Raw genomic sequence first — 57,671 nt, 5'->3', positions numbered from 1 at the left:
ATACAGCTGCTGTCACCGCGTTGGCGAGCATTCCTAGCCGTGAAGTCCTCATTGCGCAGTTGTTGGGCGTTATGCTGGCTCCGGTTTCGGGCTTTGCACGTGGTCTGGCTGCCCTGGCAGCGAAAAAAGGCGAAGGCGCCGAAGCTCCTGCAGAAGCAGCAGCAGAAGAAGCCCCAGCAGCCGCTTAATTGCGTGCGCTTTTTTCTCTCAGTACCAATCTGATGTAACTAACGTAATAAATTTAGGAGTTTCAAAATGGCAATTAGCAAAGACGATATCCTGGAAGCAGTTAGCGCCATGTCCGTAATGGACCTGAACGACCTGGTTAAAGCATTCGAAGAAAAATTCGGCGTGTCCGCAGCAGCAATGGCTTCGGCCGGTCCTGCAGCAGGCCCAGCAGCAGCTGCTGAAGAACAAACCGAATTCAACGTCATCCTGGACAGCTTCGGCGCAAACAAAGTTGGCGTCATTAAAGCAGTTCGCGAAATCACCGGCCTGGGCTTGAAAGAAGCTAAAGACCTGGTCGATGGCGCACCAAAAACTGTGAAAGAAGCAGTGTCGAAAGCTGACGCTGAAGCAGCACAGAAGAAACTGGTAGAAGCCGGCGCAACCGCTTCGATCAAGTAATATCTGTACCGGCGGCAGTTAGCGCCCGAGTCAAAGTCTGAGGTTTCCCCTCGCAAGGGGGGAAATCCGACTTTGGCTCCTTTGTCGTCTGCATCGTATTTGTCATGTAGTTGTAGCAGCAGTTTTTATTCGATTCAAGCCGGAAAGCAGAGCCTTGAGGTTTCGTCTGTGTCACACGCAGCGGTGCAAACGAACACTTGCAAAACCTGAATTTTCTATCCTTTCTGTCACTCACGGAGTGTCCATGCACTACTCATTTACTGAGAAGAAACGCATTCGCAAATCATTCGCGAAGCGCGCCAACGTTCACCACGTTCCGTTCCTGCTGGCGACCCAGCTCGAGTCTTATCATAGCTTCTTGCAAGAGGACATAGCACCGTCCGGCCGCAAGAATGATGGCCTGCAGTCGGCTTTCACTTCGATTTTCCCTATCGTTTCGCACAATGGTTTTGCGCGTCTCGAATTCTTGTCGTACGTTCTGGGCGATCCTGCCTTTGACGTCAAAGAATGTCAACAACGTGGCCTGACGTTCGCGTCGCCGCTGCGCGCGAAAGTGCGCCTGGTGATCCTCGACAAGGAATCGCCAACCAAGCCTGTCGTCAAGGAAATGAAAGAACAGGAAGTCTACATGGGCGAATTGCCGCTCATGACGACCACCGGTTCGTTCGTGATCAACGGTACGGAGCGGGTTATCGTTTCCCAGCTGCACCGTTCGCCTGGCGTGTTCTTCGAGCACGACCGCGGCAAGACTCACTCGTCCGGTAAACTGCTGTTCTCCGCGCGTATCATTCCTTACCGCGGTTCGTGGCTGGACTTCGAGTTCGACCCGAAAGACATCCTGTTCTTCCGCGTCGACCGTCGCCGCAAGATGCCAGTGACGATCCTGCTCAAAGCCATCGGTATGTCGCACGAGCAAATCCTGGCCAATTTCTTTGTCTTCGACAATTTCAACCTGCGCTCCGAAGGCGCGGAAATGGAATTTGTCGCCGAACGTCTGCGCGGCGAAGTGGCGCGCTTTGACATCGTCGACAAGTCGGGCAAGACCCTGGTGCTGAAAGACAAGCGTATCAACGCCAAGCACGTGCGTGATATCGAAGCTGCCGGCATCAAGCACATTTCCGTACCGGAAGACTACCTGCTGGGCCGCGTATTGGCGAAGAACATCGTCGATGGCGACACCGGTGAAGTCGTCGCCTCCGCGAACGATGAGCTGACCGAAGACTTGCTGGGCCGCTTGCGCGATGCCAACATTTCCGAAATCCAGACCTTGTACACCAACGACCTGGATCAAGGCGCTTACATCTCGCAAACCCTGCGTATCGACGACACCGCCGACCAGATGGCTGCGAAAGTGGCGATCTACCGCATGATGCGTCCAGGCGAACCGCCAACGGAAGATTCCGTTGAAGCGCTGTTCAATGGTTTGTTCTACAACTCGGACCGCTACGACCTGTCGGCCGTGGGCCGCATGAAGTTCAATCGCCGCATTGGCCGCGATGAACTGACCGGCGCCATGACCCTGTCGAACGAAGACGTGCTGGCCGTGATCAAGATCCTGGTGGAACTGCGCAATGGTCGCGGCGAAGTCGACGATATCGATCACCTGGGTAATCGTCGCGTACGTTGCGTGGGCGAACTGGCCGAGAATCAATTCCGCGCCGGCCTGGTGCGTGTTGAGCGCGCCGTCAAGGAACGCCTCGGCCAAGCCGAAGCGGATAACCTGATGCCGCACGACCTGATCAACTCGAAGCCGATTTCGGCTGCGATTCGCGAGTTCTTCGGTTCGTCCCAGCTGTCGCAGTTTATGGACCAAACCAATCCTCTGTCGGAAATTACCCACAAGCGCCGTGTATCGGCTCTGGGACCCGGCGGTCTGACACGCGAACGCGCCGGCTTTGAAGTGCGCGACGTGCATCCGACCCACTACGGCCGCGTCTGCCCGATCGAGACACCGGAAGGTCCGAACATTGGTCTGATCAACTCGCTGGCTCTGTATGCCCGCCTGAATGAATACGGCTTCCTGGAAACCCCGTACCGCAAGGTCGAAGGCTCCAAGATCACCGACCAGATCGACTACCTGTCCGCCATCGAAGAAGGCCGTTACATCATCGCCCAGGCGAATGCGACCATCAGCGACGAAGGTACTTTGTCCGATGAACTGGTGTCGGCCCGTGAAGCTGGCGAAACCATCCTGGTTTCCCCGGAGCGCATCCAGTACATGGACGTGGCGCCGGGCCAGATCGTTTCCGTCGCTGCCTCGCTGATTCCGTTCCTCGAACACGATGATGCAAACCGTGCATTGATGGGCGCCAACATGCAACGCCAGGCTGTGCCTTGCTTGCGTCCTGAAAAAGCGCTGGTCGGTACCGGTATCGAACGTACCGTTGCGGTCGACTCGGGCACCACCGTGCAAGCTTTGCGTGGCGGTATCGTCGATTACATCGATGCGGGCCGTGTCGTGATTCGCGTCAACGATGACGAAGCCACCGCTGGTGAAGTGGGCGTCGACATCTACAACCTGATCAAGTACACGCGTTCGAACCAGAACACCAACATCAACCAGCGTCCTATCGTGCAAGTGGGCGACCGTGTTGCCAAGCGCGACGTGATCGCCGACGGCGCATCGACCGACCTGGGTGAATTGGCGCTGGGCCAGAACATGACCGTGGCCTTCATGCCATGGAATGGTCTGAACTTCGAAGATTCGATCCTGATCTCGGAAAACGTCGTCAAGGACGACCGCTACACCTCGATTCACATCGAAGAGTTGTCGGTTGTTGCCCGTGATACAAAACTGGGTGCGGAAGAAATTACGCGCGACATCTCGAACCTGGCTGAAAATCAGCTGGCACGTCTGGATGAGTCCGGTATCGTCTACATCGGCGCTGAAGTACAAGCCGGCGACACCCTGGTCGGTAAAGTGACGCCTAAAGGCGAAACCCAGCTGACCCCGGAAGAGAAGCTGCTGCGCGCGATTTTCGGCGAAAAAGCTTCGGACGTGAAAGATACCTCGCTGCGCGTGCCTTCGGGCATGATCGGTACCGTGATCGACGTGCAAGTCTTCACCCGTGAAGGCATCGTGCGCGACAAGCGTGCCCAGCAAATTATCGATGACGAACTGAAACGCTTCCGTCTGGATCTGAACGATCAGATGCGTATCGTTGAAGGCGATGCCTTCCAGCGTCTGGAAAAAATGCTGATCGGTAAAGTTGTCAACGGCGGCCCTAAAAAGCTGGCCAAAGGCGCCAAGATCACCAAGGATTACCTGGCCGATCTGGACAAATACCACTGGTTCGACATCCGCCCTGCGGACGACGATGCAGCGGTAGCGCTCGAAGCGATCAAGGAATCGATCAACGAGAAGCGTCACCAGTTCGATCTGGCCTTCGAAGAGAAGCGCAAGAAATTGACGCAAGGCGATGAGCTGCAACCAGGCGTGCAAAAAATGGTCAAGGTGTACCTGGCCGTGAAACGCCGCCTGCAGTCGGGCGACAAGATGGCAGGTCGCCACGGTAACAAGGGTGTGGTTTCCCGTATTGTTCCTGTGGAAGACATGCCATACATGGCCGACGGCACGCCAGCCGACGTCGTGCTGAACCCGTTGGGCGTTCCTTCGCGGATGAACGTTGGTCAGATTCTCGAGACTCACTTGGGCTGGGCTGCCAAGGGTCTGGGTATCCGCATCGGCGAAATGCTGAAGGCGCAAACCAAGGTCGAGCAAGTGCGCAAGTACCTGACGACGATCTACAACGACAACGGCCGCGCGGAAGATCTGGACAAGTTTGATGATGAAGAGATCATGAAACTGGCCGAAAACCTGAAAAAAGGTGTTCCATTCGCCACGCCAGTGTTTGACGGCGCGAACGAAGAAGAGATCCGCCGCATGCTGGACCTGGCGTATCCGGACGACATCGCCAAGAACCTGGGCATGACCGCGTCGAAAAACCAGGTGACCATGTATGACGGTCGCACCGGTGAAGCGTTCGAGCGCAAGGTTACTGTCGGCGTCATGCACATGCTGAAACTGCATCACTTGGTCGATGACAAGATGCATGCGCGTTCGACCGGTCCTTACTCGCTGGTAACGCAGCAGCCGCTGGGTGGTAAGGCCCAGTTCGGTGGTCAGCGTTTCGGTGAGATGGAAGTCTGGGCACTGGAAGCGTATGGCGCGTCGTATGTCTTGCAAGAGATGTTGACCGTCAAGTCCGATGACGTGAATGGCCGTACCAAAGTGTACGAAAACCTGGTCAAGGGCGACCACGTGATCGACGCCGGCATGCCGGAATCGTTCAACGTGCTGGTCAAGGAAATCCGTTCGCTGGGTATCGATATCGACCTCGAACGCAACTAAAAGACAGCCACCTGTCATTTGGTTTGGGAAACACAAAGCCCGGCTGGGAAACCACGCCGGGCAATGTAGTCTCAGGAATATAGAAATTTAATCACCTCTGGAGTGATACATGAAAGCACTGCTCGATCTATTCAAGCAAGTACAGACCAACGAGACCTTCGATGCAATCAAGATCGGTCTCGCTTCGCCTGAGAAAATCCGTTCGTGGTCCTACGGCGAAGTCAAGAAGCCGGAAACCATCAACTACCGTACCTTCAAGCCTGAGCGCGATGGCCTGTTCTGCGCCAAGATCTTTGGCCCGATCAAGGATTACGAATGCCTGTGCGGCAAATACAAGCGCCTGAAACACCGCGGCGTGATCTGCGAAAAGTGCGGCGTCGAAGTCACGCTGGCCAAGGTGCGCCGCGAGCGCATGGGCCACATCGAACTGGCCTCGCCTACCGCGCACATCTGGTTCCTGAAATCGCTGCCGTCGCGTCTGGGCATGGTCCTGGACATGACCCTGCGGGACATCGAACGCGTGCTGTACTTTGAAGCATACGTCGTGACCGATCCAGGCATGACCCCGCTGAAGAAGTGCCAGATCATGTCGGAAGACGACTACGCCGCCAAGTACGAAGAGTACGGCGACGACTTCACCGCCTTCATGGGCGCCGAAGGTATCCGTGAACTGCTGCGCTCGATCGACATCCACCGCGATGCCGAAACCCTGCGCGTGGAACTGAAGGAATCGAAATCCGAAGCCAAGATCAAGAAATACGCCAAACGCCTTAAGGTGTTAGAGGCGTTCCAACGTTCAGGCATCAAGCCTGACTGGATGATCATGGAAGTGCTGCCAGTGCTGCCGCCGGAACTGCGTCCGCTGGTACCGCTCGATGGTGGCCGTTTCGCGACCTCGGATCTGAACGATCTGTATCGCCGCGTCATCAACCGTAACAACCGTCTGAAACGCCTGATGGAGCTGCGCGCTCCAGAGATCATCACGCGCAACGAAAAGCGCATGCTGCAAGAAGCGGTCGATTCGCTGCTGGACAATGGCCGTCGCGGCAAAGCGATGACCGGCGCCAACAAGCGTCCGCTGAAGTCCTTGGCCGAGATGATCAAGGGCAAGGGCGGCCGTTTCCGTCAAAACTTGCTGGGCAAACGCGTCGATTACTCCGGTCGTTCGGTCATCGTCGTGGGCCCGCAATTGAAACTGCATCAGTGCGGCTTGCCGAAACTGATGGCGCTGGAACTGTTCAAACCATTCATTTTCAATAAACTGGAACTGATGGGTCTGGCGACCACAATCAAGGCAGCGAAAAAGCTGGTCGAGATTCAAGAGCCGGTCGTGTGGGACATCCTGGAAGACGTGATCCGTGAACATCCGATCATGTTGAACCGCGCACCGACGCTGCACCGTCTGGGTATCCAGGCGTTCGAGCCAGTCCTGATTGAAGGCAAGGCCATCCAGTTGCACCCACTCGTCTGCGCGGCATTCAATGCCGACTTTGACGGTGACCAAATGGCGGTCCACGTTCCTCTGTCGATCGAAGCGCAGATGGAAGCACGCACCCTGATGCTGGCATCGAACAACATCCTGTTCCCATCGAACGGCGAACCGTCGATCGTGCCGTCGCAGGATATCGTGCTGGGTCTGTACTACGCGACGCGCGAAGCGATCAATGCGAAGAACGAAGGGATGATGTTCCCTGACGTCTCGGAAGTGATCCGCGCCTACGACAACAAGGAAGTCGAACTGACGACCCGCGTTACCGTGCGTATTACCGAATACCCGAAAAACGCCGAAACGGGCGAATTCGAGAAAACGGTAACGCGTTACGAAACGACGATCGGCCGTGCGATCCTGTCGGAAATTCTGCCTAAAGGCTTGCCGTTCTCCGTCCTGAACCGCGCGCTGAAAAAGAAAGAAATTTCCAAGCTGATCAACACGTCGTTCCGCAAGTGCGGCCTGCGCGCCACCGTGGTGTTCGCAGATAAACTGATGCAATCGGGTTTCCGCCTGGCGACACGCGCCGGTATCTCGATCTGCGTCGACGACATGCTGGTACCGCCGCAAAAAGTCACCCTGATCGCGGCGGCCGAATCGGAAGTCAAGCAGATCGAACAGCAATACGCCTCGGGTCTCGTGACCGCCGGCGAGCGTTACAACAAGGTAGTCGATATCTGGGGCAAAACCTCGGATGAAGTCGGCAAGGCCATGATGGACCAGCTCAAAGTTGAAGACGTGATCCGCCGCGACGGCACCAAGTCGACGCAAGAATCGTTCAACGCCATTTACATGATGGCCGACTCCGGCGCGCGCGGTTCCGCAGCCCAGATTCGTCAGTTGGCCGGTATGCGTGGTCTGATGGCCAAACCGGATGGCTCGATTATCGAAACGCCGATTACCGCGAACTTCCGCGAAGGTCTGAACGTTTTGCAGTACTTCATTTCGACCCACGGTGCGCGTAAAGGTCTGGCCGATACGGCGCTGAAAACGGCTAACTCCGGTTACCTGACGCGTCGTCTGGTCGACGTGACGCAAGATCTGGTCGTCATCGAAGACGATTGCGGCACCATGAACGGCGCGCTGATGAAGGCGCTGGTCGAAGGTGGTGAAGTCATCGAAGCGCTGCGCGACCGTATCCTCGGCCGCGTTACCGTGCACGATGTCGTCAATCCTGAAACCCAGGAAACGCTGTACGAAGCCGGTTCGCTGCTGGACGAAGACATGGTCGAAGAGATCGAGCGTCTGTCCATCGATGAAGTCAAGGTGCGTACGCCACTGACTTGCGACACGCGCTTCGGCCTGTGCGCCAAGTGCTATGGCCGCGATCTGGGCCGCGGCATGCTGGTCAACGCCGGCGAAGCCGTCGGTGTGGTGGCAGCGCAGTCGATTGGTGAACCTGGTACCCAGCTGACCATGCGTACGTTCCACATTGGTGGTGCGGCATCGCGTGCAGCAGTGGCCTCGTCGGTGGAAGCCAAGTCGAACGGTACCATCCGCTTCACGGCAACCATGCGTTACGTGACGAACGGCAAGGGCTCGCAAATCGTCATTTCCCGTTCCGGCGAAGTGCTGATCACCGACGACCATGGCCGTGAGCGTGAACGTCATAAAGTGCCGTACGGCGCGACCCTGATCGTCAAGGACGGCATGGTCATCAAGGCCGGTACGGCCCTGGCAACGTGGGATCCGCTGACCCGTCCGATCATTACCGAATACGCCGGTCAAGTGCGTTTCGAGAACGTCGAAGAAGGCGTCACCGTCGCCCGTCAGGTCGACGAAGTGACCGGTTTGTCCACTCTGGTGGCGATCGATGCGAAACGTCGCGGTTCGCTGACCAAGACCCTGCGTCCGCAAGTCAAGCTGATCAATGACGCGAACGAAGAAGTCAAGATCGCCGGCACCGAACACTCGGTGGCGATCGGCTTCCAGGTCGGCGCGCTGATCATGGTGAAAGACGGTCAACAGGTATCGGTCGGTGAAGTGCTGGCACGTATTCCTACCGAATCGCAAAAAACGCGCGATATTACCGGTGGTCTGCCACGCGTTGCGGAACTGTTCGAAGCGCGCTCGCCGAAAGATGCCGGTATGCTGGCGGAAGTCACGGGTACGGTTGCGTTCGGTAAAGAAACCAAGGGCAAGCAGCGTCTGGAAATCACGGACATGGACGGCAACAAGCATGAGTTCTTGATCACCAAGGACAAACAAGTGCTGGTGCATGACGGCCAAGTCGTGAACAAGGGCGAGATGATCGTGGACGGCCCGGCCGATCCGCAAGACATCCTGCGCCTGCTGGGTATCGAAGCGCTGGCACGTTACATCGTTGACGAAGTGCAAGACGTGTATCGTCTGCAAGGCGTGAAGATCAATGACAAGCACATCGAAGTGATCGTGCGTCAGATGCTGCGCCGCGTGCAGATCGTCAATGCCGGCGATACCAACTACATCGTTGGCGAGCAGGTAGAGCGTTCGGAACTGCTGGATCAGAACGACCTGATGGAAGCCGGAAACAAAATTCCTGCGACCTACGAAAACGTTCTGCTGGGTATTACCAAGGCTTCCTTGTCGACCGATTCGTTCATCTCGGCCGCATCGTTCCAGGAAACCACCCGCGTGCTGACGGAAGCGGCGATCATGGGCAAGCGCGATGGTCTGCGCGGCCTGAAAGAGAACGTCATCGTCGGCCGCCTGATTCCTGGTGGTACGGGTCTGGCCTTCCACCGCGCACGCAAAGAAAAAGAAGCGTGGGAAGTGGAAGAGCGTCAAGCACTGCTGCTGGCCGAGAAAGCCTCGATGGCCGGCGAAGCTGCCGAAGCGCTGCAGGATATCGAAACCCAGCAACACCACGGCGACGAAGCGTAATCTACGCTGCCAGCTGACAAGAACGGCACCTTCGGGTGCCGTTTTTTTACGCCTGTGCGCTTCTTCAAAACATGCGTATAAATCAGCGTGGAGTGGGGAAAATCACGCTGGTCCATGCATATCCAGCCGTATCACCATTGCAAAACGTGATTTATCCACTGCATTAAAAGGAACGCCACTTCGGCTATTGCTGATTCACGCCTGTCATGTTGTATTCGCAGTATGGATCAATGGAAGACGAACGATGCGTTGGGAGTCTTGCCAAGTCTTACTGTTATTCATGGCCGCCATTAACAATTAAATCGATACGTCTCCATGCATCCTGTTTGCATATCAATATGGCGAGTGACTGTTGCATCGGGAATACTTGAATTGATAGGCTAAACCCCTGGTGATGCAGTTGGCGCAAGACTGGCGGATGTGGCGGACTGGGACATCTGGTCGTCGCGCGCATGAATCTGAAGTGAGCGCTCACAAGGATGCTGGACTGCCGACTGTCCGCGATGGTGTCATCACCACGTCGCTGCACATGTGTTTGCTCAACTGCTTGTGACGACGCATCGCCGCGTTGTTGTGCCGTCACGCACTATTGCCCCGCCACGCCAGTTTCCAGTTCATTCATGCTAAGATTTGGCGCATGATTGCCCAAGCCCTGTTTACTCCAGCCCAGCAGAAACTGCTGGGCTTGCTCTTTGTCCGCGTGAATGAAGGCTTTCACTTGAACGAGATCATGCGCCTGACGGGCCTGGGCAGCGCGTCGGCGCAGCGGGAACTGCGGCGCCTGCATGATTCCGGATTGATCACATCGGAGCGGATCGGCAATGTGCGGCGCTTTTGGCCCAACAAGGAAAGCCTCGTATATCCCGAGCTGAGCGGACTGGTGCAGAAAACCTTCGGCATCGTCGGCGTGCTCAGCGCGACCCTGGCGCCCTTGCGTGCCCAGCTGCACCTGGCATTCGTGTCTGGTGCCACGGCGAAGGGACAGGACATGCCTGGCAGCGCCATCGATTTGCTGCTGGTGGGTGAGGAAGCCAATTATGGCGATCTGTTGACGGGATTAGCCCCGGCCGAGCGAACCTTGCGGCGTAAAATCAATCCCAACTTATATACGCTGGCCGATTATCGCCGGCGTCTGCGTGAAGGCCAGCCATTTCTGCTGCAGGTATTACAGCAGCCGAAGTTGTTTGTCATCGGCGATGAATCGCTATTGCAAGCGCTGGCATTGCCAGATTCTTCCTTGCAAGCGAATGACACGCCATCTGTATTCTAAAGGCCGGGCCTGGCATTCAATTTCTGATGTATGAAATTGTTGGCTAGAAAAATATCTGAGGCGGATTGATCGTATGATGAATAAACTACAGGCTTTCGGTTTAATTGTTTCCCAGGCAGTGCGCGGAGAATTAAGTTTCCCCACGAGTGTTAATTCCGCGCTGCAATTGCAATTGGCTTTGGCTGAGCCGGATTGCCATATCGACCATGCGATCAAGCTGGTATTGGCCGAACCCTTGCTGGCGGCGCGCACGGTCGCGCTGGCCAACTCGGCCGTGTACAGCCGCGGCGATGCGGCGCCCGTGACCAGCGTGCGCGCCGCCGTCATGCGCATGGGTTATCGCAATTTGTATGCGCTGGTGGCAGCCATGGTGGTGCGCCAGTTCGGCAGCAAGATCATCGACCCCGTCCTGCGCCAGAAGGCGACACAGCTGTGGGAGCATACGGCGCACGTGGCGGCGTTGGCGCACGTGCTAGCCCGCCGCGTCACGCACGTTGATGCCGACACGGCGCTGTTCGCCGGTATCGTGCATGAGGTGGGCGGTTTTTATTTGTTGTCGCGCGCCGATGAATTTCCCGGCCTGCTCGACGACGATGCGGATCACTGGATGGAGTCCGCCGAAGAAATCATTTCCCGCGAAGTCATGAAGAAACTGCTGATCCCGCTGGCCGTGAGTGTCGCCATCGAAGGCTTGCGCGATGGCTTGCTGTCGATCCCGCCCGACTCCCTGCTCGACACCTTATTGTTGGCCAAGCAACTATCGCCCGTGCCATCGCCGTTGCAAGTGACGTATGTGGAAATGCTCACGCCCTCTGATTCCGTCATCGATTTCATTATCGATAACGAAACCCTGCAAAGCATCCTGGCCGAGTCAAACGAGGAAGTGCGGTCGATGAGTGCGGCGCTGCTGGTGTAGCCGAAAACGCACCCGGCGAAAAGAACGGCAGCGCCATCGAGGTGCTGCCGTTTTGCTTTCAGGCGCTGCGTTTTACTGTTGCTGCGCGATCCACAGGTCGACCTTGGCTTCCAGCAGTTTCAGGGGCAGGGTACCGTCGCTGAGCACTACCTCATGGAACTTCGGCAGGCTGAACTTGTCGCCCAAGGCTCGCTGCGCACGCTGGCGCAGTTCGACGATCTTCAGCGAACCGATCTTGTAGCCCAGCGCCTGGCCCGGCCAGGCCATGTAGCGTTCCGTTTCGCTTTTTGCCACGGCGTCATAGCCGAGGGTGTCGCGCATGTACTTGATCGTCTGCTCGCGCGTCCAGCCCTTGGTGTGCAGTCCCGTATCGACCACCAGGCGCACGGCGCGCAGCATCTCGTCGTTCAAGTGGCCGAAATACTGGGCTGTATCGTCGAACAGGCCCATTTCCTTGCCCAGGGTTTCCGCATACAGGGCCCAGCCTTCCGTGAAGGCATTGTTGCCGCCGAAACGGCGGAAGTTCGGCAAGTCCATCTCTTGCACCAGCGCCAGGTGAAAATGGTGGCCAGGCTTGCCTTCGTGCAAGAACAAGGTGGTCATGCCCGTGTCGCCATACAGTTTCGGATCGGTGACGACGGACCAGAACACGCCAGGGCGCGAACCGTCGGCGGCCGGCGCCGTGTAGTGGTCGGCGGCCGTGTCGCGGCTCAGTTCAGGTTCCAGGCGCAAGTCCAGCGGCGCCTTCGGCATCAGGGTGAACAGGGCGGGCAATTTACTGTCCAGCAGCACGTTCAGCTTGCGGTAGACGTCGAGCACTTCCTGTTCCGTCTTGAACGGGCGGTATTTCGCCTGTTCCGAGACCCATACGGGCAAGCCGGCGGCCGGGCCGTTGTAGCCCATCTTCGGACCGATGACCGCGTACTGTTCCTGGATGCGCGCCACTTCCTTCAAGCCGATGGCGTGGATTTGCTCCGGCTTCAAGTCCGTGGTGGTGCTGCTGGCCACGCGCGCCTGGTACCAGGCAGCGCCATCGGGCAGGGTGCTCCAGCCGCTGCTCGTGCGGCCGGCCGGCAGGTAATCGCTTTCCATGAAGGTGGACAGGCGCTGCAGCGCGGGCATCAGCTTGGCCTCGATGATGACGGTGTAGGTTTGCGTCAGGCGCGCCTTGTCCGCGTCGGAAAAACTGGCCGGCAAGTTCTTGATGGGTGTGTAGTAAACGCTGTCTTGCGGCGTGGCGCTGACGAGCTTTTTGAATTGCGGCAGGGCCGATTCCGTCAGCGCCTTCGGCAGCACGATGCCCTTTTGCATGCCGAGTTTCATGTTGGCGATGGCCTGGTCTATCCAGCCCGGCAGCTGGCTGATACGGCTCAGGTAGGCGTCGTACTCCTTGACCGTGGTCAGCGGTTGCGATGCCTCGCCCCCCGCATAATTGGCCAGGGTGACGGGCATGCTGTCCATCTGGTTCAGTGGCAGCAGGTATTCGGGGAAGCGCTCGAAGCTCAGTGCCGCGGTCAGTTCATAGTCGAGAATATCGTAGTTGATCTGGTCCTGGTGCGACAGGCGCGCGCGGCCAATGCTGCGCAGGGTCTTCTGGAACTGGCGGTACAGGGCGAACTGTTTTGCGCGCGCGGCCGGCACGATGGCTGAACCGAGCTGGTCGTCAAAACGATTGTCGCCGCTCTCGGTGGCATTGATCGGCTCGAAACGGGCCAGCGCATCGTAGTACTGATCGGCCACGACCTGCAATCGCTGCTTGGCTTGCGGCGCGCTGACGGCCACGCTTTTGGCTGCGGGCTGGGCCGCTTGGGCCATGGGCGCGTGGGCGAGTAACAGGGAGATAGCCAGGGTGCCGAGGGTGCCGGCGGCAAAACGATGCTTCATGCGCGATGTCCTTTGTAAGGAGGGAAATGAACGGAGGCGTAGCGAGGTCGGGTTGGCCGCTCGAGAAGGAACAGCCGGGTCGTAAGCATACGCCATTGCCCAATGCGTTTGGATTAATTGTTGGGAGGGAATGTTGCTATTTCGCCGTAGGCGGCAGGGCCGCTTTCATGGTCTGCCAGTGCTTGCTGGCCAATGGGACGCAGGCGGGGCAGGGCGTGGTGGCGATCAGATTGCGGATTTGCTGGGCGCGCGCCGCCGTTTGCGGGTGCGAGGAAATCAAGCCCGGCGTCGCCCCTTTATCCTTGTCATCAAGCTTCTGGAAAAAGTTCAGCATGCCGTCGGAACGGATGTGTGCGCGCTGCAAGGCAAGCAAACCGAGCCGGTCCGCTTCCTCTTCCATGTCGCGACTGAAATACAGGGTGCCGGCCTGGTGCGCCAGCATGGCAGCCACGGCGCTGATGTCGCCGATGGTCACGCCCACGAGGGCGCCCCAGCCCAGGCTGCTGATCATTTGCCGCAGCGAATGGCGCTGTTCCACATGCTGCACTTCATGTGCCAGCACGCCGGCCAGCTCGCCCGGGTCGCCCGCCTGGCGCAGCAAGCCCGTATGCACGACGATGATGCCGCCCGGCATGGCAAACGCGTTGACGGTGTCGTCCTGCTTGACCAGCCAGCGGTACTGGTAGCGTGAACCGGCCGTCAGCTTGCGGCCGATGTCCTGCACCGTTTGCTGCGCCACGCCGCTGTCATGGATGCCGCCCTGCGCGCGCACTTGCGACAGGGCCAGTTCGCCCAGCTGTTTTTCCGTCGACAAGGGGATGAGTCCCGCCAGCGCACCGACGGCATGGCCGCCTTGCCACCACAGCAGGGCAGAGGCGACGACGGCTGCGCCCGTCAAACCGGCAAGCCAGCCCGATACTTGCCGCCGGTTGCGCTGGCGCTCGCCCCACAGGCGCTGCAGTTGCGGCTGCAGCACGGGCGGCGCTTCGCGCAAGACGATGGCGATGTCGCCCGCTGTCAGCGGCTTGAGCGACGCTTGCCGGCCTTGTGTATCGAGCCAGTTCAGGAACAGTTCCGGTCCATCGACCCCGCCTACGCTGACGATCAGTTGCGCTATATCGACATGCTGGCCGGGTGCGTCGATGGCCAACTGGCTACCGAAAAAATGCGCGCTGACGAGCGTGCCAGCCGGGTCGCCCTCGGGGCCGGTCAGCCGTGCCTGGAATGGAGTCATGCTGCAGCCTCGGCAAAGCGGCTTTCGTACAGGGCCGCCATCAGGTCGGACTGGCTGATGATGCCGGCCAGGCGCTCTTCTTCGTCGAGGATGGGAATATGGTGATAGCCGGCGTCGGCCATCAGGGGCACGAGGTCGATGATGGGCGTGCCCAGGCGGGCCGTGTGCGGCGATGGCGTCATCAGCTGGCCCACCGCTTCGGGCTTGTCGCTGTGGGACAGGCCGCTGCGCTGCAGCAAGCCGCGCAGGCGCTGGCGCATGCCTTGATAATCGTCGAGGCCGCCATGGCGCAGGAAATCCGTCTGCGTGATGATGCCGATGACGTGGCGCGCCCGGTTCAGCACGGGCAAGGCGCCCACATCGTGTTCGCGCATGGTGCGCCAGGCAACATCGAGCGGCGTGCCGAATTCCACGCTGAGCACGTCCTTCGACATGATGTCGGCGCAGGTGACGACACCGAAGCGGCGCTGGTAGGCGCGCATTTCCGTTTGCAGGAAGATGGCTTGCAAATCGTCGCGGCTGATGTCGAGCACTTCGCTGTGCTGGCGCAAGACGGCATCGAGGTCATCGGGCGAAAACCCCAGGCGGGTGCTGGGGATGTCATCCTTCGTGGCGTGCGGATGCGGTGCGACCAGTTGCTGGGTGTGCGGGTAGCGGCGTCCCGTCAGGTTGTTGTACAGCACGGCGCAGGCGACCAGTACGGCTGAATTGAACAGCACGGTGATGAAGACGAATTCAAAGCCGGCCGCATGCACGCTGGCACCGCCGACCACGGTGGTCAAGGCCACGGCGCCGCCCGGCGGATGCAGACAGCGCAGGGCAAACATGGCGCCGATGGCCAGGCAGGCCGCCAGCGCCGCCACGCCCACGCTGGGCCCCAGCCATTTGACGCAAGCCATGCCCACCAGGCCGGAGACGACATTGCCACCCACCACGGACCACGGTTGCGCCAGCGGGCTGGCTGGCAAGCAAAACAGCAGCACGGCCGAGGCGCCCATGGGGGCGATCAGGTAGACGCTGGCGCTATCGGGGGCCAGCAGGAAGTGGCAGATGAGTCCGGTCAGCAGCAAGCCGCAGATGGCGCCCGCGCAGGCGCGCAATTGTTCGCGACGGCTGCCGTTGTTCGGTTGCGGCAGCCAGCGTGCCAGGAAAGAAGTCGTCATGGGGGAGGGCGCGTTCGGGCCGCGTTGCTCAGTGTCAGCCCGATATTATCCCATGCGTTCCATTTCACTGCCTGCGGGCATTAATCTCGGCGCAGACGGCTTGCAAGCCATGGCGTGCCAGCAGCTTTTACTTGGTGATACTTATATGTTTTCCGCATAAGCACAGTGCAATTAAATGGTGGATATTTCCCACAAGCAGGCATATTCTAGACAATCACGCCCGCTGGAAGCTGTTCAGCTGGCCTCATGATTTCTCTCAGGAGCCCTGCATGCGCCTTTCCCGTTTCGTTTCCCTTTTCCTTGCCAGCCTGTTGCTTGCCGGCACCGCCGTTGCCGCCGCCCCGACACCGGGCAACCCTGTTGCCACGCCGCATTTGGCGTACAACGCGGCGGCCGACGCCAAGGCCGACGTGGCCCGCGCGCTGGCCGAAGCCAAGGCGGCCCACGTGCCCGTATTACTGATCTTTGGCGCCAACTGGTGCGAGGATTGCCGCGCGCTCGACAAGGCCTTGAAGGAAGGCAAGAACGCCGAGTTGATGCAACAGCAGTTCAAGGTCGTCAAGGTCGACGTGGGCAACTTCGACCATAACCTGGATGTGGCGCAAGCCTATGGCAATCCGCTCAAGAAAGGCATTCCCGCTGCCGTGCTCGTATCGAGTGACAACAACCAGGTGCTGTACGCCACCAAGGGTGGCGAACTGGCGAATGCGCGCCGCATGAGCGAGAGCGGCATTTATGATTTCTTCAAGCATGCAGCTACGCTCAAGCAACCGGCGCTGTAAACCTTAAAACTCTTCCCATTGCTCGCTGGCCGGCGCCTTGCCGCGTGCGTCTGGCGCAGTCCTGGCCGGGGCTTTTTGCGCACTGGCGCTGATCTTGGCGGCGGGCCTGGCTGGCGCACGGGGTGTGGGGCGGGCAGGCGCAGGGGCTGGCGCATGACCCGTTTCTTCCAGCTTGAAGACGCTCACCACCTGGGCCAGTCGTGCCGCCTGGTCCTGCAGCGACTGGGCCGCCGCTGCCGCTTCTTCCACCAGCGCCGCATTTTGCTGGGTCGCGTCATCCATCTGCGTGACCGTGGCGTTCACTTGCGCGATGCCCTGGCTTTGTTCCTGGCTGGCCGAAGCGATCTCGCCCATCAGGTCGGCCACGCGCTGCACGGACACGACGATATCCTGCATGGTGGCGCCGGCCGAGTCAACCAGCTTGCTGCCGGCCTCCACCTTGCCGCCAGAATCGACGATCAAGTCCTTGATTTCCTTCGCCGCCGCCGCCGAGCGGTGTGCCAGGTTGCGCACTTCCGTGGCCACCACGGCAAAGCCGCGGCCCTGTTCGCCCGCGCGCGCCGCCTCGACTGCCGCGTTCAGGGCGAGGATGTTGGTTTGAAACGCAATGCCGTCGATCACGCCGATAATGTCCGCTATCTTGCGTGAACTCTCTGCAATCGTACCCATCGTCTGCACCACCTGACCAACCACCTCGCCGCCCTTGACGGCGTGGCTGGAGGCCGAGACCACCAATTGATTCGCTTGCCGCGCATTGTCGGCATTCTGTTTCACGGTCGATGTCAGCTCTTCCATGGCGGCCGCCGTTTCTTCCAGGCTGGACGCCTGTGCTTCCGTGCGGCTTGAGAGATCCAGGTTGCCCGAAGCGATTTCGCCCGATGCGCTGGCAATGGCCCCCGTGCTGTCGCGTACTTCGCGTATCGTCACGTTCAGTGAGGCGATGAAGCGGTTGAAGGCGGAGGCCAGCGCGCCCACTTCGTCTTCCGATTCGACCACCATGCGGCGGCTCAGGTCGCCATTCCCGCTGGCGATGTCGCTGAGCATGTCTGCCGCGCGTGCGACGGGGGCGGCGATGGCGCGACTGATGACATAAATGATGGCCAGGGCGATGCCACCGCCTACCAAGCCGGCTACCAGCGCGGCGATCAGCGCTGAACGCATGATGTTGCCCAGCACTTCCGCTTCCGGTACCTCGGCCACCACGTACAGGTTCAGTTCCGGCACGAAGGAGGCGGCCACGAGTTGCTTGCCGGTAGGCGCCGCATAACTGGCATGCGTGTACTTGCGGCCGGTCAGCAGGCTCTTGCTCAGTTCATCGCTAAAACCGGGCAAGTCCTTCATCTGATGCTTGCCGTCGACGAGGGCCGGGTCGCGGTGGATCAGCAGGCTGCCGTTGCCGCGCACCAGGTAGACATAGCCGGTCTGGCCGATCTTGTAGCTGCGGATGGTCTCGGCCAGGGCGTCGATGCTCAAGCCCAGGCCCGTGACGATCTGCTTGCCGCCCGCCGTGCGGCCCCGCGCATTCAGGAAAAGCATGAAGCTGGTCGAGCCGACATCCTTGTCGATATCCATGGTGTAGCTCTTGTCGCTGGCCAGCAAGCCATAAAACCATTGATCCGATGCCTGGTTCTTGTCCAGTGTGCGCATCAGGCCGCCCGTGGTGAAATACTTGCCGCTGCTGCCGGACGCCCAGCTGACCGAAGCCGCCTTGTTCTTTTCCTTCAGGGCGGTGGCATAGCGCTGGAAGGTGGCGATGCCGCTTTCGGGCAGGTCGGCGTCTTCCCAGTCCTGCAGGAAGACATCGGTGGCCATGGTCATGGCCACCGACAGTGGCTGGTTGATCTGGCGCAGTATATCGTTGCGGATTTCACCCACTTGCGCTGGCAATTCCTCGCTGACAACGCGCTCGCGCACGTATTCGCTGCTCATGCGCACGCTGAGGAAAGACGAGATCGCCATGAATAGCAGCAGGCACAAGCCCATGCTGAACATCAATTTTTTCTGGATGGAGAGGCGGCGGAGCAGATGCATGGAAGACCCTGGGATGGGCCTGCGCGACAAGCAGAGGTTGCCGGAAAGACGCAGGCAGGCAAGTCTTGGAGTGTACGACCTGTTGCCTCGGGAAGCCTTGGCGCGGCTGCATTTAGTTGAGGTGTGTTGCAATGCGGCAACGTGAGTAAAGTGTAATTGTGCCCATTTTTCAAGTGAAGGCGGTGGTGCTGGAAAAACGTTCAGGCAGGCAAGCCGTGCGCGATCAATTCCAGCGGCAATTCCGTGCTGCACTTGATTTGCTCCATGGAAAAGGCGGACGACACGCCTGTCAGTTGCACGGCCTTGATGAGCTTTTTATAGAAGGTATCGTAACCCTTGATGTCGGTGGTGACGACTTTCAGCAGGTAGTCGATGTCGCCGCTCATGCGGTGAAATTCCTGTACCTCGGGCAAGACAATGACGGCGGCGGCAAAGCGGCGCAGCCATTTTTCATCGTGCTGTCCGGTGCGCACGCTGACGAAGACGGTCACGGGCAAGCCCACTTTTTGCCGGTTCACGATGGCCACGCGGCTCTCGATATAGCCCTCTTCCTCCAGGCGCTTGACGCGCTTCCAGCAGGGTGTGCTGGACAGGCCGATCTTCTCGCTGAGGGCGGCGATCGACAGGGTGCCGTCCTGCTGCAGGGCGGCCAGGATGGCGCAGTCGAATTTGTCGAGCGATGTGTTTGGTGAATTCATTTTGTTATTTTCTACTTTGTGGCATGTATATGCCACATATTAACTTGTTTGCAGTGTCTTTTGGCATATCTTCACGGCAGCGTGCCGGTAAACTATCCAGACGTTCCAGCCGCCTGCGCGGTGCCCTTTTTAGCTGTGCCCTTTTTATAGAATACTCAGACGGCCATCATGAAAGAAATCTACCTCGACAGCAATGCCACCACTTGCGTGCTGCCCGCCGCCGTTGCCGCCGCGCGGCAAGCGATGGAGCAGGGCTATGGCAATCCCAGCAGCACTCACGCCACGGGATTGCAAGCCAAGGCCATGATGGATGGCGTACGCCAGCGCGCCAGCGGCTTGCTGGGTGTGGGCGACGGCCGATTGATGTTCAATAGCGGCGCTACCGAAGGCATCCAGACGGCCGTGTTGTCGGCCTTGTGCGCGCTGCGCGAGCGGCGCGCACAAGGCAAGCGCATCGGCAGCTTGCTGCTGTATGGCGCGACCGAGCACAAGGCCGTGCCGGAAAGCCTGGCGCACTGGAACCGCCTGCTGGGCCTGAACCTGGAAGTGCGCAAGCTGCCCGTCGATGCGCAGGGGCGCCACGATCTGCAGGCACTCGATGCGCTGATCGGTGACGCGGCCATGCTGTGCACGATGGCGGCCAACAATGAAACGGGTGTCATCAGCGATTTATCCGCCATCGCCCAGCTGCTGCAGGAACGCGGTGCAGACGCCTACTGGATGGTCGATTGCGTGCAGGCGCTGGGCAAGCTGAAGCTGAACCTGGCCGCCACGCGCATCGATTACGCGCCATTTTCCGGCCACAAGCTGTATGCGCCCAAGGGCATCGGCATGCTGTACGTGCGACCCGGCGCGCCGTTTACTCCCTTGATGATGGGCGGCGGCCAGGAAGCGGGCCTGCGTTCGGGCACGGAGAACATGGCCGGCATCGCCGCCCTGGGCGCCGTGCTGGCGGCACTGGACGATGGCAAGACCTTCCGCAGCCACGCCGACCTGGCAGCTTTCCGCGAGCAGCTGGTGGCCAGCCTGGAGCGCGCTTTCCCCGGCATCGTATTCAATATGCCGTTCGAGTTGTCGCTACCGACCACGCTCAATTTTTCCGTGCCCGGCCTGTCCTCGAAAGAGCTGCTGGACCTGTTCGATGCGGCGCGTGTGCGCGTCAGCTCGGGCAGCGCCTGTTCCGCCGCCAAGGCCCTGCCCAGCTATGTGCTCGAAGCGATGCACGTGCCGCAATGGCGCGCCAGCTCGGCCATCCGTCTGTCTTTCGGCCCCCTGATTGACGCAGCGACGATAGCGGCCGCCTGCGCACGCATCGAGCGGTGCGGCGAGGCCTTGCGCCGCAGCTGTTTGCTGCCGTCGGCGCTGGCGCGTTCGCAGCAGGACGGCGCGCAGGACGGCATAATCCAGCTGAGTGTGGATGGCCAGTGCACCTGGCTGCTCAGCGACGCTGCCAGCGCCAGTTGCGTCGTCATCGATCCTGCCGCCGCGCTCGTGCCGCGCCTGGCTGCCTTCATCCGCTGCCAGCACCTGGCCTTGCGCGCCATCGTGCACACGACGGCGCCCGCCGACCATGGTGTGGCGCGCCTGGCGCTGCTGCAGGAACTCGCTATCGAACAGGTGGGGCGCATCGATATCGACGGTGAGCTGGAGCTGGGCCAGCAGCGCCTACGGCGGATCGAGTGCGGCCAGGATCATGCCACCCACGTGTACCTGCTGGGGCAGCGCTTTGCCTTCATCGGCGCTCTGGCATCCGGGGCGCTGATGCCCTTGCTGGATGCGGCGCTGGTAACGCAAGATACCGTGCTGTGCGCGTCAGGCGACGACGGCAGCATCTGCAGCACGGTGCGCACGGTGCAGGACGGCCTCGTGCCTGCCGCCGACCTGCAGCTCGATGCGGCCGGCCTGCCCGCCTTCCTGCACCAGCATCCCGACGCCATTCTCGTCGACGTGCGCGAAGCGTATGAACACGCGGCTTGCGCCGGAACCGTGTTCGAGGGCTGCGCCGTGCACAGCGTACCGCTGAGTCGCCTGGCGGGGCAGGTGGCCGCATGGCTGCAGCAGCCACAGCGTCCCCTGGTCTTTTTCTGCCGTAGCGGCAATCGCAGCGCGCGCGCTAGCGCCTGTCTGCGCCGCCTGGGCCATGCTGCGGCATGGCAACTCAATGGCGGCATGGCGATGGCGGAAGCGACGCGTCACCCGCTGGCCATCGCGGCTTGACGGGGCTGAAGTTTCTCATCTGGAATATTGCACCGTGCCATCATTGGCACGGTGCTGGTCGTTGAGTTCCGCATGTTCATTTCCTCCAGGCATTTTTCTACCCTGAACGGGCTGATTTCTTTGCCTGCACGTCCCTAAAACCTCGGGTATGTACGCTAGCGCACGGTCTTGTGCGCAGGGCGCACCTACCATGAAGTTCAGAACATCTCCCTATACCCTGAGATTCATCGCAACGCTCCGGCGCTTCGCTTTCCGTCTTCGCCAGTGTCCGATCGTGTTCTTCCAGACTTGGCCAGCGTGACGGTGGCCGCTGGCTGCCTGCGCGCACCTAGCGAGGCCAAGTTGAAAGAGTACACCGCAGTCGTCACGCAGCAGATCAAGGAACAGATTTCCAGATTCAAGGAAATCTTCCGCGACCATCCCCTTGCACCGGACAGTTTCGACGCTGCGCGCGACGATGCCTTGCCCCTGCGTTCCGAGTTATTCAGCGCCATGCAGATGGCCGCCCACGGCAAGCACGTGGCCGCCGGCCACGCGGTGGGCAAGCACCATGGCCGCGACCGCCTGCTGGCGCGCCTGGCCGACAATGCGGCCCTGATCACGGCCACCGTCAACGAGCTGACGGCCACGGTGAAAAGCGGACGCCAGGTTACGCCCGCCTCGGAATGGCTGCTGGATAATTTTTACCTGATCGAAGAGCAGATCCGCACCACGCGGCGCCACTTGCCGAAGAACTACAGCAAGGAGCTTCCACGGCTGACATCGGGCGTGGACGCGGGCTGTCCGCGCGTGTACAAGATCGCGCTGGAAATCATCTCGCATGGCGATGGCCGGGTCGACTTGGAAAACCTGTGCCATTTCATCGAGGCTTACCAGGATGTCGCCACCCTGACCCTGGGCGAATTGTGGGCCGTGCCCATCATGCTGCGTCTGGCCCTGATCGAAAACCTGCGCCGCGTGGCCGTGCGCGTGGCCGATGACCGCATGCAGCGCGACCTGGCCAATACATGGGCCGACCAGATGACGGACATCGCCGAGCGCAATCCCAGCGGCTTGATCCTGCTGGTAGCCGACATGGCGCGCTCGAATCCGCCGATGACCAGCGCCTTCGTGGCCGAATTGTCGCGCCGCCTGCAGGGACAAAGTTCGTCGCTGACCCTGGCCCTGTCGTGGCTGACGCACAAGCTGGCCGAGTCGGGTCTCACCATCGAGCAACAGATCCAGTCCGAGATCGGGCAGCAGGCGGCCGACCAGGTGTCGATCGCCAACAGCATCGGCAGCCTGCGTTTTCTGGGCACCATGGATTGGCAGGAATTCGTCGAGACCATGAGCGTCGTCGAGCAAACCCTGCGCCTGGACCCGGCCGGCACGTATGGCTTGATGGATTTCGCCACGCGCGACAGCTATCGCCACGTCATCGAGCGCATCGCCAGGCGCAGCGCGCGCAGCGAAGTGGAAGTGGCCGAGATGGTGGTGCAACTGGCGCACACGCACGGCAACGGCAATGACGCACGCCGTGGCCACATTGGCTTTTACCTGGTGGGACGCGGCGTGCTGGTGCTGGAAAAGCAGGCCGGCGCGAAGCTGCCCTTCATCGAGGCGCTGCAGCAGACGGCGCGCGCCGCGCCGCTGGCCGTCTACCTCGGTGCCATCTCGTTCCTGACCCTGGCGACGAGCGCATTGCTGCTCGAACGCGCCGTGCGCCACGGCGTGCAGGGTTGGCCACTGGCGGCGCTGGGTGCGCTGGCGCTGCTGGGCAGCAGCCAGCTGGCCGTAGCCGTGGTGAACTGGCTGGCGACCCTGATGACGTCGCCGCATCCGCTGCCGCGCATGGATTACCAGGCCGGCATTCCGTCGGACGGGCGCGGCATCGTCGTGGTGCCGACCCTGATCTACAGCGAGGAAAACGTGGCCGCCTTGTGCGAGGCGCTGGAAGTGCGTTATCTCGCCAACCGCGATCCGAACCTGCGTTTCTGCCTGCTGACGGATTTTATCGATGCGTCCGCGCAAACGATGCCGGGTGACGAAGCCTTGCTGCGCCAGGCGCAGGACACCATCCGTGGCCTGAACGACAAATACCGCGTCGAGGGCGCCGAGTTCAAGGACAATGGCGAACCGGCCGACCCCGAAGAACTGGGCCATGCGGGGCCGTTCCTGCTGCTGCACCGTCCGCGCTTGTGGAATTCGCAGCAGAATGCGTGGATGGGGCAGGAGCGCAAGCGCGGCAAATTGTCCGACCTGCACGCGTTTCTGCGCGGCGGCGCGCGCGACAAATTCTCGCTGGTGGAAGGCGAGTTGCGCGGCCTGCGCACCATCAGGTATGTGATCACGCTCGATACGGATACGCAGCTGCCGCGCGACGCAGCGCGCGAATTCATTGCCACCATGATGCACCCGCTGAACCGACCCGTGCTCGACGCGGCCGGCACGCGCGTGATAGCCGGCTACGGCATCTTGCAGCCGCGCGTGGCCGTGGCGCTGCCCAGCGCAAACGCTTCACGCTACGAGCTGCTGTGCGGCGGCGAACCGGGCATCGATCCCTACACGCGCACCGTCTCCGACCTGTACCAGGATGTGTTTTACGAGGGCTCCTTCATCGGCAAGGGCATCTACGATCTCGACATGTTCGAGCGCGTGCTGGGGCAGCGCCTGCCCGACAATAAAATCCTCAGCCACGACTTGCTGGAAGGCTGCTACCTGCGCGCCGGCTTGCTCAGCGACTCGCAACTGTATGAAGAATATCCTGCCCGCTATGACGCTGACGTGAGCCGCCGCCAGCGCTGGATACGCGGCGACTGGCAACTGCTCGGCTGGTTGCTGGGCCGTGTGCCGGGCCGCGCCGGCAAGCGCGAACGCAATCCCCTGTCGATGCTGTCGCGCTGGAAGCTGTTCGACAACCTGCGCCGCAGCATCGTGGCGCCAGCGACCACCTTGTCCCTGTTACTGGTATGGGGTTTCCTGCCGCACGTGGTTTTCTGGAGTGTGGCGGTGCTGGCCATCATCTTCCTGCCGCCCGTCTTTTCCGCACTGTACGATCTGCTGCGCAAACCGCGCGACACCCTGTGGCGCCAGCATCTGGCCGCGTTCGAGCGGCGCTGCGGCGTGCAGTTTTCGCATGCCATGCTGACCGTCGTCTTCCTGCCCTATGAAGCGTGGATCAGCCTGGACGCCATCGCCCGTACCCTGTGGCGCCTGGGCGTGTCGCACAGGCATTTGCTCGACTGGCGTGCCTCGAACCTGCATACGTCTTCCGGCTCGCAGGCAGACAGCTGGCGCGCCATGTGGTGCTCGCCAGCGCTGGCGCTGGCCACCTTTGCTGCCTTGCTGCACTGGCGCCCGGCAGCATTGCCGGCCGCCGCCGTGGTCCTGCTGCTATGGCTGGCCGCGCCCGCCATCGCCTGGTGGATCAGCCGCCCCATTGAACGGGCCGTGGCGCGCCTGTCGGCCGAGCAGGGGCGTTTTTTGCATGGCGTGGCGCGCAAGACCTGGGCGTATTTCGATACCTTCGTCGGACCGGACGATCATTGGCTGCCGCCCGATAACATGCAGGAGCATCCGAACCTGGTGGTGGCGCACCGCACCTCGCCGACGAATATCGGCCTGGCGCTGCTGGCCAACCTGACGGCCTACGACTTCGGTTATCTCACCCTGGGCCAGTTGATCGAGCGCAGCCGCGCCACCTTGCATAGCATGGGCGAGCTGGAACGCTTCCAGGGCCATTTCTACAATTGGTACGACACGCAAACGCTCAAGGCATTGCAGCCGATGTACATCTCGACGGTCGACAGCGGCAACTTGGCCGGCCATCTGCTGACCTTGCAGCCGGGACTGGTGGAACTGTATGACGCGCCCATCATCGGCGCGCAAGTGGTGCAGGGCATACGCACGACGGCGCAGGTGCTGCAGGAATTCATCGCCGCCGAAGGCGAGGGCAAGGCCATGCACGAGAGCATGAGCCTGCTGCAGATGCCGGCCGCGCCCGCCAGCTTGGCTGAATGGCATGCCTACCTGAGCGCCGCGAATGGCGCGGCCGATGCGCTGCTGTCGCTGACCCTGCAAGGCGAGGATGGCGAGCTGTCCATGTGGGCAGGCGCGCTGGCGCGCCAATGCCGCGCGGCGCTGGCCGAGTTGCTGCAACTGGCGCCATGGGCGGCGCAGGCGGACCTCGATGCGGCGTGGCTGCGCGTGCCGACCCTGCGCGAACTGGCCAATCTGGAGACGCCGGAAGGCTTGCCTTCCGAGCTGGCCGCATGGCTGGCGCAAGGCCGCGAACAGGCGGGCCGTCACATGCGCGACATCGCCCACGCGGCTGGCCAGGCGCGCGATTTTGCGCAGATCGAATACGGCTTCCTGTACAACCCGTCCACAAAACTGCTGGCCATCGGCTACAACGTCAGCGAACGACGGCTCGACCCCAGCTACTACGACTTGCTCGCTTCCGAAGTGCGCCTGGCCAGCTTCATCGCCATCGCCCAGGGCCAGCTGCCGCAGGAGCACTGGTTCGCGCTGGGCCGCCAGCTGTGCATGGTGGCGGGCCAGCCCGTGCTGTTGTCGTGGAGCGGCTCGATGTTCGAGTACCTGATGCCGCTGCTGGTGATGCCGAATTATCCCAACACCTTGCTCGACCAGACGTATCACTCCGTCATCGAGGCGCAGATCGACTATGGCCGCCAGCGCGATGTACCGTGGGGGATTTCCGAATCCGGCTACAACACGGTCGACGCCAGCCTGAATTACCAATACCGCGCCTTTGGCGTGCCGGGCTTGGGCCTGAAGCGGGGCCTGGCCGACGACCTGGTGGTGGCTCCATACGCCAGCATGATGGGGCTGATGGTGCAGCCGGAAGCGTCGTGCCAGAACCTGCAGCGCATGCAGGCGGCCGGCTACATGGGCCGCTACGGGTTTTATGAGGCCATCGATTTCACTACGGCGCGCCTGCCGCGCGGGCAGACCAGCGCCGTTATCCGCTCTTTCATGGTGCATCACCAGGGCATGGGATTCTTGGCCCTCAGCTACCTGCTGCACGACCGCCCGATGCAGCGGCGTTTCGAGTCCGATCCGCTGCTGCAATCGGCCTTGCTGGTGCTGCAGGAGCGCACGCCGCAGGCCGGTGCGTTTTACTCGAACACGGCCGAACTTGCAGTACTGCGCAGCGGTGCGTCCGAACAGGCCATGCCGATGCGCATCCTCACGCAGGCCAACAGCGCCGTGCCCGAAACGCAGTTGCTGTCGAATGGCCGCTACCACGTCATGGTGAGCAATGCGGGCGGCAGCTACAGTCGCTGGAAAGACCTGTCCGTGACGCGCTGGCGCGAGGACAGCACGCGCGACAACTGGGGCAACTTCTGCTACCTGCGCGATCTCGACGACGGTGCCGTCTGGTCCACCACGTATCAGCCGACCTTGGCCGAACCGAATAAATACGAGGTGATTTTTTCCGAGGGACGTGCGGAATTTCGCCGTGCCGACCATGGCCTGGACCTGTACACGGAAATCGTTGTCTCGCCCGAGGACGACATCGAAATCCGGCGCACGCGCATCAGTAATAATTCGAACCGCCAGCGGCGCATCGAGATCACCAGCTTTGCCGAAGTGGTGATGGCGCCGGCGGCGGCTGACGCTGCGCATCCCGCGTTCAGCAAGCTGTTCGTGCAGACAGAAATCCTCGCGCATGAAAATGCGATCCTGTGCACGCGGCGGCCCCGCTCGAAGGACGAGCAGATGCCTTGGCTGCTGCATGTGATGACCGTACACGATATCGAGCACTATGCCGTGTCGTTCGAGACGGACCGCGCCCGTTTCATCGGCCGCGGCAACACGGTGCAGCTGCCGCAGGCGCTGCAGGAGAGTGGTCCGCTCGGTGGCGGCCACGGTTCCGTGCTTGACCCCATCGTGGCCATCCGCTACGTCATCACGCTCGAACCGGACCAGGCCGTGACGGTCGACAGCGTCACCGGCGTGGTGGAGCAGCGCGAGGCGGCGCTGCACCTGATCGACAAATACCAGGACCGCCATCTGGCTGACCGCGTGTTTGAACTGGCCTGGACGCACAGCCAGGTGGTGCTGCGCCAGTTGAATGCCAGCGAGGCGGATGCGCAGTTGTATGCGCGCCTGGCCAATGCCGTGATCTACCCGAATGCAACCCTGCGTGCCGAGGCCGGCATCCTGATCAAGAACCAGCGCGGCCAGTCCGGCCTGTGGGCATATGCCATTTCCGGCGACTTGCCCATCGTGCTGCTGCAGATACGCGACGTGGCCAATATCGAACTGGCGCGCCAGATGGTGCAGGCGCATGCCTACTGGCGCCTGAAAGGATTGATAGTCGATCTTGTGATCTGGTACGAGGACCAGTCGGGCTACCGCCAGCTGCTGCACGACCAGATCATGGGCCTGATCGCCTCGGGCATCGATGCGCAGGCGATTGATCGCCCGGGCGGCATCTTCGTGCGCCTGGCCGAGCAGATCGCCAATGAAGACCGCATCTTGCTGCAATCGGTGGCGCGCGCCATCATCAGCGACTTGCGCGGCACCCTGGCCGAGCAGGTCAAGCGCCCGCCCAGCCCCGTGCTGCGCATGCCGCCGTTGTTGCAGGACCCGGCCCGCGAACATGGCGGCGTGCCGCACCGGGCGCCAAAGCGCGAACTGATCCTGGAAAATGGCCTGGGCGGCTTTACGCCCGACGGGCGCGAATACGTGATCACCACGGGCGAAGGACAACAGACGCCGGCGCCATGGTCGAACGTGCTGGCCAATGCGCAATTCGGCACGGTGGTGTCGGAAGCCGGCCAGGCGTATACCTGGAGCGAGAATGCGCATGAATTCCGCCTCACGCCATGGCAGAACGATCCGGTGTCCGACTTGTCCGGCGAAGCGTTTTACGTGCGCGACGAGCAGAGTGGCCAGTTCTGGTCACCCTCGGCCCTGCCGGCGCGCGGCAGCGGCGACTACGTGACGCGCCACGGCTTCGGTTACAGCATTTTTGAGCACAGCGAGGGTGGCATCGTCACCGAATTGTGCACCTATGTGGCGCTGGATGCAGCCGTCAAATATTCGGTGATCAAGGTGCGCAACGACAGCGGCGTGCCGCGCCGCTTGTCCGTCACTGGCTACGTGGAATGGGTGCTGGCCGACCTGCGCGCCAAGTCCGGCATGCACGTGGCGACCGAAGTCGACACGATCAGCGGCGCGCTGTTTGCGCGCAATAACTACAACACGGAGTTCTCGGGCCGGGTCGGCTTTTTCAACACCGATGCCAGCATCCGTTCCATTACCTGCGACCGCAATGAATTTATCGGCCGCAACGGCAGCCTGGCACGGCCGGCGGCCTTGCGCCGCGTGCGCCTGTCCGGCAAGGCGGGCACGGGGCTGGATCCCTGCGCAGCGATCCAGGTGCCGTTTGAACTGCAGCCGGGGCAGGAGCGCGAAATCGTCTTCCTCCTTGGCGTGGGCGGGCGCCGCAATGCCGACGCCAGTACCATGGTGCAGCGCCATGCGGGCAAGGATGCGGCCCGCATGGCGCTCGACGCGGTACGCGCACACTGGGACAGCACCCTGCGCGCCGTGCGCATCGAAACACCCGACCCGTCGCTGGACGTGATCGCCAATGGCTGGCTGATGTACCAGACCATCGCCTGCCGGTTGTGGGCGCGCAGCGGCTATTACCAGTCGGGCGGCGCGTATGGTTTCCGCGACCAGCTGCAAGATGCGATGGCCATGATCCACACGGCGCCGCAACTGCTGCGTAGCCACTTGCTGCTGTGCGCGGCGCACCAGTTTGTGGAAGGCGACGTACAGCACTGGTGGCATCCGCCATCGGACCGGGGCGTGCGCACGCATTGCTCCGACGATTACCTGTGGCTGCCGCTGGCCGCTTGTCGCTATGTGATCGCCACGGGCGACGTCAACGTGCTGTCCGAAGTGGCGCCCTTCATCGAAGGGCGCGCCGTCAAGCCGGAGGAGGACTCGTATTACGACTTGCCCGTGCGCTCTGGCGAGTCGGCCGACCTGTACGAGCACTGCGTGCGCGCCATCCGCCATGGCTTGCGACTGGGCGTGCATGGCTTGCCTCTGATGGGCTCCTGCGACTGGAATGACGGCATGGACAAGGTGGGCGAACACGGCAAGGGTGAGAGCGTGTGGCTGGCCTTCTTCCTGTACGAAGTGCTGCAGCGCTTCGCCGACGTGGCTGTGCTGCGCGGCGATGCGGCGTTCGCCCAGTTCTGCCGCGACGAAGCCGTCAAGCTGGCGGCCAACGTCGAGGAGCATGCATGGGATGGCGAGTGGTACCGGCGCGCCTACTTCGACGATGGCACGCCTTTGGGATCGCATACGAACGAGGAATGCCAGATCGATTCGATTTCGCAAAGCTGGGGCGTGCTGTCGGGCGCGGCCAACAAGGAGCGCGTGGCCGGCGCCATGCGCCAGGTCGATGCGCGCCTGGTGCGCCGTGACTCTGGAGTGATCCAGTTGCTCGATCCGCCGTTCGACAAATCCGATCTCAATCCCGGCTATATCCGCGGTTATGTGCCGGGTGTGCGCGAGAACGGCGGTCAGTACACGCATGCGGCCATCTGGACGGCGATGGCGTTTGCCCACATGGGCGATGGCGAAAAGGCGTGGGAATTGCTGCGCATGATCAACCCCGTGCGCCATGGCGTTGACGCGCAAGCGGTGGCACGCTACAAGGTGGAGCCGTATGTGGTGACGGCCGACGTGTATGCCGTGGCGCCGCACGTGGGGCGCGGCGGCTGGAGCTGGTACACGGGATCGTCGGGCTGGCTGTACCGGCTGATTGTCGAATCCCTGCTCGGCTTGACGCGCGAAGCGAACATGCTGCGGGTGGTACCGACCATGCCGGCCGAATGGGACCGCTTCAAGCTGCATTACCGCTTCGGTGCCAGCAGCTATGCCATCACGGTGGAAAAGGCACAGGGGCGGCCTGCAGGACTGTCGCTCGATGGCGTGGCGCAGGAGGGCAACAACATCGCCCTGCGCGACGAGGGCCGCGAGTATGCAGTGCTACTGTTGGTTTAGTCCTGCCAGCCGAGTACTTGCCACGCATCGTCTTCGGGCCGGCGCCTGCCAAGCAGCAGGATCAGGCCGGCGCCCAGCAGCAACACGTCGCGTGTGCGTACTTCGGGCACGGACTGCGTTGCCGTCTGGTGGTGGTGGTGGTAGTGATGGTTTAAGGGTGCCGCCAAGGCGGCGGGGAACTGGCTTGCGCAGGCAGCCAGGCACAGTACCGCCATCTTTCCATTCAAATGCATACATTCCTCAAGAAAGCGCGCTGACCGTTCGGGATCAGCGCGCCGGTATTCATGTCGCCGACATTGCAATTATGAGCATGAATATTGTAAATGGGAAATTATCTGCGGCTGCATCAGGGTGATGCGTCAGAAACCCAGGGCCGCGCCCGCGCCCAGCAGCGTGGCCACGCCCAGCATGGCAAAGACCAGTGCCGCGATGCCGTGCACCAGGCGCAGCGACACGCGGTTGGCGATTTTGTCACCCAGGTACACGGCCGGCACGTTGGCCAGCATCATGCCGAAGGTGGTGCCCAGCACAACAGAGACAATGTCGTGATAGCGCGCCGCCAGCGCCACGGTCGCCACCTGCGTCTTGTCTCCCATTTCCGCCATGAAGAAGGCGATCAGGGTGGTCAGGAAGACGCCGTATTTGGCCAGCTTCGTCTCGTCTTCATCGAGCTTGTCGGGGATCAGGGTCCAGGCCGCCATCGCCAGGAAGGAGACGCCCAGCACCCAGCGCAGCACGTCGGGCCCCAGCATGCTGGTGATCCAGGCGCCGACGGCGGCGGCAAACGCGTGGTTGGCGACGGTGGCGACGAAAATGGCCAGCACGATGGGCAAAGGCTTGCGGAATTTGGCAGCCAGCAAAAAGGCCAGGAGTTGGGTTTTGTCGCCGATTTCAGCGAGACCGACGATGCCGGTGGAGATGAGGAATGCTTCCATGAGATTGCAAGAGGTACGCGGGCCGGACGAATTAACCAATGATCCATGGGCGACTCCGGCCCATGCGGCCGCCCTGGATCAATGGTCTCGTCAAGTTCTGCAACCACCTGCACCATGGCCTGCGGGCCAATCATGTTGATACAGGTTCCCGCGGCAGGACCGCGGGACGACTACTCCCCAATGTTCGAGGCGCATCATACGCCAATGCCCGTGCTGGCGCCAGTGCCGCCGGGGCGCGGCGCGGCCTTGTGTGTGGGACTTGCACAACAATGATCGATTTGCAAACAGACTCGACTTAGAATGCAGTCTGTTCACGACTCCCCGATGGAATGCGCCATGCCGGTCCTCGTCCGCTTGCTTGCCTTGTGTTTGACCTTGCTTGTCCCCTTGCCCGGCCTGTGCGCCGCCGCGCCCTTCGACGACAAGTTCCGCCAGCTCGAAGAACTGCTGCCCACGCCGAATAGCTATCGCACGGCGTCCGGCGCGCCGGGCCACGCCTACTGGCAGCAGCGCGCCGATTACGTGATCCGCGCCACCCTGGACGAAGCGCGCCGCGCCATCACGGCCAGCGAGCAGATCACCTATCACAACCGCTCGCCGGACAGCCTCGCGTATCTGTGGCTGCAACTGGACCAGAATGGCTTGCGCCAGGATGCCGACCAGCGCCGCGTCCTGAGCGCGCCGTCGCGCCAGGCCTGGATCAGCGGCACTGAAGAGGAAGCGCTGAAATTCGAAGACTTGCGCGCCCTCCATGCGGGCCGCGAATTTGACGGCGGCTTCAAGCTCACCGCCGTGAAAGCGGCCAGCGGCAAGCCGCTGCCGTATGTGGTCAACCAGACCATGCTGCGCATCGATTTGCCGGTGGCGCTGGCGCCCGGCCAGAGCATCACGTTCAACATCGACTGGTCGTATCAGATCAATGACCAGAAGGTGCTGATCGAGCGCTCCGGCTATGAATATTTTGAAGACGACAAGAACACGATTTTCCAGATTGCGCAGTGGTTCCCGCGCATGGCCGCGTATTACGACGCCGCTGGCTGGCAGCACAAGCAGTTCCTCGGCTCCGGTGAATTCACACTGGAGTTTGGCGACTACGAGCTGTACCTGACGGTGCCGGGCGACCATGTGGTGGCTGCGACGGGCGAACTGCAGAATCCTGCCAGCGTGTTGAGCGTGACGCAGCGCGAACGCCTGGCGCGGGCGAAAAACAGCAATACGCCGCTGCTGGTGATCACGCCCGCCGAAGCGCTGGCGGCGGAAAAGGGCCGTGCGGCGGGGATGAAAACCTGGCACTTCAAGGCAGCCAATGTGCGGGACGTGGCGTGGGCCTCGAGCCGCAAGTTCATCTGGGACGCGCAGGGGCTGAATAGCGGCGGCAAGCGCGTGATGGCCATGTCCTACTATCCTAACGAGGGCAATCCGCTGTGGCAGCAGTACAGCACGCGCACCGTCGTGCATGCCATCGAGCAGTACAACAAGTACAGTTTCGACTATCCGTATCCGAACGCGATTTCCGTCAATGGCGCCGTGGGCGGCATGGAATATCCGATGATCTCGTTCAATGGCGGGCGCCCCGTGAAGGACAAGAAGACGGGGGAACTCACGTACTCGAAGACGGCGAAGTATGACCTGATCGGCGTGATCATCCATGAAGTGGGCCACAATTATTTTCCCATGATCGTCAACTCGGACGAGCGCCAGTGGACGTGGATGGACGAGGGCCTCAATTCCTTCCTGCAGTACCTGGCCGAGCAGGCGTGGGAAGAGCATTTCCCTTCCTGGAATGGCGAGCCGCGCAAGATCGTCGACTACATGCGCAGCCAGAACCAGGTGCCCATCATGACCAATTCCGAGTCCTTGCTGCAGTTTACGGCGAACGCCTACGACAAGCCGGCCACGGCCCTCAACATCCTGCGCGAAACCATTTTAGGGCGCGAGCTGTTCGACTTCGCCTTCAAGCAGTACGCCTTGCGCTGGAAGTTCAAGCGCCCCACGCCGGCCGACTTTTTCCGCACCATGGAAGACGCTTCCGGCACGGACCTGGACTGGTTCTGGCGCGGCTGGTTCTATACCACTGACGCGGTCGATATCAGCATCGACGGCATCAGCGAATATGGCGTGAGCACGAAGAATCCGGAAGTCGAGAAAGCGTGGAAGAAGGCGCAGAAGGCCGCGCAGCCCATCTCGATCTCGGAGCAGCGCAACAAGGCGCTGCCAAAGAAGGTGGACCTGGACCCCGCGCTGAAAGATTTCTATAACCGGCACGATGAATTCATCGTCACCAACAAAGACCGCAACAGCTATGCGGAAGAGCAGGAAGCGCTGGAGCCGTGGGAGCGGAAACTGCTCGAGCAGCACAACCTGGGCAAGCATCTGTACCTGGTCGACTTTTCGAATATCGGCGGCCTGGTGATGCCGCTGATCCTGGAAATCGAACTGAAAAGCGGCAAGAAGATCATCGAGCGGGTGCCGGCCGAAGTGTGGCGCTACGCGCCGCACAAGATCAGCAAGGTCATCATCACGGATGAGCCGATGGTGGCGCTGGTGCAGGATCCGTACTGGGAGACGGCCGATATCGACACCAGCAACAACGCCTGGCCGCGAAAAATCACCCCATCGCGCCTGGAACTGTTCAAGCTGGACCGCGACAAGAATAACCTGATGAAGGATTTTAATGCGCCGCTCAAGGCGCCCGAGGCCAAGGTCGAGACCAAGCCCGAAGCCCGGCCAGAGACGAAACAGTGAAACAGCGCCGGCCAGTCCGGCGCTTTTTTCTGCCGGCCTGCGCCGGAAGTGCTATTCTGCGCGACGCCTCGGCGCACACGGACCGGGGCTTTCGCAAATCATTCAAAAGACGACCATGCAAACTTTGACCTTCCTGCGCGCCCTGGGCTGTGCGCTACTTTGCCAGGTGACCCTGGCAGCGCACGCCGACCCCCTCAGCTACGCGCGTTACGACCAGGTGCGCACGCGCGACCTGCAGCTGGACCTGAAAGCCGATTTCAAGCAAAAGACGCTCTCCGGCTATGCCGAGCTGTCACTGAACTGGATCGACCCGGCGGCGCGCACCCTGGTGCTCGATACGCGCGATTTGTCGATCGCGAAAGTGCAGGTGCAGGACAAGCGCGGCGCATGGCAGATGGCGCCGTATCAGCTGGACAAGGCGGACCCGGAAAAGGGCCAGGCGCTGCGCATCACCACCACGGGCCAGCCGGGCAAGGTGCGCGTCTACTATCACACGGCGCCCAACGCCATCGCGCTGCAGTGGCTCACGCCGCAGCAGACCATGTCGGGCAAGCTGCCTTTCATGTTCAGCCAGTCGCAAAGCATCAACGCCCGCTCGTGGGTGCCGTCGCAGGATACGCCGGCCGTGCGTTTTACCTATAGCGCGCGCATCGAGGCGCCGAGCGGCATGCGCGTCGTGATGAGCGCCGAGAATGACGAAAAGGCGACGGGCAAGGGCGGCTGGAAATTCAGGATGCCGCAGCCGATTCCCTCGTACCTGCTGGCCATTGCCATCGGCGAACTGGAAGTGCGCAAGCTCGGTCCCCGTTCGGCCGTGTATGCCGAACCGCCGCGCATCAAGGCGGCCGAATACGAGCTGGCCGACACGGAAAAGATGATCCAGGCGGCCGAAGCGCTGTACGGTCCGTATGGCTGGGGGCGCTACGACATGATCGTGCTGCCGCCATCGTTCCCCTACGGTGGCATGGAAAACCCGCGCCTGACCTTCCTCACGCCGACCATGATCGCGGGCGACCGCAGCCTGGTCGACTTGATCGCGCATGAACTGGCCCACTCGTGGTCGGGCAATCTGGTCACCAACGCGTCGTGGAAGCACATGTGGCTCAACGAAGGTTTCACCACCTACGTCACCACGCGCATCGTCGAGCAGCTGTATGGCAGCGAAGTGGCGCAGATGGGCGTGCAGGTCGACCAGGAAGAACTGGCCGCTGCCATCCGCGAATTGCCGGCCGCGAAAACGGCGCTGATCACGCGCGATGCCGATGCCAACCCGGCCGAAACGTATACCGACGACGGCATCATCTACCCGAAGGGCGCCTGGTTCCTCGCTACCATGGAGCGCCGTGCCGGCCGTGCCGTGTTCGATCCCTTCCTGCGCGGCTGGTTCGACCAGCACGCGTTCCAGAGCGTTACGACGGAGCAGTTCATCGCCTACCTGCGCAAGAACCTGCTGGCGCAGCATCCGGACGTGATGCCGGAAGCGGAACTCGATGAATGGCTGTATGGCACGGGCGTGCCGGCCAGCGCGCAGCGCGTCGTCTCGCCGCGCCTGGCGCTGCTCGACCAGCACCGTGACGCCTGGCTCAAGGGTGAGCTGGCGACGAAAGAGTTAGGCATGGACAAGTGGGTCGCCATTGAATCGATGCACTTCCTGAACGATATCAACAACAAGGCCAGCGCGGCGCAATTGCGCGAACTGGACCAAGTCTACGGTGTGGGCAAGAGCGGCAACAATGAAGTGGCCTACCGCTTTTACCTCGCTGCCGTGAACGCCGGCTACGACGTGCAGCAGCCCTTGCAGGCATTCCTGATGAGTGTGGGCCGCCAGAAGTTCGTCGTGCCCCTGTACAGCGCGCTGATGAAGACGCCGCAAGGCCATGCCTGGGCCAAGGACGTGTATGCGCAGGCGCGCGCACGCTACCACCCGGTGACGCAGGAAAGCGTCGATAAATTGATGGCCGCGCAAGCGCATTGAACCTTCTTTGGACATCCTGACCATGCATACCATGAACCGTTTCGCCGCCGCCATCGTGCTGGCGTTTTCGAGCATCACCATGCCGGCGCTGGCTGCCGATGCCATCCCCGTCGTTGCTGCTGCTTTGGTCCCCGCGCCTGCCTTCGATCTTGAGCGCGACGTCGCCACCGCCCTGAAAGTGTTCGACGTGCCCGGCATGGCGATCGCCATCGTCAAGGATGGCAAGGTCATCACCGCCAAGGGCTTTGGCGTCCGCAAGCTGGGCGAACCGGCCGCCGTCGATGCGCAGACCCTGTTCGAAGTGGCATCGAACTCAAAAGGCTTCACGGCCGCTGCGCTGGCCATGCTGGTTGACGAGGGCAAGCTGGCCTGGGACGATCCCGTCACCAAGCACCTGCCCGGCTTCCAGATGCACGATTCTTACGTGACGGGCGCCATGACCGTGCGCGACCTGCTGACGCACCGCAGTGGCTTGGGCCTTGGTGCGGGCGACTTGCTGTGGTGGCCGACCACCACGTTCAGCACCGACGAGATCATCGAGAAGCTGCGCTACATCCGTCCTGCCACGAGTTTTCGCAACAGCTATGCCTACGATAACCTGCTGTACATCGTGGCCGGCAAGATCATCGCCGACAAGGCGGGGAAAAGCTGGGGCGAGGCCATGCATGAGCGCATCCTGGTGCCGCTGGGCATGACGGGCACCACCACCAGTCTGGCCGAGAACGTTGGTAATCCGGACGTCGCCAGTGCGCACAGCAAGATCGACGGCAAGATCGCCGCCGTCAAGTCCATGCCGGTGCCGAACGCCGTGGGCGCCGTCGGCATCAACACGAATGCGGAAGATATCGCCAAGTGGATGATGGTGCTGCTCGACGAAGGCAAGATCGCCGGCGTGACGGACAAGGATGGCAAGCCGGCGCGCCTGTTCAGCGAAAAGCAGGGCCGCGAGATGTGGACGGCACAAACGCCGATCAAGATTGCCGAGCCGAAGCCGGCGCTGGCAGCGACGAAACCGAACTTCAGCGCATATGGCCTGGGCTTCCAGCTGCGCGACTACAAGGGCATGAAAGTGGCCATGCATGGCGGCGCGTTGCAGGGCTTTTATTCGCGCGTGGTGATGGTGCCGGAAGCAAAGCTGGGCGTGGCCATTCTCACCAATGCGGAAAATGGCGGTTCCATGACGGCGCTGCAATGGCGTATCCTCGACCATTATCTGCAGGCGGCGCCATCAGACTGGCTCGCACTGGTGGCCAAGGTGGAGCAGGACCAGCATGCCGAGGAAGTGAAAAAGCAGGGCAAGGCATCGAGCGCGCGCGCGGCCAAATCGCAGCCATCGTTGCCGCTGGTGGCGTACGACGGCGAGTATGAAGACGCCTGGTATGGCAAGGTCGTGATCAAGCCGGAGGGGAAAAAACACCTCCTCAGCTTCACGCGCACGCCGGACCTGACGGGCGAGCTGGAACACTGGCAGCACGACACCTTCATCGTGCGCTGGAAGGAGCGAAACTTCAACGCCGACGCCTACGTGACGTTCTCGCTCAATCCCGATGGCAGCATCGACAGGGTGAAGATGGCGCCCGTGTCGGCCGAGACGGATTTCAGCTACGACTTCCAGGACCTGAGCCTGGCGCCGGTGAAACCCAAGGAAGTAAAAAAATAAAGCTGTAGGTCGGGTTAGCGCGCAGCGCTTAACCCGACGCCATCACCGGCGCCAACGATGTTGTCGGATTACGCGCGGCGTTGCCGCGCTAAGCCGACCTACTTGACGAACTTCAGGGTCATGCGGTCGCTCTCGCCGATGGCCGTGTATTTGGCTCGCTCCACATCCTTGTTGGCGTAGGTGGGCGGCAGTGCCCAGACGCCGCTCTGGTGGTCTGCCGTGTCTTTCGGATTGGCGTTGATCTCGGACTTGGCCGCCAGTTTGAAGCCTGCGCCTTCGGCCAGCTTGATCACATACGCTTCGTGCATGTAGCCGCTGCTGGCCGTGGCATCTTGTGCCTTGTTCGCTGGCAGGCGGTGCTCGACGACGCCGAATACGCCGCCCGGTTTCAGGCTGTCATACACTTCCTTGAACAGGGTTTGCATGCCTGCTTCGCCGATGGGTATCCAGTTGTGGATATTGCGGAAGGTGAGCACCATGTCGGCCGTGCCCTTGGGCGCGATGCGGTAGGTGGTGGGCGGTGCGAAGGCGCCGAGTTCCACCTTGCCGAACGCGGCCGGATTGGCGTCGAGTTTTTGCTGGAAGCGGGCCGCGCCTCGGCGTGCGCCTTCACTGCTTGACTGCGGGTCGTTGCCGGCGGCGATCAGCTTGCCGTGCTCGCGCAGGTAGGGCGCCAGGATCTCCGTGTACCAGCCGCCGCCGGGCGCCAGTTCGACCACCGTCATGCCCGGCTTGATGCCGAAGAACGTCAGCGTTTCATACGGGTGGCGGGCGCTGTCGCGTAGCGCGTTGGCCGGCGTGCGCGCACTGCCGGCGATGGCCGCCTTCAGGGCTGCGTCGCCCGCATCGGCGGCCAGTGCTGCACCGCTGCCGCCACAGGCCAGCATGACCGTCAGGGCCGCGGCCAGGGATACTCGCTTCATCATCATCTGCTCCATGCGTGATTGGATCGGTTGGTAAATTGGTGGCGATCGCCATCAACGCCGATCATCGGCCAAGCACGCTGGCTGGTCAAGCGGATTCCGTACCCCATGCGGCCGCATACGCTGGCATCTCGTTGGTGTTGAGCGCATCGGCGATGGCCGCGCCACGGCCGTGCGTAAACGGCAGTTCGCCTGTCCAGACGACGTGCGCCATGTCGCCAGCGTCGTCCAGCGGGCCGCCTCTGCGCTGCTTGACGGCGCATTCGTCGAGCGCGATACGCAGTACGGTGGTGGCCGCGTACTCCTTGGCGCTGCCGCCGCGCACGTGCGCCAGGCGCCCCGGCGCCAGCTTTTCCATCAGCGCATCCATGGCCGCATGCTGCTGGCCGATATCGCTTACTTTTTCAAATTGCCCGTACACCATCGCCGAACGGTAGTTCATGGTGTGGTTGAAGGCGGAGCGCGCCAGCACCAGGCCGTCGAGATGGGTGACCGTCACGCACACGTCGGTGTCGTTGATGAGTTGCTTGAGCATACGGCTGCCGTTCGAGCCATGGATGTACAGGTGGCCGTCGATGCGCCAGCAGGCGGTCGGGATGCAATGGCTGCCCTTGTCGTCGCGGAAGGCAATATGGCAGAGGAAGGCGGCGTCGACGATGGCGTACAGGGTGGCTTGCTCGTAGCTGGCCAGTTCGGCGACGCGGCGCACGCGGGTACGGGGGCTGGGAGGCAGGGCGGTAGCGGTCATGGTGGGAATCCGGTTGGTTGAGGAAGCAGGCCGCACTATAATCGGCATCTGGCTCTGAAAAAAGATCCAGAAGTTAGAAATAATTTGGAGCCATAACGGGAGTCGCATGGATTATGCATTGCTGCTGAACGCTTTCGAGCGCACGCACCGCGAGCGGGGCTGGCCGCGCCAGCGCCTGCTGCATGAATGCCTGCGCGCGGCGATCCGCGGCGGGCAGCTGGCGCCCGGCACGCGGCTGGCCGCCACGCGCGTGCTGGCCGCAGAACTGGGCCTGGCGCGCAATACCGTGCTGTATGCCTACGAGCAATTGGCCAGCGAAGGGTTTGTTTTGCCGGACCGGCGCGGTACCGTCGTCGCTGGCAGCGCCGGCATGCCGGAACCCGTGCCGGCGACCGGCAGCAAGGATGGCCTGTCGCGCCGCGCCCGGCATTTGCGCGGCGTGGCGGGACAGGATGTGAATGCGGCGGTGGTGTTTCCCGCCGACGCCATGGGCGCGTTTGCGCCCGGCGTGCCGGCGCTCGATGAATTCCCGCTGGCGCAGTGGCGGCGCATGCTGGACCGCGCATGGCGCGCGCTGACGCCGCGCCAGCTCAATTACGGCGACCCTGCCGGTGAGCCGCAGCTGCGCATGGCCATCGCCGACCATTTGCGCGCCGCGCGCGGCGTCGTCTGCGATGCGGGCCAGGTGTTCATCACGGACGGCACGCAGAGCAGCCTGGATGTGTGCCTGCGCGCCTTTGCCGACCAGGGCGACACCTTGTGGATCGAGCATCCCGGCTATGGCGGCGCGCTGGCGGCGGGCCGTGGCGCCGGCCTGCAGGTGACGGGTATCGCGGTCGACATGGATGGCATCGCGCCGACGGATGAAGACTGGCGCGATACGCCGCCGCGCCTGATCTACACCACGCCGTCGCACCAGTATCCAACCGGCAGCGTGCTCAGTCCCGCGCGCCGCATGGCGCTGCTCGAACGCGCCCGCGCCGCCGGAGCCCTGATTATCGAAGACGATTATGACAGTGAATTTCGCCATGGCGGCCCACCCCTGGCGGCCATGCAGGGACTGGTGGCAGACGCGCCCGTTGTGTACCTGGGTACCTTCAGCAAGACCATGTTTCCTGCCTTGCGCATCGCCTTTATCGTCGTGCCGGCCGCGCTGGCCGGGGCCTTCGCGCAGATGCAGGCGCAGGGCGCCGCGCGGGGGCGCGTGGCCGAACAGCTGGCGCTGGCCGAGTTCCTGCGCAGTGGCCTGTTTGCGCGCCATGTGCGGCGTATGCGCAGGCTGTACCGCCAGCGCCGTGACGCCTTGAGCGAGGCCTTGCAGCGTCATGCATGTGGCGGTGCCGCCATCCATGGCGGCACGGCTGGCATGCACCTGGCGCTGCGTTTTCACGACACGGCATGGGATGACCTGGCGCTGAGCCGCCGCGCCGCGCAGGACGGCATCGTGGCGCTGGCGTTGTCTGCGCATGGCACGGGTGACAGGGTGGGCGAAGGCGCAGGCTGGAACGGTTTCCTGCTCGGTTATGCGCAGGTGCCGGCCGAGAACATGGATGGCCTGGCGCGCCGCCTGGGCGCGCTGCTGCCGGCGTGATGCTGCGCTACTGCTTTACTGCTGGTCCAGCATCCACTGCTTCAAGCCGTTGACCCAGTTCTTGGCGGGCAGGTTGAACTGCTTCTTGATGGTGGCGGCGCGTTCGTACAAGTCGCTGAAGTCGAGCGATGGCGATTTTTTGAAGGCCAGCACGACGATGTTTTCATCTTCCATTTCCGGTACCCAGACGACGGCGTCGAAGATCAGTTCCATCGCCTGCAAATTCTTGTCGTAGTTGGGAAAGTCGCCGAAGACATTCGTGCACATGATGCCGTCGTCTGTCAGGCAGTCGAAGCAGGCCTGGTAGAACTCGGGCGTGTCGAGCACGGGGCCGCGCGCGTCCTCGTCGTACAGATCCACTTGCAGCGCGTCGACCGTGCCATGGTTGGCAGGATCGAGCACGAAGTCGAGCGCATTCATTTCGCGTACATCAAGGCGCGCGTCGTTCGGCGGCAGCGCGAACTGGGCGCCGCAGATGGCGATCACGTTCGGATTGAGTTCGATGGCCGTGACCGAGGCGTCGGGGAAGCGGCGGTAGCTGAATTTGGTCAGCGCAGCACTGCCCAGTCCCAGTTGCACGATGCGTTTGGGCTGCGTCTTGAACAGCATCCACATCATCATCATCTGCACGTATTCGAGTTCGATGGCGTCGGGCTTGTCCAGGCGCATCGCGCCCTGTACCCACTTGGTACCGAGGTGCAGGTAGCGGATGCCGCGGTATTCTGTGGTGGTGGCCGGCGGGTGGTCCGGGTGGCTGAATGCGGTATGGCTGGTGGAAATAAAATCGGTCGTCATGGCGCCAGTGTAGCAGCCACATGAAAAAAGACGCCGTGGCGTCTTTTTAGTGGTGCGCTCAAGATTGTTTGCGGCGTCGCGCCAGGAAGCCCAGTACGCCCAGGCCGGCCAGCATCATGGCATAGGTTTCCGGCTCGGGAACCGGGGCCAGGGTCAGGTTGAAGTCGCCGGCATAACTGCCACCTTTGGAGTTGCCCATGACCGTGAGAACCAGGGGCGCGCCGATCAAAATCTCGGTCGGAGCAAGGAGCGCGCCATGGAAGGCGCCGAAAGGCGTGCTGGTGCTGACATCTGTCAGGGCAATGCTGTTCAGCGAGACGGAGCTGAACGTGACCGCCATATTGTCAGCGCCGGTATAGGAGATGTTCGCAAGAAAGGTTTGCACGAACGAACCAGCAGTTGCTGATGGACTGAACGTGAATGTATCGGAAAAGTCACCTATGACGGGAGTGGCGCCGTAGCTTGCCGTCCATACATTGGTGCCTGTATTGTTAAGGTCTATGGTATACGCCGCCGCACAGGCGCTGCCGATGGACGCCGCACCCAGGACCGCTGCTGCAATGAGTGATTTCAGTTTCATATTTATCCCCGCGAAAAAACGATTGATGTTTCAAAAAAACCGTACCGCTCAGATAAATTATCGCCAGGACATTTCATTGTCAATCAGCTATTTTTATATCATTATGCAAACTTAAATAGCTTATTTCTAACACACGGGCTTGGCGCTCATGATGTTGCAATATTGAAAACTCTAATTATCAATATTATATGGAGAAATAATTGCGCAGTATGTGATGAAAAAATCGTTGCGTCAGTAACTAATTTCTGTCCTGCAATGGAAGAATTAATGTCACCGCCAGGCCGCCGCCTTCGCGGTTGGCGAGGGTGATGCGCCCGCCATGCGCTTCGGCAATTTCGCGCGCCAGGGCCAGGCCCAGTCCGGTGCCGCTGCGCTTGGTGGAATAAAACGGCACCAGTGCATTTTCCAGCACGGCGCCGCTCATGCCCGGCCCTCGGTCGCGCACTTCGATGCGCAGCTGCCCATGTGCCTGGCTGACGTGCAGGCCGACATGCTCTCCCCGCGAGCCCGATTCCAGCGCATTCTTGAGCAGGTTGAGCAGCGCCTGCTGCATTTGAGCCGCATCGAACACGGCCGCCTGCGCTGGCGGCGTGCCGTCGAGCGTGAAGGCCGCTTGCGAGGCCAGGCTGTCGAGGAAGGGTTGCCACTCGCACGGCGCCAGGCGCGGTGCAGGCAGCTTGGCAAAGCGCGCATAGCCGAGGATGAAGGTTTCCAGGTGGCGCGTGCGCTCCTCGATAGTGGCGAGGATTTGCGGCAGGCGTTCGGTCTGGCCGCGGCGCACCAGTTCGGCGCCGGAATGGGCCAGCGAGGCCAGTGGCGCCAGTGAGTTGTTGAGCTCATGGCTGATGACGCGGATGACTTTTTTCCAGGTCTGCACCTCCTGGCGCCGCAGTTCCAGGGTCAGTTGGCGGAGCAGCAGCAATTCGTGCCTGCGCCCGTTCAGGCTGAAGCTGCGCCGCGCCAGGTGATACACCTCTTCCTGTTCCCCTTCGCCGCTGGTAAACAGGCCGTCGCTGCGGCGCGCCAGCGCCTCGGCCAAGGCCGGTGCCGCCTCGCGCACGATGTCTGCCAGGTGGCGTCCTTCGAGGCGGCGGCCATGGTGCAGCAACTGGCGCGCGGCCAGGTTGGCGTAGACGATGGCGCTGCCCTCGGCCACCAGCAGCATGGCCACCGGCGTGTTTTGCACCATGGTGTCGAGCAGCAGTTCGCGCTGCACCAGGTCCAGGCGCTGCTTGCGCAACACGTCGCCCAGCGCATTGTGGGCCGCCACAAGGTCGGCCAGTTCATCGTTCTGCGGCCAGCGCAAGCTGAAGCCGAAGTCGCCGTCCTGGTAGCTCGTCACCGTGCCGCTCAAGGCGCGAAACAGCGATAGCATCGCTTGCAGCTGCGCACGGATGGTAATGATGGCCACCGGTAGCACGCATAGCAGGGTACCGGCCAGCACCAGCAGCTGCTGGCCTGGCAAAAAATGCGTGAGCAGCTGGGCGATGCAGATGCCCAGCACCAGCAAGGTGACGATCAGCGCCGTCCAGCGCGTGAGCAGGGAAAGGCGCATGGGGCGGTATGCCATCAGCCGCGCGCGATGCCCAGGCGTTCCATGCGCCGGTACAGCGCCTGGCGCGACAGCCCCAGTTCCTGCGCTGCCTGCGCCACCACGCCGTGCGCGCGCGCGAGAGCCGCTGTGATGCTGTCGCGGTCCGGCTCCGTCGTGGCGGCATCCTGCGGCGCACGCGGCGATGCCACATCGGCCAGTGGCAAGCCCGTTTCCTGCGCGTGGATTACCGGGCCGGCCGTCAGCAGGCTGGCGCGCTGCATGACGTTTTTCAGTTCGCGCACATTGCCCGGCCAGCCGTGGGCAAGCAGGGTGGCCTGCGCCTGTGCATCCAGGGTTTTTTCGCTGCCCAGGAAATGCCGCGCCAGTACCAGGATGTCAAGCGGGCGCTGGGCCAGCGGTGGCAGGCGCAGTTCAATCACGTTCAGGCGGTAGAACAGGTCTTCACGAAATGTGCCCGCCTTGATCATCGCCGGCAGGTCGGCGTTGCTGGCGCTGATGACGCGCACTTTCACTTGCCGCTCGCGGTTCGAGCCGAGGCGCTCAAAGCGTCCCGTTTCGAGCACGCGCAGCAGTTTCATTTGCCCAGCCAGCGGCAGGTTGCCGATCTCGTCGAGGAACAGGGTGCCGCCGTCGGCCGCGTCGAACTTGCCGTCGCGCGCGCGCGTGATGCCCGTGTAGGCGCCCGCTTCCGCGCCGAACAGTTCCGCCTCGATCAGCTCGACCGGCACGGCGCCGCAATTGAGCACCACGAAGGGACCGCTGGCGACCTGCGAGTTGGCTTGCACGATGGCGGCGATGCGTTCCTTGCCGCTGCCGTTCGGCCCGGAAATGAGCACGGGCACGTCGGCCCGCGCCACCTGGCACGCCAGGTGCACCACGCGTTCGGTGGCCGGGTCTTGCCACACCATGCCGCGCAAATCGAAGTCGTGTTCCAGCGCGTGGCGCTGGCGCCGCTCGGCCACCACGCGCTGGCGCAGCGCGCGGTTGGCCTGCCCCAGTTCCAGCAGGTTCTGCACGGAAGCGATCAGGCGCCGGTCATCCCATGGCTTGGCCAGGTAGTCGGCCGCGCCGGACTTGATCAGGTCGACGGCCGCGTCGAGCTGGGTCCATGCCGTCAGCAGGATCACGGGCAGGTCGGGGTAGCGCGCGCGGATGGCGTGGAACAGCGCGCTGCCTTCCTCGCCCGAGGTGGTGTCGGCCGTGAAGTTCATGTCCTGCACCACCAGGTCGATGGCGTGGCGTTCGAGCAGATGCAGGCCTTCCTCGGGCGAGGCGGCGCGCACGGCGTCGATCTCGTGCAGGGAGAACAGCACGTCGAGCGCGATGGCCACGGCGGCATTGTCGTCAATAATCAGTACGGTAGGCATGCGCGCAGCATATCACTCAGGTGCCGGCTCAGGTACTGCGGGTGGCCGTGGCCGGCGAAATGCTGGCCGCGCGCCATGCCGGGCCGTACACCGCGCCCACGCCCAGCAGCCAGAACACGAGCGCGCCGGCCAGCAGATAGCCGGGTGGCAGACGCGCCATTTCCAGCTGGCTGACCAGCAGCTGGTTCAAGCCCAATCCCAGCAGCACGCCACAGGCCACGCCGACGCTGGTGATCATGAAATTTTCCGTCAGGAAATAGCGCAGGATGTCGATGCGGCGGGCACCGAGCGCGCGCCGTACGCCGATCTGCTTCCTGCGCTGCGTCACCCACAGGCTGGCGATGCCGACGATGCCGCTGGCCGTCACCAGCAGCAGCAGGGTCGATACGGCGATCAGCATCCATGACAGGCCGCGGTCGGCCCGGTAGCGTGACGTGCGGTGCTGTTCCAGGGTATCGGTGCGGACCAGCAGGCGGTCGCTGCTGGAAGTGCGGATGGCTTGTTCCGCCTCCTGCATCAGGCGGTCGCGCTGACCGGGTTCGGCGCGCACCGCATACAGCAACGAATCGCGCCCGCCCGTCAGGCGCGCTGGCAGCAGGATCGAATATTCGCCTTCGGCCCTGACCTGGCCGACCTGCGTCTGCAGCCGCTCGACGACGCCGACCACGCGCAGCTCGGGATCATCTGCGCCGGTGCCCCTGTACAGCGTCTTGCCGACAAAGCTGGTTTCGCCGGGCCAGATTTTTTGCGCCGCCGCGCGCGTCACGATGCCCACCTTGGGGTAGCTGTCGTCGACATCTTCATCGATCTCGGGCACTTCGTCGGGGAGGAAGTCGCGTCCTTCCACCAGCTTCAAGCCATAGGTCTTGACCAGCGAATCAGGGGTGACGTAGGTCGATATATTGGCGCTGGACGTGACCTGGCTGCGCTTGGCCGATACGCTGGTGGAGTTGCCGGAGCGCGACAGCACGGCCTGCGACGTTTGCGCCACCGACAGCACGCCCGGCAGAGCGCGCAGCAGGGCCGCCTGGCGCTTCTGCTCGGCAAGCTGGCGCTGGTGGTTGCCGCGGTTCATGTTCTGGATATGGACATAAAAAATGTCGTTTTCAGCGGCCACGCCGGTGGGCCGTGCGGCCACGGCCTGGCGCAGGTTGACGATGTGCATGGCGTTGGCCAGGATGGCCAGGCTGATCGCGATCTGCACGGCGACCAGAATGGCGCCGGTTTTGCTGCGCATCAGCGCCGACAGGATGGGACGGATTTCCATGCTGGACCTCATAGTGAATAAGTGGGTGTCATTGGGACTTGAGCTGGATCGCCGGCGTCACCTGGCAGGCGCGCCAGGTGGGCAGCAGGCCGGCCAGCAGGGCTGCCAGCACCGACATGGCAAACGTCAGCAGCAGCATTGGCACATCCATGTGCGCCACGGTGCCCAGTTCCTTCGACTGCTGGCTGACCACGGCCAGTGCGCCAAACGCCAGTAGCAGACCCAGCACCCCGCCAGCCAGGCCGATCACGCCGCTTTCGATCAGGAACTGGCGGAAGATGTCGCGCCGCGTGGCGCCCAGCGCGCGGCGGATGCCGACTTCGCTGGCGCGCACGGAAAACTTCGCCAGCAGCAGGCCGATGGTGTTGACCAGACATAGCAACAGAAAGCCGAACGCCAGCCAGGCCGCCAGTTTGTTGTCGTTGTCGACCACCTTCAGGAAGGCCATCCATTCGTTCAGGTCATACAGCTTGTTGGGCGCATTGCGCATCATGCGTCCCAGCTTGCGCTGCTCGCCCGCATAGGCATCCAGATACTGCTGCAACTGGCCACGCTCGCCGCTGCCGGCCATTTCGAACCAGAACTGCAGCCAGGTGCAGCCTGAGCCGAGCCGGCCCTGGAAGCCGGGGGCGTTCTGCTCGCCGTTGCAGCTCATGCCGCCGTCGTGTCCCGTCTCGTGGCGAATCGCGCTGGCAAACGGGATGAAGAATTCGTCTTCCGCGCCGAAAGCGCCCTTGCTGCCGATGATGCGGTGTGGGCGCGGCACCACGTCCCAGGTCGCCAGCACGCCCGTTACCATGTAGGGGCGGCCCAACACCGTGACGCGCTGGCCGACCGGGTTGTTCGTGCCGACCAGTTTTTCGGCCAGCGCACGGCTCAGGACGATCACGTCGGCGCCGCTGGCGTCATCGGCTTCGCTCCACGGCTGGCCGTACAAAAAGGGGGCTTCGAACATGCTGAAAAAATCACGCGTGGGCGCCATGCCCTGGGCCTGGAAGGAACCGATATCCTTGCGCGCCGGCTCGACCGGACCGGCCACGCCGTACATGACGGTGCGGCGCACGCCGATTTTGCTGGCCATGAAATTGCGCGCATCGATATAGCTCATCTGCATTTGCGCAAAGCCCGGTTTTTCACCGGGCACATAGCCCTTGACGGGCAGGATGTCGATCAACGGCACGAACATGCGGTCGCTCTTGTGCGGCAGCGGATCGCCCGACATGGCGTGCAGGATGGTGACGGTGGACACGCTGGCGGCCACGCCGACGGCCAGGGTCAGCACCATCAGCGCGGTCAGGGCGCGGTTGCGGCGCAGGCTGCGCAGGCCCAGCGTGAAATAGTAGCGGAACATGGTTTCTCCTTACGCGGTCACGGGGTGCTGCGGCTTGGCCGACAGCGTGGCGCGGTGCTGCACCAGGTCCGATACCTGGCCGTCGATAATGTGCACATTGCGCTGGCTGCGCAGCGCCAGTTCCGGATCGTGCGTGACCATCAGGATGGTGGTGCCTTGCGCATTGATTTCTTCCAGCAGCTCCATCACGCCGCGCGCCATCTGCGTGTCCAGGTTGCCCGTCGGTTCATCGGCCAGCAGCAGCTTGGGCGACCCGGCCAGCGCGCGCGCGATCGCCACGCGCTGTTGCTGGCCGCCCGACAATTCGGCCGGATAATGTTTCATGCGCGAGGCCAGGCCGACCTTGGCCAGCGCCTCCTCGATACGTTCCTTGCGTTCGGCGCGGTTGAAGCCCCGGTAGCGCAGCGGCACGTCGACGTTGTCGAACAGCGACAGGTCGGGGATCAGATTAAAACCCTGGAAGATGAAGCCGAGTTTTTCATTGCGCAGGCGCGAGCGGGCATTGTCGTCCATGCCCCTGACGTTGACGCCATCAAGGATGTATTCGCCGTCCGTGAATTCTTCGAGCAGGCCGGCGATGTTCAGAAAGCTCGTCTTGCCCGAGCCGGACGGCCCGGTGACGGTGACGAATTCACCTTGTCGCACATGGATGTCGAAGCCGCGCAGCGCGTGGGTTTCGATCATGTGGGTGCGGTAGACTTTGCTCAGGTTTTGCATGCGCAGCATGGAGGGCTCCTGGTTGGATGAGTGTTGTTAGTTGAGCGAGACGCGGGCCGCGTTCTCGAAGTTTTCCGTGCCGGCGACCACCACCTTGTCGCCCAGCTTGAGGCCGTCGAGGATTTCAACGGCCGTGACGCTGGTTGCGCCCAGTTTGATCGGCGTGCGCATCGCCACGCCGTCGCGCACGACGTAGGCGAAACGGCCGCCTTCGGCTTCGACGAAGGAGCCGCGCGCCAGCATCAGCACATTCGGTTTTTCATCGATCAGGAGGCGCGCCGCCACACGTTGGTTCTGGCGCAGGCCGGCCGGCTGCTCGCCATCGAAACGCACGCGCGCCAGCACCTGGTTTTTCACCACTTCGGGCGACAGTGCCGACAGCTTGCCGGTCGCCCTGATGACGCCCGTTTCGATCTCGGCGCGCATGCCCAGGCCCATGTCGGCCACGTAGGTTTCAGGCACCTCGAGCTCGACTTCCAGCTGCGACAGGTCGACCAGGGTCATGAGGGCCGTATTGGCTTGCACCACGCTGCGGTTGGCCACCGACAGCGTGCCGATAAAGCCGTTGACGGGCGCGCGCACGGTCAGTTCATCGACCCTGCGCTGGGCGTTGTCGCGGACGAGGCGCTGGCGTTCCAGTTCATTCACCTTGGTCTTGAGCGCCAGGCTTACGTCTTCGCTTTCCAGGCCTGCCGCTTGCGAGGCGTGCTTGCTGCGGATATCGGCCGAATTCAAGGCATCCTTGGCCTTCTGGTAATCGATCTTGGCGATGATGCCCACCTGCGCCACGCTTTCATAGCGTTCCAGCGTGCGCTGCGCGGACAGGCGCTCGATTTCAGCCGTATCGGCTTCACGGCGCGCCAGCAGTTTCTGCTTCTTGGCCAGGATCTGCTGGCGCGCCACTTCCGCCTCCAGTTGCTGCACGCTCGATTGCTCGCGCTTCAATGCGTCAGACAGGTCGGGCGATTCCAGCACGGCCAGGATGTCGCCCTTTTTCACCGTGTCGCCCGCTTTCGCTTTCAGCGTGACGGTGGCCACGGTGGTCGAATACAGGGTGGGGCTGATCGAGGCGACCACGCGGCCAGTGACGGCCGCGTCGCGGATCAGGGTGCCGCGCGTGACCTCGGCGATGCGCAGGCGGCTGCTGTTGACGGAATGCTCGCTGTTGCGCCAGCCGGCAACGACAGCGATGGCGCCCCCGATGACGATGACGGCGCCGGCCAGCAGCAGGGCGCGTCGCTTGTGGCGCTGGCCTGGCGGGGCGGACAGTACGGCGTCTTGGGAGGAAGTATCGCGGATCATGGTCAGGTCTCGTGAAGAATGCCTTCTCCAATGCACGATCCGTGCCTGTTATTAAGCTGTTGATTTTAAATGGGAAACATTCTGGTGTCCGGTTGTCCGCCGTGTCCGCGCCGTCCAGGCGGTGTCCGCGCGCCGCAAGGCCGCGGCGGTTGCTCAGGGATCTTGATATTCTGTCAATCGACCTGATCTGCGGCTCAGGCAGTGATGGCGCGCGGCGCCATGCTGGTCCCTTCTTTGGAGCATGATGTCGCCTTCGCCCTCCCTTTTTGCCCGCCTGAGCCCCTGGCTGCGCCAGTTTGCCAGCCTGCCCGAACCGGCGGAACTCGATTATCCATTTGTCGCCAGCGACATCGCCATGCTGCAGCGGCTCGAGGGTGGTTTGCCCCAGCTCGATAGACAGACGTGGGATGAAATGCTGCTGGACGCCTACCACGCGCAACTTGCCACGCAGACCAGCATTCTTGGCCAGCAGCGATTGCATCAGCGCCTGGCAAGCGGCACGGCGGGCGCCGCCTCGCGGGCGCGCATCGCGGCCTTGCTGGCCGCGCCGGCACAGCAGACGGCGATCGAGCAAGCCATGCAGCCGCTGCGCACGGCAGACATGGAAGTGGCGGCGCTGCTGTGCGGCGCACCGCCGCCAGCGCCACCGTGGTGGAGCCGTTGGCTGCTGCTGCCGACCCTGGCGCTGCTGGTGTCGCTGCTGGCCGCGTGGCTGTTTGCGCCGCTGGCATGGGCCGTCGCGCTGCCCGTCTGGTTCTTGCTGATGGCGTTGCAGATGCGCTTTTACGACCGTTGCAAACCTTGGGAGCGTAGTGTCTTTACCTTGCAGCAGATACTGCTGGTGCATGGCCGCCTGGGCGCGCTCGATACTGCGTTCACGACGGACCTGCAAGCAGGTGGGCGGGCTGCCGGCGTGATCAACCGGCAGATCACGCCAGTGCGCTGGATCAAGATGGTTCCCCTGCTGAGCGAATATGACGACTGGCTCATGCTGGGCAATATCCGGCGCTACTTTCACAGCCTGCGCGTGGTGCGGCGCGAACGCGCATTCTTGCGCCAGAGTTTCCTGCTGCTGGCCGACCTGGAGGCGGACCTGGCCCTGGCGCGCCACATGCGGGGTCGCGCGCAGTCTTGCTGGGCGCAGGAAGCCGATGCGCTGCAGTTGTCGCTCGATGCCATGGTGCATCCTCTGCTGGAGGGCGCCATGCCCCTGTCGCTGCGGCTCGATGGCCGCGGCGCCTTCATTTCGGGGCAGAATGCGGTGGGAAAAAGTACCCTGTTGCGCGGCGTGGGCCTCAATCTGATCAGTGCGCGCGCCTTCGGCTTTTGCTATGCGCAGGCGGCCCAGGTGCCCATGCTGCCCCTGTATTCAAGCATGCAGAATGAAGACTCGCTCGATGGCGGCGAAAGTTTATATATTGCCGAACTTCGGCGCGCGCGTGAATTGCTGGCGCTGGCCGAGGGCGGCGCGCCGGCCTTGTTCCTGATCGATGAAATCTTCCGCGGCACGAACCACCTCGAATCGGTGGCGGCGGCCGCCGCCGTGCTGCATACGCTGGCCGCGCGCCACCTGGTGATCGTCTCGTCGCACAACCTGGTGCTGGGGCCGCTGCTGGAAGACTGCCTGGCGCCGTGGTGCGTGCGCCGCGATGAAGGGCGCGCGCTGCTGCTGGCGCCCGGCGTGCTACAGGCCACGAATGGCATCGCCCTGCTGGCGCAGCGCGGTTTTAACGCCGGTATCGCGGACAAGGCGGGGCGCGTCTTCGACTGGCTCAGCACGCACATGGCGCAACCGGCCGATTGCGGCGGCGTGCTGGAACGGGCCTGACGGCCGCCTCTTATTTGTCCTGCTTTTCCGGCGTGCTCTTGTCGATCACTTCGCGGCAATCGCCGCGGATGATGGCGTTGTCGTAGTTGGTCCAGCCGTAGCTGTCGACGTAGCGCTTGTGCTGCTTGAAGCGGGGGCTGGCGATGCTCCATTCGGGCTGTTCGCCGGCAAAGCGGATGTCGCCCAGGTCGAGCAGGGTGTGGAACATGTTTTCCGTCGACAGGCGCGCCTTCTGATGGCGCCGCAGCTGCGTCACCTTGTCCGGATAGTGCTGCTGGAATTGCGGCGAGTACCAGACGAAGGCGGGCACGTGGAATTCGAACTGCGTGTTGTGGCCGTGGAAGGCCAGGCGGCAGGTGCCGTCGTACAGGGTCTGGCCGTGATCGGCCACGTAGACGAGCGAGCTGCGCAGGGCGGTGCGCTGGCCATCGTCCTTCAGCATGCCGATCACGTTCGACAGGAACCAGTCCGTGTACAGGATGGAGCTGTCGTAGCTGTTGTTGAGCTGTGGCTTGATGGCCGTGTCCGTGTAGACGGGCTTGTCGACGCCGAACAGCGATGGCTGCCATTTGTCGAATTGCTTGGGATAGCGCTGGCTGTAGTTCCAGTGGCTGCCCAGGGTGTGCAGCACGATGAGCTTTTTCGGCGCCGGGTCGGCCAGCGCGTTCTTGAACGGATCGAACAGGATCTGGTCGAAATTCGAATTGTTGGTAAAGCCGCCCAGGTTCAAAAATTGCACCACGTCCGCTTCCTTGGCAAACACGGACACGGGCGTATCGAACTGGCCGAACGAAATCTGGTTCGACAGCCAGTAAGTCTTGAAGCCCGCTTCCTTGTAGGCGGTGAGGAAGGATTTTTCCGAGAAGCCATCCTTGAGGCTTTGCGTGGCCGGCTTGCGCGAGATGATGACGGGCACGGACAGGCGCGTGGCGGAAACGGCCGTGATGACGTCGGCCAGCGGCACCAGGTTGGCTTCCTGTTTCAGCAGGGGATTGGTGTCGCGTTCGTAGCCGTTCAGGCTCCAGCGGTCGTAGCGCGACGATTCGCCGATCACCATGACCACCACTTCCGGATGGGGATCGGGCTGTTGCTGGTGTGCGCCGAAACGGAAGCTGCTGCTTTTCTGTCCCAGTTCGGCCAGGTATTTGCGTTCCTTGTAGAAATCGAAGCCGCGCGCGGCCAGGCCGAAGGGCCAGGAATTGCTGACGGTGTCGAACGCGTAGGGCAGGCGCGCCCAATGGGGCAGGCTGGGCCAGCCCAGGCCCGTTTCATCGGCGCCGGCGATGCTGGCGTTCTCCGGTTTGCTGCTTTCCTCGTCGTCTTCGGCCGTTTCGTCTTCGGCCGAGCTGGCGTCGCCGAAGCCGTAGGCGCCCGCCTTGCCGCTGGCCGCCGGATGGCTGGCCTTGGCCGGCGCGGGGGCGCTATGCAGAACCTTGGCCTCGAAACCGAATTCGTAGCCGTACCACCAGAAGGCGCCCAGCAGGATCAGCAGCACGAAGGCGGCAGGGCGCGTCTTGCCGCGCCAGTCCAGGTCGCGCGTGCGCGTGGCCGCCAACCAGCTGACAGCACACCAGGCGATCACGCCCAGCATGACAGCGCCCATCAGCCACACTTTTTGCCCGAGGAATTCCATCGCTTCCTTGGGGCTGGTTTCGAAGATGATGCCCAGGTGGTGCGTGGAAATGCCCTGGCCATAGAAGATGAACAGGTAGATTTCCGTCGGCAGGGCCAGGAAGGCGGGCACCAGCAGCCAGTGGAAATACGCGGGGCGCTTGAACACGCTCCAGACGGCCAGCCAGGCCAGCAGCTCGAAGCTGAGCATCTGCCAGGGATGCTCGAGCGCACGCCCCAGCAGCGCGGGGACGAAGGGCACGGCCGTCAGCAAGGCATAGGTCAGGAGCAGGAACAGATAGTCAGGGCGAAGCAAGGGGTGCATAAAGGGGGCAGGAACGCAGCGAAAAATGTCCGCTATTATCAATCCTTTTGTTGTCTTGCGGTCATACAAGAATGTACCCGTCCAATGCTTGGCTGCAGGGAAAGAATGCCAAATCAGCTATCGTTCCGGGATGCCGCCGTGCGCGTCGCATCGCCAAAGATTAGTCAAAATGCCACAAATTCCCGTATCTTTTGCCTTTTTTTATAGCAAAAAGCGGTAAACTGATTGACCCCCTGTAGCACAAGGTCTAAACTAGCGAGTTCTCGATTTTATTCTGCTCATCGTTTACGCATTACTTGGCATTTCATGGCCGCTCCTTATCGAGTGGCTGCGGGCGCCTCCGGTGCGCAGTAGATGGAAGCGGGACGAGGTTTTAGTCGCCGGGCATCTTGCCCGGGTTATTAATCGTAGTTTTTTGTTGGATTTATAACGATGCCAACCATCAATCAATTGATTCGCAATCCACGCGTCGCTTTGACCGTGAAGAGCAAATCGCCGGCGCTGGAAAACAGCCCGCAAAAACGTGGCGTTTGCACACGTGTTTACACCACGACTCCAAAGAAGCCTAACTCGGCTCTGCGTAAAGTCGCTAAAGTTCGCCTGACCAATGGTTTCGAAGTCATTTCGTACATTGGCGGTGAAGGCCATAACCTGCAAGAGCATAGTGTTGTGCTGTTGCGCGGCGGTCGCGTCAAGGATTTGCCGGGTGTGCGTTACCACATGGTTCGCGGTGCTCTGGATACCCAAGGCGTTAAAGACCGTAAGCAATCGCGTTCGAAGTACGGTACCAAGCGCGCTAAAGCAGGCAAGAAGTAATAAGTTGTACGCAGCAAACCCAAGTTTCGCTCAGTGGCAACTAGCTAAGTGAATGTAGTCGACCGCATCTGGTCGAGTAAGTGGAAGACTATGATGGTCGTCCGCGAGTGTGCGAAGAACGCGCGCTCAACTGAAGATTGAAAGGAATTGATATGCCACGTCGTCGTGAAGTACCCAAGCGCGAAATTTTGCCAGATCCAAAATTCGGCAACACTGATGTCGCTAAATTTGTAAACGTGCTGATGCTGTCCGGTAAGAAATCGGTTGCAGAAAACATCATCTACGGTGCTTTCGAGCACATCGCAGCAAAATCGGGCAAAGATCCGCTCGAAGTTTTTGCTACCGCAATCAACAACGCCAAGCCGCTGGTTGAGGTGAAATCCCGTCGCGTCGGTGGTGCAAACTACCAGGTGCCGGTCGAAGTTCGCCCAGTCCGTCGTATGGCTCTGTCCATGCGTTGGTTGCGTGAAGCTGCTAACAAGCGCAGCGAAAAATCGATGCCACAACGCCTCGGCGGTGAGCTGATGGAAGCGGCTGAAAGCCGCGGCGGCGCGATGAAAAAACGCGACGAAGTCCATCGTATGGCTGAAGCGAACAAAGCGTTCTCGCATTTCCGCTTCTAATATAAAGCCAGCTACCGCAAGGTGGCTGTCAAGCATCTGTTGTTCGAGGCCGGGCTCATTTTTGCAAAAAAATGCTGCTCGGTTTTGTCCATTCATTTAGGATTAATTATGGCCCGCAAGACCCCCATTGAGCGCTACCGCAATATCGGTATCTCCGCTCACATCGATGCAGGTAAGACGACCACCACCGAGCGCGTTCTGTTCTACACGGGCGTGAACCACAAGCTGGGCGAAGTCCATGATGGCGCTGCCACCACCGACTGGATGGCGCAAGAGCAAGAGCGCGGCATCACGATTACCTCGGCTGCTGTTACGTGCTTCTGGAAGGGCATGGCAAACAATTTCCCTCCGCATCACATCAACATCATCGACACCCCAGGCCACGTTGACTTCACCATTGAAGTAGAACGTTCGATGCGCGTGTTGGATGGCGCCTGCATGGTTTACTGTGCAGTCGGCGGCGTGCAGCCACAATCGGAAACGGTTTGGCGCCAGGCTAACAAGTACAAAGTGCCACGTCTGGCCTTCGTGAACAAGATGGACCGTACCGGCGCCAACTTCTTCAAGGTCTACGATCAGATGCGTTCGCGTCTGAAGGCCAACCCAGTGCCTATCCAGATGCCTATCGGCGCTGAAGACCTGTTTACCGGTGTTATCGATCTGGTCAAGATGAAAGCGGTCATCTGGGATGACGCTTCGCAAGGCATGAAGTTTGAATACGGCGAAATTCCTGCCAACCTGGCTGCTGAAGCTGCCAAGTGGCGCGAAAACATGGTTGAGGCCGCTGCTGAAGCGTCCGAAGAACTGATGAACAAGTACCTGGAAGAAGGCGACCTGTCGGAAGCCGAGATCAAGGCTGCTTTGCGTCAGCGTACCATCGCCAGCGAAATCGTTCCAATGCTGTGCGGTACCGCCTTTAAAAACAAGGGCGTACAAGCCATGTTGGACGCGGTCATCGAGTATCTGCCATCGCCAATCGACATTCCACCTGTCCCAGGTCTGGACGAGGACGAGCAGCCAGTCGAGCGCGCAGCTGACGACAATGAGAAATTCTCGGCATTGGCGTTCAAGATCGCAACCGATCCGTTCGTGGGTCAGTTGTGCTTCATCCGCTGCTATTCGGGCACGTTGAATTCGGGCGATTCGGTCCTGAACTCCGTGAAGCAGAAGAGAGAGCGTATCGGCCGTATCGTGCAGATGCAAGCCAATGAGCGCGAAGAAATCAAGGAAATGCGCGCTGGCGACATCGCTGCAGTCGTGGGTCTGAAAGACACCACCACGGGCGATACGCTTTGCGACGAAAAGGCAAGCGTCGTTCTGGAGCGCATGGTCTTCCCTGAGCCGGTGATTTCGCAGGCAGTCGAGCCAAAAACCAAGGCCGACCAGGAAAAAATGGGCCTGGCGCTGAACCGCCTGGCAGCAGAAGATCCATCGTTCCGCGTGCGTACCGATGAAGAATCGGGCCAGACCATCATCGCTGGTATGGGCGAGTTGCATCTGGACATCATCGTTGACCGCATGAAGCGCGAATTCAACGTTGAAGCGACCGTCGGCAAGCCACAAGTGGCTTACCGCGAAACGATCCGTAAAGTGTGCGAAGAGTCGGAAGGCAAATTCGTCAAGCAATCGGGTGGTCGTGGTCAATACGGTCACGTGGTTCTGAAGATCGAACCGCAAGAACCGGGCAAGGGCTTCGAATTCGTTGACGCGATCAAGGGCGGTACCGTTCCTCGCGAATACATCCCGGCAGTTGAAAAAGGTGTGCGCGACACGCTGACTTCGGGCGTGATGGCTGGTTACCCAGTTGTTGACGTTAAAGTCACGCTGTTCTTCGGTTCGTACCATGATGTTGACTCGAACGAAAATGCATTCCGCATGGCCGCTTCGATGGCATTCAAAGATGGCTGCCGCAAAGCATCGCCAGTCATCCTGGAGCCGATGATGGCCGTGGAAGTGGAAACACCGGAAGACTACGCCGGTACCGTGATGGGCGATCTGTCGTCGCGTCGCGGTATGGTGCAAGGCATGGATGAAATTGCTGGTGGTGGCGGCAAGATCATCAAGGCCGAAGTGCCTCTGTCGGAAATGTTCGGTTACGCCACATCGTTGCGTTCGTCGACCCAAGGTCGTGCGACTTACACGATGGAATTCAAGCACTATGCTGAAGCACCTAAGCATGTGACTGAAGCAATCGTAAGCTCGAAAGCTAAGTAATAGAAGTTCCGGGCCGGCTTTCACGAGAATGCCGGTCCCTACATTTAAATCATTGTTCTAAGGAAGAATAAAATGGCAAAAGGTAAATTCGAACGGACCAAGCCGCACGTCAACGTCGGCACCATCGGCCACGTCGACCACGGTAAAACCACGCTGACCGCTGCAATCGCAACGGTTCTGTCGAAG

Annotated in this window: 36 protein-coding genes, 1 pseudogene and 1 riboswitch (1 of these 38 running past the window's edge); of the genes and pseudogenes, 19 read left to right on the top strand and 18 right to left on the bottom strand. The window is 61.8% G+C overall.

The window, feature by feature from the left end:
• From rplJ to ACQ4WL_RS26140, 6 genes are all read left to right on the top strand, one after another.
• Nucleotides 1-188, top strand: the 3' portion of a protein-coding gene (gene rplJ, locus ACQ4WL_RS26165) for a 50S ribosomal protein L10 (RefSeq protein WP_141171436.1). It extends 352 nt beyond the left edge of the window; 188 of the gene's 540 nt are visible here — the last part of the coding sequence; its start codon lies off the left edge, out of view; the stop codon is at nt 186-188.
• Between the two features lie 67 nt (nt 189-255).
• A complete protein-coding gene (gene rplL / locus ACQ4WL_RS26160) occupies nt 256-627 on the top strand; it encodes a 50S ribosomal protein L7/L12 (RefSeq protein WP_010394320.1) in 372 nt (123 codons plus the stop codon).
• Between the two features lie 244 nt (nt 628-871).
• Nucleotides 872-4,978 carry a DNA-directed RNA polymerase subunit beta gene (gene rpoB / locus ACQ4WL_RS26155; RefSeq protein WP_436512459.1) on the top strand — a complete coding sequence of 1,369 codons (4,107 nt, stop codon included), beginning with the start codon at nt 872-874 and terminating at the stop codon, nt 4,976-4,978.
• 109 nt (nt 4,979-5,087) lie between these two features.
• Complete coding sequence (rpoC, locus tag ACQ4WL_RS26150; protein WP_426074940.1) at nt 5,088-9,329, top strand: DNA-directed RNA polymerase subunit beta'; 4,242 nt, start codon at nt 5,088-5,090, stop codon at nt 9,327-9,329.
• A 637-nt stretch (nt 9,330-9,966) separates the two neighbouring features.
• A complete protein-coding gene (locus tag ACQ4WL_RS26145; RefSeq protein WP_436512457.1) occupies nt 9,967-10,599 on the top strand; it encodes an ArsR family transcriptional regulator in 633 nt (210 codons plus the stop codon).
• 76 nt (nt 10,600-10,675) lie between these two features.
• Nucleotides 10,676-11,515, top strand: coding sequence for an HDOD domain-containing protein (locus ACQ4WL_RS26140; protein ID WP_436512465.1), 840 nt, complete (start codon nt 10,676-10,678; stop codon nt 11,513-11,515).
• 72 nt (nt 11,516-11,587) lie between these two features.
• Here ACQ4WL_RS26140 and ACQ4WL_RS26135 read toward each other — a convergent pair whose 3' ends face one another.
• The 3 genes from ACQ4WL_RS26135 to ACQ4WL_RS26125 all read right to left on the bottom strand — a co-directional run bounded on the left by ACQ4WL_RS26135 (nt 11,588) and on the right by ACQ4WL_RS26125 (nt 15,796).
• Entirely contained in the window at nt 11,588-13,399 is a 1,812-nt protein-coding gene (locus ACQ4WL_RS26135; RefSeq protein ID WP_436512455.1) for a DUF885 domain-containing protein, read from the bottom strand.
• 136 nt (nt 13,400-13,535) lie between these two features.
• Entirely contained in the window at nt 13,536-14,633 is a 1,098-nt protein-coding gene (locus ACQ4WL_RS26130; RefSeq protein WP_436512454.1) for a M48 family metallopeptidase, read from the bottom strand.
• Nucleotides 14,630-15,796, bottom strand: coding sequence for an HPP family protein (locus tag ACQ4WL_RS26125; RefSeq protein WP_436512452.1), 1,167 nt, complete (start codon nt 15,794-15,796; stop codon nt 14,630-14,632). The genes ACQ4WL_RS26130 and ACQ4WL_RS26125 overlap by 4 nt, the downstream gene beginning before the upstream one ends.
• 269 nt (nt 15,797-16,065) lie before the next feature.
• Between ACQ4WL_RS26125 and ACQ4WL_RS26120 the strand changes: the two genes are divergently transcribed.
• Entirely contained in the window at nt 16,066-16,578 is a 513-nt protein-coding gene (locus ACQ4WL_RS26120) for a thioredoxin family protein (RefSeq protein ID WP_436512450.1), read from the top strand.
• A 3-nt stretch (nt 16,579-16,581) separates the two neighbouring features.
• Here the strand turns inward: ACQ4WL_RS26120 and ACQ4WL_RS26115 are convergent, their stop codons facing one another.
• Complete coding sequence (locus tag ACQ4WL_RS26115) at nt 16,582-18,609, bottom strand: methyl-accepting chemotaxis protein (protein ID WP_436512448.1); 2,028 nt, start codon at nt 18,607-18,609, stop codon at nt 16,582-16,584.
• Between the two features lie 200 nt (nt 18,610-18,809).
• Nucleotides 18,810-19,307, bottom strand: a complete 498-nt coding sequence (locus ACQ4WL_RS26110; protein ID WP_034783259.1) for an Lrp/AsnC family transcriptional regulator — start codon at nt 19,305-19,307, stop codon at nt 18,810-18,812.
• A 168-nt stretch (nt 19,308-19,475) separates the two neighbouring features.
• On the opposite strand from ACQ4WL_RS26110, the pseudogene ACQ4WL_RS26105 reads away from it, so the two are divergent.
• From ACQ4WL_RS26105 to ACQ4WL_RS26095, 3 genes and pseudogenes are all read left to right on the top strand, one after another.
• Nucleotides 19,476-20,576, top strand: a pseudogene (locus ACQ4WL_RS26105) (cysteine desulfurase family protein); the annotation flags it as partial.
• Between the two features lie 492 nt (nt 20,577-21,068).
• Nucleotides 21,069-21,524 (top strand): rhodanese-like domain-containing protein, encoded by a 456-nt coding sequence (locus tag ACQ4WL_RS26100; protein WP_436512463.1) that lies wholly within the window; start codon nt 21,069-21,071, stop codon nt 21,522-21,524.
• Nucleotides 21,525-21,929: 405 nt separating this feature from the next.
• The gene (locus ACQ4WL_RS26095) at nt 21,930-30,557 is read left to right on the top strand and encodes a GH36-type glycosyl hydrolase domain-containing protein (RefSeq protein ID WP_436512461.1); all 8,628 of its coding nucleotides are present in this window, start codon (nt 21,930-21,932) and stop codon (nt 30,555-30,557) included.
• Here the strand turns inward: ACQ4WL_RS26095 and ACQ4WL_RS26090 are convergent.
• Together ACQ4WL_RS26090 and ACQ4WL_RS26085 are read right to left on the bottom strand one after the other, a co-directional pair.
• The gene (locus tag ACQ4WL_RS26090) at nt 30,554-30,790 is read right to left on the bottom strand and encodes a hypothetical protein (protein ID WP_436512445.1); all 237 of its coding nucleotides are present in this window, start codon (nt 30,788-30,790) and stop codon (nt 30,554-30,556) included. The two genes, ACQ4WL_RS26095 and ACQ4WL_RS26090, sit on opposite strands and share 4 nt — an antisense overlap.
• Before the next feature lie 126 nt (nt 30,791-30,916).
• Nucleotides 30,917-31,492 (bottom strand): TMEM165/GDT1 family protein, encoded by a 576-nt coding sequence (locus tag ACQ4WL_RS26085; RefSeq protein ID WP_436512443.1) that lies wholly within the window; start codon nt 31,490-31,492, stop codon nt 30,917-30,919.
• Between the two features lie 21 nt (nt 31,493-31,513).
• Nucleotides 31,514-31,683, bottom strand: a riboswitch (yybP-ykoY riboswitch).
• Between the two features lie 145 nt (nt 31,684-31,828).
• Between ACQ4WL_RS26085 and ACQ4WL_RS26080 the strand changes: the two genes are divergently transcribed.
• The 3 genes from ACQ4WL_RS26080 (at nt 31,829) to ACQ4WL_RS26070 (ending at nt 37,872) form a co-directional block, all read left to right on the top strand.
• Nucleotides 31,829-34,237, top strand: coding sequence for a M1 family aminopeptidase (locus ACQ4WL_RS26080; RefSeq protein ID WP_436512441.1), 2,409 nt, complete (start codon nt 31,829-31,831; stop codon nt 34,235-34,237).
• A gap of 115 nt (nt 34,238-34,352) precedes the next feature.
• On the top strand, nt 34,353-36,212 hold the full coding sequence (locus ACQ4WL_RS26075) for a M1 family metallopeptidase (RefSeq protein ID WP_436512440.1): 1,860 nt from the start codon (nt 34,353-34,355) through the stop codon (nt 36,210-36,212).
• Between the two features lie 22 nt (nt 36,213-36,234).
• Nucleotides 36,235-37,872, top strand: a complete 1,638-nt coding sequence (locus tag ACQ4WL_RS26070) for a serine hydrolase (RefSeq protein WP_436512439.1) — start codon at nt 36,235-36,237, stop codon at nt 37,870-37,872.
• Between the two features lie 98 nt (nt 37,873-37,970).
• Here ACQ4WL_RS26070 and ACQ4WL_RS26065 read toward each other — a convergent pair whose 3' ends face one another.
• Nucleotides 37,971-38,798: a class I SAM-dependent methyltransferase gene (locus ACQ4WL_RS26065; RefSeq protein WP_436512437.1), complete on the bottom strand. Its 828-nt coding sequence runs from the start codon at nt 38,796-38,798 to the stop codon at nt 37,971-37,973.
• Nucleotides 38,799-38,883: 85 nt separating this feature from the next.
• The gene (locus tag ACQ4WL_RS26060) at nt 38,884-39,543 is read right to left on the bottom strand and encodes a pyridoxamine 5'-phosphate oxidase family protein (RefSeq protein WP_436512435.1); all 660 of its coding nucleotides are present in this window, start codon (nt 39,541-39,543) and stop codon (nt 38,884-38,886) included.
• Between the two features lie 106 nt (nt 39,544-39,649).
• Here ACQ4WL_RS26060 and pdxR point away from each other — a divergent pair, with 106 nt between their 5' ends.
• Nucleotides 39,650-41,134, top strand: a complete 1,485-nt coding sequence (gene pdxR, locus ACQ4WL_RS26055) for a MocR-like pyridoxine biosynthesis transcription factor PdxR (protein ID WP_436512433.1) — start codon at nt 39,650-39,652, stop codon at nt 41,132-41,134.
• Nucleotides 41,135-41,149: 15 nt separating this feature from the next.
• On the opposite strand, the gene ACQ4WL_RS26050 is transcribed toward pdxR, so the two are convergent.
• From ACQ4WL_RS26050 to ACQ4WL_RS26015, 8 genes are all read right to left on the bottom strand, one after another.
• A complete protein-coding gene (locus ACQ4WL_RS26050) occupies nt 41,150-41,929 on the bottom strand; it encodes a spermine/spermidine synthase domain-containing protein (RefSeq protein ID WP_436512432.1) in 780 nt (259 codons plus the stop codon).
• Nucleotides 41,930-41,987: 58 nt separating this feature from the next.
• Complete coding sequence (locus tag ACQ4WL_RS26045) at nt 41,988-42,509, bottom strand: FxDxF family PEP-CTERM protein (protein WP_436512430.1); 522 nt, start codon at nt 42,507-42,509, stop codon at nt 41,988-41,990.
• Between the two features lie 238 nt (nt 42,510-42,747).
• Nucleotides 42,748-44,064: a sensor histidine kinase gene (locus ACQ4WL_RS26040; RefSeq protein WP_436512429.1), complete on the bottom strand. Its 1,317-nt coding sequence runs from the start codon at nt 44,062-44,064 to the stop codon at nt 42,748-42,750.
• 14 nt (nt 44,065-44,078) lie between these two features.
• Complete coding sequence (locus ACQ4WL_RS26035; protein ID WP_436512427.1) at nt 44,079-45,431, bottom strand: sigma-54-dependent transcriptional regulator; 1,353 nt, start codon at nt 45,429-45,431, stop codon at nt 44,079-44,081.
• A 28-nt stretch (nt 45,432-45,459) separates the two neighbouring features.
• A complete protein-coding gene (locus tag ACQ4WL_RS26030) occupies nt 45,460-46,698 on the bottom strand; it encodes an ABC transporter permease (RefSeq protein WP_436512425.1) in 1,239 nt (412 codons plus the stop codon).
• 28 nt (nt 46,699-46,726) lie between these two features.
• Nucleotides 46,727-48,049 (bottom strand): ABC transporter permease, encoded by a 1,323-nt coding sequence (locus ACQ4WL_RS26025; RefSeq protein ID WP_436512423.1) that lies wholly within the window; start codon nt 48,047-48,049, stop codon nt 46,727-46,729.
• Nucleotides 48,050-48,058: 9 nt separating this feature from the next.
• On the bottom strand, nt 48,059-48,775 hold the full coding sequence (locus ACQ4WL_RS26020) for an ABC transporter ATP-binding protein (RefSeq protein ID WP_099380513.1): 717 nt from the start codon (nt 48,773-48,775) through the stop codon (nt 48,059-48,061).
• Nucleotides 48,776-48,802: 27 nt separating this feature from the next.
• The gene (locus ACQ4WL_RS26015) at nt 48,803-50,068 is read right to left on the bottom strand and encodes an efflux RND transporter periplasmic adaptor subunit (RefSeq protein WP_436512421.1); all 1,266 of its coding nucleotides are present in this window, start codon (nt 50,066-50,068) and stop codon (nt 48,803-48,805) included.
• A gap of 241 nt (nt 50,069-50,309) precedes the next feature.
• Between ACQ4WL_RS26015 and ACQ4WL_RS26010 the strand changes: the two genes are divergently transcribed.
• Nucleotides 50,310-51,896, top strand: a complete 1,587-nt coding sequence (locus tag ACQ4WL_RS26010; RefSeq protein WP_436512419.1) for a MutS-related protein — start codon at nt 50,310-50,312, stop codon at nt 51,894-51,896.
• Between the two features lie 10 nt (nt 51,897-51,906).
• Here ACQ4WL_RS26010 and ACQ4WL_RS26005 read toward each other — a convergent pair whose 3' ends face one another.
• Complete coding sequence (locus tag ACQ4WL_RS26005; RefSeq protein WP_436512418.1) at nt 51,907-53,832, bottom strand: phosphoethanolamine transferase; 1,926 nt, start codon at nt 53,830-53,832, stop codon at nt 51,907-51,909.
• 432 nt (nt 53,833-54,264) lie between these two features.
• Here ACQ4WL_RS26005 and rpsL point away from each other — a divergent pair, with 432 nt between their 5' ends.
• From rpsL to ACQ4WL_RS25985, 4 genes are all read left to right on the top strand, one after another.
• Nucleotides 54,265-54,648, top strand: coding sequence for a 30S ribosomal protein S12 (rpsL, locus tag ACQ4WL_RS26000; protein WP_010394376.1), 384 nt, complete (start codon nt 54,265-54,267; stop codon nt 54,646-54,648).
• 152 nt (nt 54,649-54,800) lie between these two features.
• On the top strand, nt 54,801-55,271 hold the full coding sequence (gene rpsG / locus ACQ4WL_RS25995; RefSeq protein WP_010394377.1) for a 30S ribosomal protein S7: 471 nt from the start codon (nt 54,801-54,803) through the stop codon (nt 55,269-55,271).
• Between the two features lie 108 nt (nt 55,272-55,379).
• Nucleotides 55,380-57,485 (top strand): elongation factor G, encoded by a 2,106-nt coding sequence (fusA, locus tag ACQ4WL_RS25990; RefSeq protein WP_436512416.1) that lies wholly within the window; start codon nt 55,380-55,382, stop codon nt 57,483-57,485.
• A gap of 72 nt (nt 57,486-57,557) precedes the next feature.
• A partial coding sequence (locus tag ACQ4WL_RS25985) for a GTP-binding protein (RefSeq protein ID WP_204317187.1) occupies nt 57,558-57,671 on the top strand: 114 nt, incomplete at its 3' end.

It is taken from the genome of Janthinobacterium kochi, assembly GCF_051380715.1.
GTDB lineage: Bacteria > Pseudomonadota > Gammaproteobacteria > Burkholderiales > Burkholderiaceae_D > Janthinobacterium.
The sequence above is the reverse complement of the archived record's forward strand: the minus strand, read 5'-3'. Positions and strand labels throughout refer to the sequence as shown.

Bases quoted from the DNA above. Each gene is read 5' to 3' on its own strand.
- rplL (WP_010394320.1), top strand. From the start codon at position 256: ATGGCAATTAGCAAAGACGATATCCTGGAAGCAGTTAGCGCCATGTCC.
- rpoB (WP_436512459.1), top strand. From the start codon at position 872: ATGCACTACTCATTTACTGAGAAGAAACGCATTCGCAAATCATTCGCG.
- rpoC (WP_426074940.1), top strand. From the start codon at position 5,088: ATGAAAGCACTGCTCGATCTATTCAAGCAAGTACAGACCAACGAGACC.
- ACQ4WL_RS26145 (WP_436512457.1), top strand. From the start codon at position 9,967: ATGATTGCCCAAGCCCTGTTTACTCCAGCCCAGCAGAAACTGCTGGGC.
- ACQ4WL_RS26140 (WP_436512465.1), top strand. From the start codon at position 10,676: ATGAATAAACTACAGGCTTTCGGTTTAATTGTTTCCCAGGCAGTGCGC.
- ACQ4WL_RS26135 (WP_436512455.1), bottom strand. From the start codon at position 13,399: ATGAAGCATCGTTTTGCCGCCGGCACCCTCGGCACCCTGGCTATCTCC.
- ACQ4WL_RS26130 (WP_436512454.1), bottom strand. From the start codon at position 14,633: ATGACTCCATTCCAGGCACGGCTGACCGGCCCCGAGGGCGACCCGGCT.
- ACQ4WL_RS26125 (WP_436512452.1), bottom strand. From the start codon at position 15,796: ATGACGACTTCTTTCCTGGCACGCTGGCTGCCGCAACCGAACAACGGC.
- ACQ4WL_RS26120 (WP_436512450.1), top strand. From the start codon at position 16,066: ATGCGCCTTTCCCGTTTCGTTTCCCTTTTCCTTGCCAGCCTGTTGCTT.
- ACQ4WL_RS26115 (WP_436512448.1), bottom strand. From the start codon at position 18,609: ATGCATCTGCTCCGCCGCCTCTCCATCCAGAAAAAATTGATGTTCAGC.
- ACQ4WL_RS26110 (WP_034783259.1), bottom strand. From the start codon at position 19,307: ATGAATTCACCAAACACATCGCTCGACAAATTCGACTGCGCCATCCTG.
- ACQ4WL_RS26100 (WP_436512463.1), top strand. From the start codon at position 21,069: ATGCCCTTGCTGGATGCGGCGCTGGTAACGCAAGATACCGTGCTGTGC.
- ACQ4WL_RS26090 (WP_436512445.1), bottom strand. From the start codon at position 30,790: ATGCATTTGAATGGAAAGATGGCGGTACTGTGCCTGGCTGCCTGCGCA.
- ACQ4WL_RS26085 (WP_436512443.1), bottom strand. From the start codon at position 31,492: ATGGAAGCATTCCTCATCTCCACCGGCATCGTCGGTCTCGCTGAAATC.
- ACQ4WL_RS26080 (WP_436512441.1), top strand. From the start codon at position 31,829: ATGCCGGTCCTCGTCCGCTTGCTTGCCTTGTGTTTGACCTTGCTTGTC.
- ACQ4WL_RS26075 (WP_436512440.1), top strand. From the start codon at position 34,353: ATGCAAACTTTGACCTTCCTGCGCGCCCTGGGCTGTGCGCTACTTTGC.
- ACQ4WL_RS26070 (WP_436512439.1), top strand. From the start codon at position 36,235: ATGCATACCATGAACCGTTTCGCCGCCGCCATCGTGCTGGCGTTTTCG.
- ACQ4WL_RS26065 (WP_436512437.1), bottom strand. From the start codon at position 38,798: ATGATGAAGCGAGTATCCCTGGCCGCGGCCCTGACGGTCATGCTGGCC.
- ACQ4WL_RS26060 (WP_436512435.1), bottom strand. From the start codon at position 39,543: ATGACCGCTACCGCCCTGCCTCCCAGCCCCCGTACCCGCGTGCGCCGC.
- pdxR (WP_436512433.1), top strand. From the start codon at position 39,650: ATGGATTATGCATTGCTGCTGAACGCTTTCGAGCGCACGCACCGCGAG.
- ACQ4WL_RS26050 (WP_436512432.1), bottom strand. From the start codon at position 41,929: ATGACGACCGATTTTATTTCCACCAGCCATACCGCATTCAGCCACCCG.
- ACQ4WL_RS26045 (WP_436512430.1), bottom strand. From the start codon at position 42,509: ATGAAACTGAAATCACTCATTGCAGCAGCGGTCCTGGGTGCGGCGTCC.
- ACQ4WL_RS26040 (WP_436512429.1), bottom strand. From the start codon at position 44,064: ATGCGCCTTTCCCTGCTCACGCGCTGGACGGCGCTGATCGTCACCTTG.
- ACQ4WL_RS26035 (WP_436512427.1), bottom strand. From the start codon at position 45,431: ATGCCTACCGTACTGATTATTGACGACAATGCCGCCGTGGCCATCGCG.
- ACQ4WL_RS26030 (WP_436512425.1), bottom strand. From the start codon at position 46,698: ATGGAAATCCGTCCCATCCTGTCGGCGCTGATGCGCAGCAAAACCGGC.
- ACQ4WL_RS26025 (WP_436512423.1), bottom strand. From the start codon at position 48,049: ATGTTCCGCTACTATTTCACGCTGGGCCTGCGCAGCCTGCGCCGCAAC.
- ACQ4WL_RS26020 (WP_099380513.1), bottom strand. From the start codon at position 48,775: ATGCTGCGCATGCAAAACCTGAGCAAAGTCTACCGCACCCACATGATC.
- ACQ4WL_RS26015 (WP_436512421.1), bottom strand. From the start codon at position 50,068: ATGATCCGCGATACTTCCTCCCAAGACGCCGTACTGTCCGCCCCGCCA.
- ACQ4WL_RS26010 (WP_436512419.1), top strand. From the start codon at position 50,310: ATGATGTCGCCTTCGCCCTCCCTTTTTGCCCGCCTGAGCCCCTGGCTG.
- ACQ4WL_RS26005 (WP_436512418.1), bottom strand. From the start codon at position 53,832: ATGCACCCCTTGCTTCGCCCTGACTATCTGTTCCTGCTCCTGACCTAT.
- rpsL (WP_010394376.1), top strand. From the start codon at position 54,265: ATGCCAACCATCAATCAATTGATTCGCAATCCACGCGTCGCTTTGACC.
- rpsG (WP_010394377.1), top strand. From the start codon at position 54,801: ATGCCACGTCGTCGTGAAGTACCCAAGCGCGAAATTTTGCCAGATCCA.
- fusA (WP_436512416.1), top strand. From the start codon at position 55,380: ATGGCCCGCAAGACCCCCATTGAGCGCTACCGCAATATCGGTATCTCC.